This is a genomic window from Pseudomonas sp. KB_12 (assembly GCF_052114545.1).
Lineage (GTDB): Bacteria > Pseudomonadota > Gammaproteobacteria > Pseudomonadales > Pseudomonadaceae > Aquipseudomonas > Aquipseudomonas brassicacearum.
On the sequence record NZ_JBFREY010000032.1, the window covers coordinates 1 to 57,462 of the forward strand.

General features: G+C 62.3%; 48 protein-coding genes (1 of these 48 only partly in view). 21 read left to right on the forward strand and 27 right to left on the reverse strand.

Going from position 1 to position 57,462, the window contains the following annotated elements; all coding sequences use genetic code 11:
• Positions 1 to 396: 396 nt before the first annotated feature.
• The 4 genes from AB4Z20_RS22235 to AB4Z20_RS22250 form a co-directional block, all read right to left on the reverse strand.
• Positions 397 to 585, reverse strand: coding sequence for a nucleoid-structuring protein H-NS (locus AB4Z20_RS22235; protein WP_258691306.1), 189 nt, complete (start codon positions 583 to 585; stop codon positions 397 to 399).
• 194 nt (positions 586 to 779) lie between these two features.
• Entirely contained in the window at positions 780 to 2,087 is a 1,308-nt protein-coding gene (locus tag AB4Z20_RS22240; protein WP_258691111.1) for a CitMHS family transporter, read from the reverse strand.
• A 51-nt stretch (positions 2,088 to 2,138) separates the two neighbouring features.
• Positions 2,139 to 2,462, reverse strand: coding sequence for an AtuA-related protein (locus AB4Z20_RS22245; RefSeq protein ID WP_253474449.1), 324 nt, complete (start codon positions 2,460 to 2,462; stop codon positions 2,139 to 2,141).
• Positions 2,462 to 3,811: an acyclic terpene utilization AtuA family protein gene (locus AB4Z20_RS22250; protein WP_442090605.1), complete on the reverse strand. Its 1,350-nt coding sequence runs from the start codon at positions 3,809 to 3,811 to the stop codon at positions 2,462 to 2,464. Before AB4Z20_RS22250 ends, AB4Z20_RS22245 begins: the two co-directional genes overlap by 1 nt.
• Before the next feature lie 113 nt (positions 3,812 to 3,924).
• Between AB4Z20_RS22250 and AB4Z20_RS22255 the strand changes: the two genes are divergently transcribed.
• A complete protein-coding gene (locus tag AB4Z20_RS22255; protein WP_253474455.1) occupies positions 3,925 to 4,809 on the forward strand; it encodes a LysR family transcriptional regulator in 885 nt (294 codons plus the stop codon).
• 119 nt (positions 4,810 to 4,928) lie between these two features.
• Here AB4Z20_RS22255 and AB4Z20_RS22260 read toward each other — a convergent pair whose 3' ends face one another.
• The 3 genes from AB4Z20_RS22260 to AB4Z20_RS22270 form a co-directional block, all read right to left on the reverse strand.
• Positions 4,929 to 5,780 (reverse strand): CAP domain-containing protein, encoded by an 852-nt coding sequence (locus tag AB4Z20_RS22260; protein ID WP_253474458.1) that lies wholly within the window; start codon positions 5,778 to 5,780, stop codon positions 4,929 to 4,931.
• A 194-nt stretch (positions 5,781 to 5,974) separates the two neighbouring features.
• Complete coding sequence (locus AB4Z20_RS22265; protein ID WP_253474461.1) at positions 5,975 to 6,748, reverse strand: L-iditol 2-dehydrogenase; 774 nt, start codon at positions 6,746 to 6,748, stop codon at positions 5,975 to 5,977.
• Between the two features lie 159 nt (positions 6,749 to 6,907).
• Entirely contained in the window at positions 6,908 to 8,221 is a 1,314-nt protein-coding gene (locus tag AB4Z20_RS22270; RefSeq protein ID WP_442090606.1) for an ABC transporter substrate-binding protein, read from the reverse strand.
• Between the two features lie 273 nt (positions 8,222 to 8,494).
• On the opposite strand from AB4Z20_RS22270, the gene AB4Z20_RS22275 reads away from it, so the two are divergent.
• Both AB4Z20_RS22275 and AB4Z20_RS22280 read left to right on the forward strand, forming a co-directional pair.
• Positions 8,495 to 9,397 (forward strand): helix-turn-helix domain-containing protein, encoded by a 903-nt coding sequence (locus AB4Z20_RS22275; protein ID WP_442090607.1) that lies wholly within the window; start codon positions 8,495 to 8,497, stop codon positions 9,395 to 9,397.
• Between the two features lie 11 nt (positions 9,398 to 9,408).
• Positions 9,409 to 9,786 carry a hypothetical protein gene (locus tag AB4Z20_RS22280; protein WP_442090608.1) on the forward strand — a complete coding sequence of 126 codons (378 nt, stop codon included), beginning with the start codon at positions 9,409 to 9,411 and terminating at the stop codon, positions 9,784 to 9,786.
• 132 nt (positions 9,787 to 9,918) lie between these two features.
• Here the strand turns inward: AB4Z20_RS22280 and AB4Z20_RS22285 are convergent, their stop codons facing one another.
• The gene (locus AB4Z20_RS22285; RefSeq protein WP_442090609.1) at positions 9,919 to 11,694 is read right to left on the reverse strand and encodes a sigma 54-interacting transcriptional regulator; all 1,776 of its coding nucleotides are present in this window, start codon (positions 11,692 to 11,694) and stop codon (positions 9,919 to 9,921) included.
• A gap of 284 nt (positions 11,695 to 11,978) precedes the next feature.
• On the opposite strand from AB4Z20_RS22285, the gene AB4Z20_RS22290 reads away from it, so the two are divergent.
• The 6 genes from AB4Z20_RS22290 (at position 11,979) to AB4Z20_RS22315 (ending at position 21,050) form a co-directional block, all read left to right on the forward strand.
• Entirely contained in the window at positions 11,979 to 13,451 is a 1,473-nt protein-coding gene (locus tag AB4Z20_RS22290; protein WP_442090610.1) for a benzaldehyde dehydrogenase, read from the forward strand.
• 69 nt (positions 13,452 to 13,520) lie between these two features.
• Complete coding sequence (locus AB4Z20_RS22295; RefSeq protein WP_253474479.1) at positions 13,521 to 14,288, forward strand: coniferyl-alcohol dehydrogenase; 768 nt, start codon at positions 13,521 to 13,523, stop codon at positions 14,286 to 14,288.
• Positions 14,289 to 14,377: 89 nt separating this feature from the next.
• Positions 14,378 to 16,027, forward strand: coding sequence for a DUF1302 domain-containing protein (locus AB4Z20_RS22300; RefSeq protein ID WP_253474482.1), 1,650 nt, complete (start codon positions 14,378 to 14,380; stop codon positions 16,025 to 16,027).
• A 15-nt stretch (positions 16,028 to 16,042) separates the two neighbouring features.
• Entirely contained in the window at positions 16,043 to 17,404 is a 1,362-nt protein-coding gene (locus AB4Z20_RS22305; protein ID WP_214512292.1) for a DUF1329 domain-containing protein, read from the forward strand.
• Between the two features lie 69 nt (positions 17,405 to 17,473).
• A complete protein-coding gene (locus AB4Z20_RS22310; RefSeq protein WP_442090611.1) occupies positions 17,474 to 18,577 on the forward strand; it encodes a WD40/YVTN/BNR-like repeat-containing protein in 1,104 nt (367 codons plus the stop codon).
• Between the two features lie 52 nt (positions 18,578 to 18,629).
• A complete protein-coding gene (locus tag AB4Z20_RS22315; RefSeq protein WP_253474488.1) occupies positions 18,630 to 21,050 on the forward strand; it encodes an efflux RND transporter permease subunit in 2,421 nt (806 codons plus the stop codon).
• A gap of 450 nt (positions 21,051 to 21,500) precedes the next feature.
• Here AB4Z20_RS22315 and AB4Z20_RS22320 read toward each other — a convergent pair whose 3' ends face one another.
• From AB4Z20_RS22320 to AB4Z20_RS22335, 4 genes are read right to left on the reverse strand one after another with little or no spacing between them, the layout of a single operon-like run.
• The gene (locus AB4Z20_RS22320) at positions 21,501 to 22,868 is read right to left on the reverse strand and encodes a 4Fe-4S binding protein (RefSeq protein ID WP_320390451.1); all 1,368 of its coding nucleotides are present in this window, start codon (positions 22,866 to 22,868) and stop codon (positions 21,501 to 21,503) included.
• On the reverse strand, positions 22,856 to 23,710 hold the full coding sequence (locus AB4Z20_RS22325) for an FTR1 family iron permease (RefSeq protein WP_442090612.1): 855 nt from the start codon (positions 23,708 to 23,710) through the stop codon (positions 22,856 to 22,858). The genes AB4Z20_RS22320 and AB4Z20_RS22325 overlap by 13 nt, the downstream gene beginning before the upstream one ends.
• 22 nt (positions 23,711 to 23,732) lie before the next feature.
• The gene (locus AB4Z20_RS22330) at positions 23,733 to 24,095 is read right to left on the reverse strand and encodes a cupredoxin domain-containing protein (protein ID WP_253474496.1); all 363 of its coding nucleotides are present in this window, start codon (positions 24,093 to 24,095) and stop codon (positions 23,733 to 23,735) included.
• Positions 24,096 to 24,097: 2 nt separating this feature from the next.
• Entirely contained in the window at positions 24,098 to 24,628 is a 531-nt protein-coding gene (locus AB4Z20_RS22335) for an iron transporter (protein WP_442090613.1), read from the reverse strand.
• Positions 24,629 to 24,832: 204 nt separating this feature from the next.
• Between AB4Z20_RS22335 and AB4Z20_RS22340 the strand changes: the two genes are divergently transcribed.
• Complete coding sequence (locus AB4Z20_RS22340) at positions 24,833 to 25,060, forward strand: DUF3079 domain-containing protein (protein WP_214512298.1); 228 nt, start codon at positions 24,833 to 24,835, stop codon at positions 25,058 to 25,060.
• Between the two features lie 140 nt (positions 25,061 to 25,200).
• Here AB4Z20_RS22340 and AB4Z20_RS22345 read toward each other — a convergent pair whose 3' ends face one another.
• From AB4Z20_RS22345 to AB4Z20_RS22355, 3 genes are all read right to left on the reverse strand, one after another.
• Entirely contained in the window at positions 25,201 to 26,940 is a 1,740-nt protein-coding gene (locus tag AB4Z20_RS22345; protein ID WP_442090614.1) for a dipeptidase, read from the reverse strand.
• A gap of 376 nt (positions 26,941 to 27,316) precedes the next feature.
• Entirely contained in the window at positions 27,317 to 29,317 is a 2,001-nt protein-coding gene (locus AB4Z20_RS22350) for a peptidase U32 family protein (RefSeq protein ID WP_442090615.1), read from the reverse strand.
• 118 nt (positions 29,318 to 29,435) lie between these two features.
• Positions 29,436 to 31,004: a sensor domain-containing diguanylate cyclase gene (locus AB4Z20_RS22355; RefSeq protein WP_320390453.1), complete on the reverse strand. Its 1,569-nt coding sequence runs from the start codon at positions 31,002 to 31,004 to the stop codon at positions 29,436 to 29,438.
• Positions 31,005 to 31,131: 127 nt separating this feature from the next.
• Between AB4Z20_RS22355 and AB4Z20_RS22360 the strand changes: the two genes are divergently transcribed.
• Complete coding sequence (locus AB4Z20_RS22360) at positions 31,132 to 31,590, forward strand: metallophosphoesterase family protein (protein ID WP_442090616.1); 459 nt, start codon at positions 31,132 to 31,134, stop codon at positions 31,588 to 31,590.
• A gap of 9 nt (positions 31,591 to 31,599) precedes the next feature.
• Here AB4Z20_RS22360 and AB4Z20_RS22365 read toward each other — a convergent pair whose 3' ends face one another.
• The 3 genes from AB4Z20_RS22365 to AB4Z20_RS22375 all read right to left on the reverse strand — a co-directional run bounded on the left by AB4Z20_RS22365 (position 31,600) and on the right by AB4Z20_RS22375 (position 34,827).
• Positions 31,600 to 32,502, reverse strand: coding sequence for a sugar phosphate isomerase/epimerase family protein (locus tag AB4Z20_RS22365; RefSeq protein ID WP_253474509.1), 903 nt, complete (start codon positions 32,500 to 32,502; stop codon positions 31,600 to 31,602).
• Between the two features lie 216 nt (positions 32,503 to 32,718).
• Positions 32,719 to 33,888, reverse strand: a complete 1,170-nt coding sequence (locus AB4Z20_RS22370; protein ID WP_442090617.1) for a Gfo/Idh/MocA family protein — start codon at positions 33,886 to 33,888, stop codon at positions 32,719 to 32,721.
• A gap of 18 nt (positions 33,889 to 33,906) precedes the next feature.
• Complete coding sequence (locus AB4Z20_RS22375) at positions 33,907 to 34,827, reverse strand: TIM barrel protein (RefSeq protein WP_442090618.1); 921 nt, start codon at positions 34,825 to 34,827, stop codon at positions 33,907 to 33,909.
• A 127-nt stretch (positions 34,828 to 34,954) separates the two neighbouring features.
• Between AB4Z20_RS22375 and AB4Z20_RS22380 the strand changes: the two genes are divergently transcribed.
• Positions 34,955 to 36,016, forward strand: a complete 1,062-nt coding sequence (locus AB4Z20_RS22380) for a LacI family DNA-binding transcriptional regulator (protein WP_442090619.1) — start codon at positions 34,955 to 34,957, stop codon at positions 36,014 to 36,016.
• A gap of 197 nt (positions 36,017 to 36,213) precedes the next feature.
• Here the strand turns inward: AB4Z20_RS22380 and AB4Z20_RS22385 are convergent, their stop codons facing one another.
• Both AB4Z20_RS22385 and AB4Z20_RS22390 read right to left on the reverse strand, forming a co-directional pair.
• Entirely contained in the window at positions 36,214 to 37,308 is a 1,095-nt protein-coding gene (locus AB4Z20_RS22385; RefSeq protein ID WP_442090620.1) for an alkene reductase, read from the reverse strand.
• Positions 37,309 to 37,359: 51 nt separating this feature from the next.
• Positions 37,360 to 38,199 (reverse strand): pirin family protein, encoded by an 840-nt coding sequence (locus tag AB4Z20_RS22390; RefSeq protein ID WP_442090621.1) that lies wholly within the window; start codon positions 38,197 to 38,199, stop codon positions 37,360 to 37,362.
• A gap of 121 nt (positions 38,200 to 38,320) precedes the next feature.
• Between AB4Z20_RS22390 and AB4Z20_RS22395 the strand changes: the two genes are divergently transcribed.
• Positions 38,321 to 39,235: a LysR family transcriptional regulator gene (locus AB4Z20_RS22395; protein WP_442090622.1), complete on the forward strand. Its 915-nt coding sequence runs from the start codon at positions 38,321 to 38,323 to the stop codon at positions 39,233 to 39,235.
• Positions 39,236 to 39,369: 134 nt separating this feature from the next.
• Positions 39,370 to 39,987 (forward strand): hypothetical protein, encoded by a 618-nt coding sequence (locus AB4Z20_RS22400; protein WP_018613374.1) that lies wholly within the window; start codon positions 39,370 to 39,372, stop codon positions 39,985 to 39,987.
• Between the two features lie 223 nt (positions 39,988 to 40,210).
• On the opposite strand, the gene AB4Z20_RS22405 is transcribed toward AB4Z20_RS22400, so the two are convergent.
• Both AB4Z20_RS22405 and AB4Z20_RS22410 read right to left on the reverse strand, forming a co-directional pair.
• Positions 40,211 to 41,413 carry an NAD(P)/FAD-dependent oxidoreductase gene (locus tag AB4Z20_RS22405; RefSeq protein ID WP_258691128.1) on the reverse strand — a complete coding sequence of 401 codons (1,203 nt, stop codon included), beginning with the start codon at positions 41,411 to 41,413 and terminating at the stop codon, positions 40,211 to 40,213.
• A 246-nt stretch (positions 41,414 to 41,659) separates the two neighbouring features.
• Entirely contained in the window at positions 41,660 to 42,034 is a 375-nt protein-coding gene (locus AB4Z20_RS22410; protein WP_253474531.1) for a response regulator transcription factor, read from the reverse strand.
• A 351-nt stretch (positions 42,035 to 42,385) separates the two neighbouring features.
• On the opposite strand from AB4Z20_RS22410, the gene AB4Z20_RS22415 reads away from it, so the two are divergent.
• The 7 genes from AB4Z20_RS22415 to hpaR all read left to right on the forward strand — a co-directional run bounded on the left by AB4Z20_RS22415 (position 42,386) and on the right by hpaR (position 50,147).
• A complete protein-coding gene (locus tag AB4Z20_RS22415) occupies positions 42,386 to 43,408 on the forward strand; it encodes a LysR family transcriptional regulator (RefSeq protein WP_301300420.1) in 1,023 nt (340 codons plus the stop codon).
• A gap of 192 nt (positions 43,409 to 43,600) precedes the next feature.
• On the forward strand, positions 43,601 to 44,617 hold the full coding sequence (locus AB4Z20_RS22420) for an ABC transporter substrate-binding protein (protein ID WP_442090623.1): 1,017 nt from the start codon (positions 43,601 to 43,603) through the stop codon (positions 44,615 to 44,617).
• Between the two features lie 111 nt (positions 44,618 to 44,728).
• Positions 44,729 to 45,721, forward strand: coding sequence for a helix-turn-helix domain-containing protein (locus AB4Z20_RS22425; protein ID WP_442090624.1), 993 nt, complete (start codon positions 44,729 to 44,731; stop codon positions 45,719 to 45,721).
• Between the two features lie 70 nt (positions 45,722 to 45,791).
• Complete coding sequence (locus AB4Z20_RS22430) at positions 45,792 to 46,724, forward strand: SphA family protein (RefSeq protein ID WP_442090625.1); 933 nt, start codon at positions 45,792 to 45,794, stop codon at positions 46,722 to 46,724.
• A gap of 12 nt (positions 46,725 to 46,736) precedes the next feature.
• Positions 46,737 to 47,993: an MFS transporter gene (locus AB4Z20_RS22435; RefSeq protein WP_442090626.1), complete on the forward strand. Its 1,257-nt coding sequence runs from the start codon at positions 46,737 to 46,739 to the stop codon at positions 47,991 to 47,993.
• Positions 47,994 to 48,010: 17 nt separating this feature from the next.
• Positions 48,011 to 49,468, forward strand: a complete 1,458-nt coding sequence (locus tag AB4Z20_RS22440; protein WP_442090627.1) for an amidase — start codon at positions 48,011 to 48,013, stop codon at positions 49,466 to 49,468.
• Between the two features lie 256 nt (positions 49,469 to 49,724).
• Positions 49,725 to 50,147, forward strand: coding sequence for a homoprotocatechuate degradation operon regulator HpaR (gene hpaR / locus AB4Z20_RS22445; RefSeq protein WP_053179583.1), 423 nt, complete (start codon positions 49,725 to 49,727; stop codon positions 50,145 to 50,147).
• Positions 50,148 to 50,316: 169 nt separating this feature from the next.
• Here hpaR and AB4Z20_RS22450 read toward each other — a convergent pair whose 3' ends face one another.
• The 5 genes from AB4Z20_RS22450 to AB4Z20_RS22470 all read right to left on the reverse strand — a co-directional run.
• The gene (locus tag AB4Z20_RS22450) at positions 50,317 to 50,613 is read right to left on the reverse strand and encodes a phage infection protein (protein WP_253474548.1); all 297 of its coding nucleotides are present in this window, start codon (positions 50,611 to 50,613) and stop codon (positions 50,317 to 50,319) included.
• 200 nt (positions 50,614 to 50,813) lie between these two features.
• The gene (locus tag AB4Z20_RS22455) at positions 50,814 to 51,593 is read right to left on the reverse strand and encodes a hypothetical protein (RefSeq protein ID WP_253478533.1); all 780 of its coding nucleotides are present in this window, start codon (positions 51,591 to 51,593) and stop codon (positions 50,814 to 50,816) included.
• Positions 51,594 to 51,773: 180 nt separating this feature from the next.
• The gene (locus tag AB4Z20_RS22460; RefSeq protein WP_442090628.1) at positions 51,774 to 54,320 is read right to left on the reverse strand and encodes an NfrA family protein; all 2,547 of its coding nucleotides are present in this window, start codon (positions 54,318 to 54,320) and stop codon (positions 51,774 to 51,776) included.
• Complete coding sequence (locus AB4Z20_RS22465) at positions 54,317 to 56,431, reverse strand: glycosyl transferase family protein (protein WP_253474552.1); 2,115 nt, start codon at positions 56,429 to 56,431, stop codon at positions 54,317 to 54,319. The genes AB4Z20_RS22460 and AB4Z20_RS22465 overlap by 4 nt, the downstream gene beginning before the upstream one ends.
• A 12-nt stretch (positions 56,432 to 56,443) precedes the next feature.
• A protein-coding gene (locus tag AB4Z20_RS22470) for a hypothetical protein (protein WP_442090629.1) crosses the window boundary here: on the reverse strand, positions 56,444 to 57,462 show its 3' end. Its footprint extends 1,195 nt past the window's final position; 1,019 of the gene's 2,214 nt are visible here — the last part of the coding sequence; its start codon lies beyond the right edge, outside the window; the stop codon is at positions 56,444 to 56,446.

Sequence of the window (57,462 nt, forward strand, 5' to 3'; positions counted from 1 at the left end):
GGCAGCCGGCCTGGTTCTCCCGGTCGTACACCCGTCAGCTCTGTGGGAGCAAAGCTTGCTCGCGAGGCGGCCTGGCAGCCGGCCTGGTTCTCCCGGTCGTACACCCATCAGATCTATGGGAGCAAAGCTTGCTCGCGAGGCGGCCTAACGGCCGGCCTGGTTCTCCCGGTCGTACACCCGTCTGATCTGTGGGAGTAAAGCTTGCTCGCGAGGCGGCCTAACAGCTGGCCTATCTCTTCGGCCGTACCCGATCTTATTGTGGGAGCGAGCTTGCTCGCGATAGCGGTGTGTCAGTCAATATTTGGATTGAATGATGAATTGCAATCGCGAGCAAGCTCGCTCCCACAGGAGAAGTTCCCACAGGAGAAACGCGATCACCCAGAACCAGGTCGGCTACTAGGCCGCCTCGCGGTGGAGGTTGATCTCGGGCGCCCCGTTAACCACGATGGCCGAACGCAGGCATTGCGCAGTGGGCATCCCGGCATGGATGCCGGGATAGCCGCGCTGGGCCATGGATGGCCCTTCGCGGCGGGCCCACGGAGCAATGCCGGAGTGAGGGCACACCGAGCCTAGGCGAGGTGCCAAGTGGTGGGGCAAAAGCGTTTTGGTTACTTTTGACTGGGCCGGCTTCCGGGCTTCTCAAAAGTGACCCGCCGTCAGGGCGGAACCATTAGTCGCCGTTACCGCACCAACGGATATACACACCGCCCCCAAACGCTTGACGCACCAGTGCCTGGACCTCATCAACCGCATCCATCAGCACCGCATTCACCGCTTATTCACACCTGTACCGCTCCAGTCGCCACGGCAAAGGCGAGCATCACCAGGCTGACGCCCCAGGCCCAGAAGAACGTATAGGCGATGTGCTTGCGCAGCTCTACACCAGACAACGCCAGCGCCAGGTACACGCTGGGCACCACCGGGCTGATGGAGAATCCGGTGTTCTCACCGATCAGCATGGCCCGGGCCACGGCCTCGAGGGGGACACCCGCGGCGGCGGCCACATCCCTGATCACCGGTAGCAAGGCGAAATAGTAGGCGTCCGGTGAGAAGATCATCCCCAGCGGAACGCCGAAGAAACCGACGATCACATGCAGATATTGGGCAGAACCGGCTGGCATGATATCGATCAGTGCCAATGCCATGCCGTCGGACATCTTTGCGCCAGAGAGCACGCCCAGCAGAACGGCGGCGGCCATCATCACCAGGACCATTTGCAGCGCATCGGCCGCATGGGCCTTGAGGCGTTCGGCCTGGGCGTCCAGGGACGGGAAGTTCAAGGGCAGGGCGATGCCTAGTCCCACCATGAAACAGGCATACAAGGGAAAAATGCCGGTGAACAGGCACGCCAGGATCCCACCGGTCAGCGCCACGTTCAGCCAGTAACGCAGTTCTCGTGGGGAGAGGGCGAATTCACGGTCTTGGGGTTGCAGGCTGTCCATGTCACAGGTTGCAGCCGCGCCCAGCGACATCGGTTGGCGACGCTGGGCGCGCAAGCCCAACACGGTCGCGATAACGAGCATGCACGTCAGGCCCACCATCTGCACCGGCAGCAAGCCTAGCCACAGTTGGGTGGCATCCAGCCCCGACACAGCGGCGGCGCGGGCAGTCGTGCCACCCCAAGGGACCATATTGATCACGCCAGCCGTGGTGCCGACCAGGCACAACAGCATCGCCGGGCTCATGTTCAGGCGTTTATACAAGGGCAGCAGGGCCGGGATGGTCAGCAAGAACGTGGCGGCGCCGACGCCGTCGAGATGGACCACTGACGTCACCAAAACCGTCACCAGTGCCACGGCCAGGGGCTTGCCGCCCGTGCTGCGGATCAGCAGATTGACCAAGGGATCGAACAATCCCCGGTCACGCATGATGCCGAAGAACAGGATGGCAAACAGAAACAGTGCTGCGGTCGGGGCCACCGTGATCAGGCCGGCCTTGATGAATTCGCCGATCTGCCCGAGATTGAAACCGGCCAGCAGGCAAACGATCACGGGAAGGGTGGTGAACGCCACCACCGGGCTGATCCTGCGTAGCAATATCAATCCGATAATGGCGAGCATCATCAGGAAACCCAGGGTTGTAATCATGTTGCAGCCTCTCTTTTTATTGTTGTCGAAGGTTCGTGGGCGGTGAGTCGATCAGCCATGCGGTCCGGGCAGGCGCAAGGCCAGAAGCAGGTAACTCAGGCTCTTGCCGTGACGATCAAGACCGCAACTGCGGTTCACACCGCCCTCCAGGGCGTCCTCGAGCACGAAATTCAGCGCATTCAGGTTCGGCAGTTCATAGCGATGCACCTTGGAAGGCTGTCGCGTCGCGAATTGCTCGGCCACTCGGGCGCAGGTCAACTCCCGTAGCAGCCATGGATAGTGGGACGGATCGTGGGGGAACAGGGCGATGCTGAGAATGTTGCCCTTGTCGCCAGCACGGGCATGGGCATAGTCGGCGAGGGTGACCAGGTTCATCAGTACCACTCCAGGGTTGTATGGATTTCATCTCGCGGCAGCAGGAAGCTGCGGGTGGTAACGGTCTCGGCGAGGTGTCGCCGGACGCCACCGCCGCCCGCCGGCCCGTTGGTGTAGAGCGACTCGACCTCTGCCAGCAGGGCCTCCACCAGCTGTCGGTCGGTGTGAGTCAGGCCGATCCGCACGCGCACATCCTCCAGGGCGGGCGCCTGGGCCAGTTGCTGTTGCAGATATCGACCGGCCTGGTCGTTGAAGAGGCTGGCGACCCCGGACAGGTCGATCCAGGGCTGGACCCCGGGTGCCAACAGGTCGAAGCGCTGCAGCAGGATTTCCCGCGCCAGCGCGGCACGCGCCACGGCGCCGGGGCCTGCGTAGGATATTTCCGCCTCGCCGAACCAGAGGCCGCGCACACCCGCCAGGCCCTTGAGCGTGTCGGGACGCGGATGACCCAGCAGGCCGCTGATTTCAACACGGTCATCGCCCAAGTCCTGTACACGGGCCTGGCCCAGGTCCAGGACCACGTCCGGCGTCAGGTAGCGTCGAGGGTCGTGCACTTCGTAAAGGAGCTGCTCCTTGACGGTCTGTTCGCTGACCCGTCCGCCGCAGTGGCGGGTCTTGCCGATGATCAGGCGGCCATCCTGATGGATTTGCGCAATGGGGCAGCCGAGATTGGCCGGGTCCGGAATGTCTTTCATTCCAGGATGGGCAAAATAGCCCCCCGTGACCTGGGTGCAGCACTCCAGCAGATGGCCGGCCGTGGTGGCGATGGCCATTTTCTGCCAATCGTCGGCCGACCAACCCAACCCATGGCGGATCGCCCCCACGGCCAGCGACGGATCCGCGACCCGGCCACACAGCACGATGCCAGCGCCCTCGGCCAACGCCTGGGCGATTCCGTCGGCCCCGGTGTAGACGTTCACCGACACGGGGTGCTCCAAGGGCTCCGAGGACAGCCATTGTTCGTAACGGGGCGGTGATTCTTCCAACAGATCATCACCCAGCACGCAGGCGATTTTCAGTGCAGGGAAGCGGCCGGCCAGCGTCTGGCGCAGCCGTTGCGCGGCCGCCCTCGGATTGGCGGCGCCGCCGTTGGTGATAATCGGGATGCCAGCCTCGATGCACAGGTCCAGCATGGGCTCGAGAAAATCGAACAGGCGCGCGGAGTATCCCGCTTGTGCATCCAGGCGCTTGCGTAGTTGCGCCTCGGCCAGGGTCCGTTCAGCCAGCAGTTCCAGCATGATGTAGCGCTGGCCGCCGCGTTGTGCCAGGTCCTGGGCCAGGCGCAGGGCGGCGTCGGGTCGATCATTGGCGAAACCGGCGCCGCAGCCGACGAGAATTGTTTTTGTCATGTCGCTTTCCACTGAGGGGTGGCACTGAAGAGTGGCCCCATAGTGGAGAGGCTGGATTATTCTGTGAATTTTAAAGATAGAATCAATTGATTCATTAATTTTATGAGTGGGTCATGAACGTTTCTTTTCGTCAGCTTCGTGCCTTCATCCTTATTGCCGAGACTTCGAGCTTTACCCGCACGGCCGAACAGTTGCACCTGTCCCAGCCAGCGCTGAGCTATAGCGTCCGCAAACTGGAAGAGAGCATGGGGTTGCAGTTGCTCGCACGTAACACCCGCAGCGTCGAGCTGACGCCCGCCGGTGAGCACTTCTTGCCCCAGGCCCGGCGCATGCTCCGGGACATGAACGACGCCGTGCGCGATGCTCGCGACACCCTGAGCCTGAGCCGTGGCACGCTCCGACTGGCAGCCTTGCCGACCGCTGCGGCGTCATTCCTGCCGACCGCCATTGCTGCTTTCCAGCATGAAAACCCTGGCGTGACGGTGAGCTTGCTGGACGGCCGCGCCGGGGAAATCATGGGCTGGGTGCAGCGAGGAGAGGTGGACGCCGGCATCAGCTCGTTGCCTGACGATCTGTCCGGACTGAGCTTTGTGCGCCTGTTGGATGACAATCTGGTGTTGCTGAGCCACAAAGACCCGCAGCGTGACGGCCAGGACGACTGGAAGCGGCAACCCTATATTGCCCTCACGCCTGACACCAGCATCCGGCCCCTGGCTGACGCTGCGTTGCGCTATTTGAACATCGACCCTGTGCCGGCCTGGGAAGTGGCGCACATGAGCACGGCCACGGCCCTGGTGCGCGAAGGCTTGGGATTTTCTCTGTTGCCGGCCAGCTGCACGGCGGTGTTCAACATCGGTGAGCAGTGTGCTGTCACCACCATCGACCAGCCGGCGAAGCGCTCGATCGGCCTGTTGCAACGCAAGCCGGTGGCCCAATCACCTTCGTTGAGTCAGTTCATGCAGCATTTGCGGCAGGTGCTGCTCAGCCACGGCCACTGAGGTTGATGGAGCAATGGCTATCGCGAGCAAGCTCGCTCCCACAAGGTGGCGCGTCATGAACATCACTCGCCCCCTGTGGGAGCGAGCCTGCTCGCGAAAGCGATGGCCCGGCCACCGCGCTATTGAGTGCCAAACATCGCCGTCCAATAGATCCCGGCATCGCTTTTCGGATCGCTCGCGTATCCGGCGCCCAATTCGCGGAACTTCGGGTTCATCAGGTTGGCGCAGTGCCCCGGGCTGGCCAGCCAGCCGTCCACCACCTTGAGCGCGGTGTCCTGTCCGGCGGCGATGTTCTCGCCGATCAACTGGCCCAGATAGCCGGCCAGTTCGGCGCGGTCGCCCGGCATGCGGTTGTCGCGGTCCTTGTGGTCGAAGAAATTGTTGTTGGCCATGGCCCGGGTGTGGGTCACAGCGGCCAGGGCCAAGGTGGCGTTCCAGGCCAGCGGCGTGGTGGCGGCGAAGGTTTCGGTGCCACAGCGACGCGGCTGGGTGCGGGCACTGTTGATCAGTTTCAGCAGCTTCTGGCCCTCGGCTTGCCAATCACCCAGGCGCGCCGACAGCAGTGGGCGCGCCAGCACGATGCGCCATTCGCGGTCCAGGCGGCTGACGCCGATGTCGACGAACTGCGGGTCGAGTACTACCTGGCAGAAGCTTTCCTGGACAGCTTTCATGGCCGATTGCGCGTCGCGCGGCCCGGACAGGCTGATGGCCTGCACATTGACCATTGGGTAGGCCGCCCGCGCCAGCGCCTGCTGCAGGTCGCCGATGCCATTGGCCGACAGGATCAGCCGGGAATCCATCGCCAGCGGTGGCAACTCCAGCGAGGCCTGGCCGGCACAGCTCTGGGACTGGCTGCGGTAAAGGTTGATGGACTCGACCAGTTGTGTCTCTTCGGTGGCCGTGGCACTGGTGGCGAATACCAGGCCCAGCGACAGCACGACAAGACCCACGACGGATGAAATGGCACGCATGTAAATCTCCCTTGAGCGGACGGCGCCTATGATGCGCAATTTTTGCCCCGCTGGGGCAACGGTATTCACGCTCTTTTGAAATCCCTTTGAACGGCACCGTTGGGTAGCGTTCGGGATGATCCTCAAATAGTGGGATCAACTTTCAGGCGAATAAGTCCATTTCCGTCGTTTCAAGGCCATAAAAACCCAGATTATCAGCTCATCCAGTTCCCGCCATCGACGTTATAGGTCTGCGCCACCACGTATTCGCTCTCCGCCGAGGCGAGGAAAATCGCCATGCCGGTGAGGTCCTCCGCAGTCCCCATCCGGCCATAGGGCACCTGTTGCCCCACCTGGCGCTTCTTTTCCCCCAGCGGCAGCTTTTCGTGGCGGGCGAACAGCGCGTCCACACCGTCCCAATGCTCGCCATCCACCACGCCGGGGGCGATGGCGTTGACGTTGATCCGATGCTTGATCAGATCCAGCCCGGCGGACTGGGTGAGGCTGATCACCGCTGCCTTGGTGGCGCAATAGACACCGACCAGCGCTTCTCCACGGCGACCGGCCTGGCTGGCCATGTTGATGATCCGGCCGCCATGGCCCTGGCGGATCATCTGCCGCGCCGCCGCTTGCAGGGTGAACAGCGTGCCGGCGACGTTGATGGAAAACAGCCGCTCGTAGCTCTGGCGGGTGATTTCCACGATGGGCGCCAGGTCGAACAGCGCGGCGTTGTTGATCAGGATATCCAGCTTGCCCACCCGGGCCACCACGGCCTCGATGGCTTGGTCGATCGAAGCCTGGTCCGTCACGTCCATTTTGACCGCGTAGGCGCTATCGCCCAGTTCGGCGGCGGTGGCCTGGGCCCGCTCCAGGTCGATATCGGCGATCGCCACTGTGGCGCCCTCGTTGATATAGGCTTGGGCGAACGTCCTGCCGATACCACGGGCGGCACCGGTCACCAGGGCACTTTTTCCTTCCAGTCGTTTCATGGGGTTGTCCTTTTCGAAGTACGAAAAAAGTCCTGTGGGAGCAAGGCTTGCCCGCGATGAAGCAAATGCGGTCACTCAGAAATCGATGTGCCTGTATCGCGAGCAAGCTTTGCTCCCACAGAGGGGTAAACCTTCTAGCCGCAGGGCCGGTGCCAATCATTATTGCTTTGGATACCCGGCCCGCTTCATTTCCCGCTCGGTACTCGATTGCGCCGAGGCCAGTGCCTGTTCCACCGTGATCTGTCCGGTGAGGGCGGCCGTAAACAGCTTGCCGACGGCGGTGCCGATGGCCTGGAACTCTGGAATCGTCACGTACTGGATGCCCACATACGGCACCGGTTCGGCGGTGGGATGGGCCGGATCGGCGTTCTGCATCATTTTCAAGGTGATCGGGGCGAACGGTGCGGCGTTCAGGTAGGCGTCGCTGTAGGTGGACATGCGCGTGCCGGGCGGGACATTGCTGATACCGTCCTGCTGGGCGACCAATTGGATGTAGTCCTTGGACGTGGCCCAGGCCACGAACGCCTTGGCGGCGTCCTTGTGCCGGGAGCTGGTGGGAATCGCCAGTGACCAGGCATACAGCCAGGAAGCACCTTTATGGGTTACTTCGATGGGGGCGGCAGCGAAGCCCACACGGTCGGCGACCTTGCTTTGACTGGTGTCGGTGATGAAGGAGCCGGCGACGCTGGCATCGACCCAGATCGCACATTTACCGCTGTTGAACAGCGCCAGGGTTTCGTTGAACCCGTTGCTGGTCAGGCCCGGCGGGCCGTATTTTTTCAGCGTATCGACGTAGAACTGCGCGGCGGCCTTCCATTGCGGGCTGTCGAACTGCGGTTTCCATTGTTCATCGAACCAACGGGCACCGAAGGTGTTGGCCAGGGTGCTGAGCAGCGCCATGTTCTCGCCCCAACCGGCCTTGCCCCGCAGGCACAGGCCGTACTGGCCCTGGTCAGGTTGGTGCAACTTGGCAGCGAATTCACCGAGCTGGCTCCAGGTCGGTTGCTCGGGCATGCTCAGGCCGGCCTGTTTGAACAGGTCCGTGCGGTAATAGGTGACGGTGCTTTCGCCGTAAAAGGGCAGGGCGTAAAGCGTGTCGTTGACCGAAAGGCCTTGGCGAACGGCAGGGAAAATGTCCTCCAGGTCATACTCGGCGGGCAGGTTGGTCATCGGTTCGAGCCAGTGCTTGGCCCCCCAAAGAGGGGTTTCGTAGGTGCCGATGGTCAGCACGTCGAACTGCCCGCCCTGGGTCGCGATGTCGGTGGTCAGGCGCTGGCGCAGGACATTTTCTTCGAGTACCACCCAGTTCAACGTGATGTCCGGGTGCTCGCTCTCGAAGGTGTTCGAGAGTTTCTGCATGCGGATCATGTCGGCGTTGTTCACCGTGGCGATGGTGAGGGTCTCGGCGGCGTGTCCGGCCAGGGCAAAAGACAATCCCGCGAACATGACAAGCGCCTTGGGCACTGTTTTCATGAGCTTCTCCAGAGCTGCGCCTGGGCGCAGAATTATTATTGTTGTGGGGGCCGTGGCGTCGAGCTGGGCGGTTCGTCGCCAATGGCAGGCCGATTACAGCAGCGCCCGTGGAGGCCGACAAACGCAGGGAGGATCGTGCGCTGATACTTTTTTAACGCCCTTGAGTGCGACAGGATCGGGTTAAAAAAGTATCAGTGGCCGGTCAGGCCGAGGCTGGCGAAGCGCTGCGCACTCGGCGTAAGGTGCCCGCTATAACGATAAAAGAGGCGCGACATGCCTGATCACCGAACGCCGCTGTTCGAGCAGCGACCAGCCGAACTGGAAGTCATCCTGCCCGAGGCCGAACACAGTTTTCGCTGGTACGAACATGACTACCCGTACCCGATGGCGCGCTGGAACCATCACCCTGAATTTGAAATCCACCTGATCCGCCAGGGCAGCGGCAAACTGTTGGCGGGCGACTACATCGGTCCGTTTGGCCCTGGCCATGTGGCGATGATTGGCCCGGACTTGCCCCACGACTGGATGGGCGACCTGGCGCCGGGCGAGCACCAGCCCGGGCGTGACGTGGTCTTGCAATTCGACGGTGCAACGCTGATGACCTTGCGCCGAACCCTGCCCGAACTGGGCGATCTGCAGGGCCTGTTCGAACGCGCCCGCCGCGGCCTGGCCTTCGGCGGCAACACCGCGCGGCAGGCCGCGTACCTGCTGGAAGCCATCGGCCCGGCCCAGGGACTGGCGCGGTTGGCGCTGTTCCTGGAACTGCTGCACACCCTCAACCAAGCCCCTGGCGACGAGGTCTTGAGCCTGGCGAGCCCTTGCTACGCGCCAAGCCTCGATGCGCGCAGCTCCGAGCGCATCCATAAAGCCTTCGAATACTTGCAAGCCGAACTCACCGGCGACCTGCGCCTGTCGGTGATCGCCCGCCAATTGGACATGAGCGAGCCGGGCTTCTCGCGGTTCTTCAAGCGCATCACCGGGCACGGCTTCATTGACCTGATGCGCAAGCTGCGGGTCCAGCGTGCCTGTCGCTTGCTGCTGCAGAGCGAAATGCCGGTGACCGATATCTGTTTTGAAGTGGGCTACAACAATTTGTCCAACTTCAACCGGCATTTTCGGATAGAGATGAACCAGACCCCCAGCGAGTACCGGCGGGGCGCTTTTTCCCCTGCTTGATGGAGACGGTCATGTTGCGCATCGTGGAACAGCAAGCCAGTGCATCCCTGCGCCAGCGGATGGAAAAGGCCGGTTGCGCCTTCGATTTCCTGGTGCTTGTGCCCGAGGCGAGTGATGCCGCTACCCGTTTCAGCGACGACACCCCGCAAGCGCTGTTCAGCGAATGGCTCGACCTGCTGGGGCTCGAGGACGGCACTGATGGGGTGGTGTTGAGCTGGGTCGACAATTTCAACCTCAACTGGACGGCCAGCGACGAGTACGATCAGGCACGGGAACCCTGGAGCGATTATTTCGACGATGGCCTGGAGTGGTGGGGCGTCTGGTGCCTGAGCATCTGGAACCCGAAGCGCCGAACGCTTGCCGTACTGGCGGCGAGCACGACGGATTGAGTTGCCGTCAATACGAACCCCTGTGGGAGCGAGCTTGCTCGCGATGGCGTCAGCACAGCCAGCATCAATGTCAGCTGACCCACCGCYATCGCGAGCAAGCTCGCTCCCACAGRGGGATTTGTGATTGACCCGTTAGTCGAGGACACCCCGTTGATGCTTCTTCAACCGATAGGCGAATTGTGCCCGGCTCAGCCCCAATGAGCGGGCGGCCGCTGCCAGGTTGCCGCTGCTCAGTTGCAGGGCTTCGTTGATCAGCCGTGACTCCAGGCCGTCAATGGAGAAGTCCGAGTCCAGTTGGCTGAGGGACTGGAGCAGCGCCGGTTTTTCCGCAGCGTCGTTGGCGGCCTGGCCCATCGGCGAGAGACCGCCGTGCAGGTCCACGGAATACGCGTCCACTGGCAGTTGTTCATTGCGAAACAGGTGGACCAGGTCAATCGCCTGGCCTTCTTCGCTGGCGATCAGGCCGCGCTCGATGAGGTTCTGCAATTCCCGCACGTTGCCCGGAAAGTCATAGCGCAGCAGGACCTTCAACGCGCGCATGGTCAGGCCCATCGGGGTGCGGCCGTATTCCTGGCAAAAGCGCTTGAGGAAGGCATTGATCAGCAGCGGTATGTCATCGCGACGCTCGCGCAAGGGCGGCAGGGCGATGGGGTAGACGTTGAGCCGGTAGAACAGGTCTTCACGGAACGCGCCGTCGGCCACGGCCTTGCGCAGGTCGATGTTGGTGGCCGCCACGACCCGCACATCGACCTTGATGCCGTGGCCACCGCCGACCCGTTCGATTTCCCGTTCCTGCAAGGCGCGCAGCAACTTGCTTTGCCCGGCCAGGCTCAGGCAGGTGATCTCATCCAGGAACAACGTGCCGCCATGGGCTCGCTCGAAACGCCCGGGGCGTGAATGGGTGGCCCCGGTATAGGCCCCGCGTTCGACGCCAAACAGTTCGGCCTCGATCAGGTTGTCGGGGATGGCCGCGCAGTTGAGGGCGATGAACGGACCATCACGTCGGCGACTCAGTTGGTGCAGCTGGCGGGCGAACATCTCCTTGCCGACGCCGGATTCGCCGCTGACCAGCACGGTGGCGGGGGTCAAGGCCACCCGTTGCAGGGCCTGGGTCGCGGCGTTGAAGGCGGCGCTGGCACCAATCAGCGGCTGTTCGCTGTCCGGCAGCGGGGCGGTGCCGGCAACGCTGTCGGACTGGCTGTCGGTGCGCGCGACGACTGCTGGCGGTGAGGCGTTGAGGTAATTGAGGTCCTGCTCGACATCGCCCCATTGCTCGGCGGTCTTGCCGACGACACGGCAGCGTTCATGCCCCATGCCTCGGCATTCCACTTCGCGGAAGATCACCAGTTGCCCGAACAATCCGCTGACGAAACCGATGGCGTAGCCCAGTTCGGTCCAGCACACCGGATCCTGCCCGGTGCCATAGGCGGCGACATGCTCGTCGGCTTCACAGGAGTGGTGCCAGAGAAATTCCCCTTCATAGAACCCGGAGTCGGCATCGAACTTGAAATGCAGCGGCTCGACCTTGGTCATGCCTTCAAGGGTGTGCAGATGCGTGCCGGCGCGGAATACCGCCGCGGCATCGGCGTGGGGCCAGCGTTCGCGAATCAGCCGGGCATCGCGGGCACCGGAGGAATAGCCGGTGCGGGTGAGCATCCCACGGGCCTGTTCAAGCCCCTGGCGTTCGATGATTTCCCGGCGCAACGCACCGAAGGATGAACTGTGCAGCAGCAACATGCGCTGGTCGTTGAGCCAGATACGGCCGTCGTCGGGGGAGAAAAACAGGCACGCGGTGAGTTCTGCCGTCGTGGGCGAACTGCTGTCGGTCAGCTCGTTGCTGTCACCCCGTGGACGGAAGTGCTCGGTGGCGATCCGGTGATCCGGCAATTGGCAGTGGGGATTATTCATTGTTATGCCCCTGATGGCGGGTGATCGAAATGATCATCTGGCGAGATAGTTATTAAGCATAACTTTATCAAATGAACAAGCGGCAGCTGGCCAACGGCCACGTCGGCAGAGGCTGCCTGAGCCTTGTACTCGATGCAGAGTATTGATCCAGAGCCCTGCGCCAGGTTTATCAAGGTCCGCAGGCAAAACCGGCACAGCGCTTGCTCAAGCACTAGCACGGCGTTTGCGTCGATACCTTCCAGGTGCGGCAAACGATGACAACAACAAAGAGCCGGGAGTGTTAAATGTCTGCATCCAAAAGCCACCTGTTGTCCCAGGTGATCGAGTCGGAATGTGTCTTCAACGGTGACTGGGTGCCTGCGTCGGGTCCGCTGCAATCGATCATTGAACCGGCCACCGGTGAGCGGCTGATGCGCTGTGCCACGGCCGACTCCGCCGACATTGCCAAGGCCAGCCGCGACGCAGCCCTGGCGCAGCCGGGGTGGGCGGCGCTGGGCCCGCGGCAGCGCGCGGCGATCTTCCGCAAGGCCGCCGACGTGGCTGAGCAGTCCTTCGAAGAACTGGCGCTGTACGTGGCTCGGGAGACCGGCGCCGCGCTGTTCAAGGGCCAACATGAAGTGCGCGAAGCCATCGTGCTGTTGCATCAGGCCGCCGGCCTGCTGTCCCAGGCCCATGGGGTGGTCCTGCCTAGCGAGGCGGGGCGCCTGTCCTATGCGCGGCGCCAGCCCCATGGTGTGGTCGGCGTGATTTCGCCCTTCAACTTTCCCCTGGTGCTGTCCATGCGCTCCGTTGCGCCAGCCCTGGCGGCGGGCAACGCCGTGGTGCTCAAGCCGGATCCGCAGACCCCGGTGAGCGGTGGTTTCCTCATTGCCCGGTTGTTCGAGGTGGCAGGGCTGCCCAAGGGCTTGTTGCAAGTGTTGCCCGGCGCGGCGGATGCCGGTGAGGCGCTGTGCCGCGACCCTAACGTGCGCATGATCGCCTTTACCGGTTCCACTGGTGCCGGTCGCAAGGTCGCTGAAGTCGCCGGGCGCAACCTGAAGAAGGTCGCGCTGGAGTTGGGTGGCAAGAACCCGCTGATCATTCTTGAAGACGCCGATCTCGACCTCGCCGCCCGCAACGCGGCCTGGGGCGCCTGGCTGCATCAAGGGCAGATCTGCATGGCCACCGGGTTGATCCTCGCCCATGAATCCATCGCTGAAGAACTGACCCGCAAACTGGCGGAAAAAGCCCGGGCCTTGACGGTAGGCAACGCCGCCCAGGGCGAAGCCGCGTTGGGGCCGCTGATCAATCAGCGGCAACTGAAACGGGTGCATGACATCGTCAGTGACTCCGTGCGCGCCGGGGCTAGGCTGGAGGCAGGCGGCGAGCACGATCGACTGTTCTACCAGGCCACCGTGCTCAGCGGCGTGAAACCGGGCATGCGGGCCTTCGACGAGGAGGTCTTCGGGCCCGTGGCAACGGTGGTCAGCTTCGCCACCGATGATGAAGCTGTCGAGTTGGCCAACCGCACCGAGTACGGTTTGGCGGCGGCGATCATTTCGCCGTCGGTGGGCCGGGCCATGGCCATCGGTGAGCGGTTGCAGTGCGGCATGTTGCACATCAATGACCAGACCGTCGCTGATGAGTGCATCAACCCGTTCGGCGGGCGCGGCGCCTCGGGCAATGGCGGCAGCGTCGGCGGCCCGGCGGACTGGGACGAATACACCCAATGGCAGTGGGTGACGGTCAAGGACAAGGCGCCGGTCTATCCTTTCTGACAGGCAGGTTTACAGGGCCTGATGAGCTGAGGGCCCTGCGAGTACACAAAAATAATAAGAGGACTCAACATGAAACTCGACAACAAGATTGTGCTGGTCACCGGTGTCTCGTCAGGCATTGGTGCTGCCACGGCAAGCCTGCTGCGCAGTCATGGCGCCCACGTGATTGGCGTCGACCTCAAGGCGCCGCACATGACCCTGGACGGTTTTGTACAGGGCGATTTGAGTAGCGCCGAAAACATCGAACGGTTGCTGCCGCAGCTACCCGCACGGCTCGACAGCCTGTGCAACATCGCCGGGGTGCCGGGCACCGCAAACCCGCAATTGCTGGCGCGGGTCAACTACCTCGGGTTGCGCCACTTGAGCCGTGCGCTGCTGCCGCGCATCAACGCTGGCGGCAGCATCGTCAATATCGCCTCGATCCTCGGCGCCGAATGGCCGTTGCGCCTGGAACAGCACAAGGCGCTGGCGCGCATCGAAGATTTTACCGCCGCGCAAGCCTGGCTGGCCGACCACCGGGTGCCGGACCAGACCTGCTACCAGTACTTCAAGGAAGCCTTGATCGTCTGGACCTATCTGCAGGCCCAACCCTGGTTTCTTGAGCATTCGGTGCGCATGAACAGTGTTGCGCCAGGCCCGGTGTTCACGCCCATCCTCGACGACTTCGTGAGCATGCTCGGCGAGGCCCGGACCCAGGCCGATGCCCATCGCATGAAACGTCCCGCTTACGCCGATGAGGTGGCGGCGGTGATCGCTTTCCTGTGTGCCGACGAGTCGCGCTGGATCAACGGCGTCAACCTGCCGGTCGATGGTGGATTGGCCTCCACCTACATCTGAATGCGCATCCGTAGAACGCGGTGCAAGCCGCTACCCGAGCGTGTTGGCTGCAAAGCCATGCCAAAAAATAACAATAATGAGAAGCGTCCATGGATAACCTCAAAGATTGCTTTGGTTTCAAGCATTGCGCCCTGTTCCTGGCGTTATGCAGCACCGGTGTGATGGTCGAAAGGGTCCAGGCCATGCAAATGGACCTGGGTGACTCCGACTGGAAACTGCGCTGGGACAACACCATCAAGTACAGCCAGGCCTGGCGCCTGCATGGGCAGGACAGTCGCTTGGTCAACGCGCCAACCGCCAACGGCCTGTACCCCTCGATCCAGAGCCAGGGCGACAAGAATTTCAGCAGTGGCCTGGTCTCCAACCGCCTGGACCTGTTTTCCGAAATGGACCTGAGCCGGCAAAACTATGGGCTGCGCGTGAGCGGCGCAGCCTGGTACGACGATATCTACAACCAGGACACCGACAGCAGCGAGCAACCGCATTTCCTCAGTGAAACCCGCAAGCTCCATGGTCGCGACGCGGAAATTCTCGATGCCTTCGTGTTCTTGCGCGGGGATCTGGGTGAAGACTCCCAGGGCGTGGCGCGCCTGGGCCGACACAGCCTGATCTATGGGGAAAGCCTGTTCTACGGTGGCAACGGCATTGCCAATGCCCAGGGCCCGACCGACGTCGTCAAGTTGCTCAGCGTGCCGGGGACTCAGTTCAAGGAGATCCTGCGCCCGGTCAATCAGATCTCCGGGCAGTTGCAGATCAACCCGCAACTGTCGGTGGGCGCTTACTATCAGTTTGAGTGGGAGCGTTCCAATCTGCCCGGCGCCGGCAGCTACCTGAGCGACGTCGATGCCATCGGCTACGGCAGTGGCCCTCTGCGCGAAGTGTTCGGCAACGACACGGTCAATGGCGGCGATTTGAAACCGCGCAATTCGGGGCAGGGCGGCATGCAGATCCGGTTCAAGCCAACCGGCACCGAGCTGGAGCTGGGTTTCTACGCGGCCCAGTATCACGATAAAGCGCCGATCGGGCTGTACGCGTACCTGGACGGTCCGGCGTCTGCGGCCACTGGCTTGCCGATCCTGGGTTCCTATCGCCAGGTCTACGCCGAAGACATCAAGACTGCCGGCGTCAGCTTCTCCACGGCCTACGGTCCGTTCAACTTTGCCGGTGAAACGTCGGTGCGCTGGAACGCGCCGCTGGTGAGTAATCTGCAAGTAGTGACCCCCGGCATGGTGGCCGATGGTGGCGACAATGAGTTGTTCGCCAGGGGCAAGACCGCCCACGCCAACCTGTCGGCGATCTACCTGTTATCGCCCACCGCGTTCTGGGACGGCGGATCGGCCCTGGCCGAACTGGCCTGGAACCGCACCCTGAGCGTGACCAAGAACGCTGCCGCGCTGGACTCCAACACCACCCGCGATGCCACCGCGCTGCGGGTACTGATCGAGCCGGCGTACTTCCAGATTGTCGACGGAATCGACCTGACCGTGCCGATCGGCATGGGTGTGGTACTCGACGGGCGCTCATCGGCGGTCAACAAATCCGGCTTCGGCAACACCCATTCCGGTGACTGGAGTGTCGGGCTCAAAGCCACCTATCTGCAACGCTGGGATGTCGGCCTCAACTACGTGAACTTCTTCGGCGCACCGAAAGCCGGGCTGCGCGAGGACGGCAATTTCAGTTACGGACAGTCGTTGGCCGACCGCGACTTCGTCTCGCTCTACGTGAAAACCTCATTCTAATAAGGTGGATTCGCCATGCAGAACACAACATTCCTGAACACCTGCGTCCTGACCCTGGCCCTTGCCGGCATGGGATTGGCGCAGGCGGCGGTGTCGCCTGAACAGGCCGCGCGCTTGAAAACCGATCTGACCCCCCTGGGTGGCGAGCGCGCCGGCAATGCCGATGGCAGTATCCCGGCTTGGCAGGGTGGTTATACCCAGGTCACGCCTGGCTACAAACCGGGCGACAAGCGCCCCGATCCATTCGCTGGCGAGAAGCCGCTGTATTCGATCAAAGCCTCGAACATGGAGCAGTACGCCGGCGAATTGGCCGAAGGGACCAAGCTGCTGTTGAAGAAATACCCGGGCTATCGCCTGGACGTGTACCCGACCCATCGCTCGGCCGCCGCTCCGCAATGGGTGTATGACAACACCAGCAAGAACGCCACCCGCGCCGCGCTGGACGTGGACAGCGAGAAGGTCTCCAACGCCTACGGCGGCATTCCGTTCCCGATCCCGGAAAACGGTGCGCAAGTGCTGTGGAATTATCGGTTGTCCTGGCAGGGCGGCGACACCATCAGCGCGCCTTTCGATACCTGGCTGATGACCGCCGGTGGCAAGAAAGTCCAGGCGACCCGGGCCCAGTTCTCCTATCAGTTTCCCTACTACTTCGAAGGCGGCAGCCTGGAAAACTATGCGGGCAAGTACCAGGTGGGCAAGCTGTTGACTGAGTTGCCGTCATCCAAGGCCGGCGAGGGCCTGATGACCCATTGGGACATGGACCCGGCCAATCGGGCGGCCTGGCAGTATCTGGTCGGCCAGCGCCGGGTTCGCCGGGCGCCAAACATTGCCTATGACACGCCGGACTTCGTGACCTCTGGCGTCGGCCTGTTCGACGAAGCATTCATGCTGTTCGGGCCTACCGATCGCTATGACCTCAAGCTGGTGGGCAAGAAAGAGCTGATCGTCGGCTACAACAATAACCGCGCCGCGCTGGCCAAGAGCGACGACCTGGTCAAGGAAAACTTCCTCAATCCTGATCTGGTGCGTTGGGAGAAGCACCGTGTCTGGGTGGTCGAGGCCACGCTCAAATCCGGCAAGCGCCATGTCGTGCCGCGTCGGACCTACTACGTCGACGAAGACTCCTGGCAGATCCTGATGGCCGACGGTTATGACGCCCAGGGCAAACTCGGCCGGCAGATGTATTCACTGACGCTGCTGGCGCCGGATATGCCGGTCCTCACCGCACAGGTCATGTGGGGCAGCTACAACCTCGACACCGGGGCCTACTTCCTCAACGCATCGAGCAATGACCTGGCGGTTCAGTACCAGAAGATCGCGAGACCTTCGGCGTCCTATTTCACGCCGGATGCCATGGCCAACGAAAACATGCGTTGAACCTGTGGCGACCGTGGCGAGGAGGAGGTTCGCCGCGGTCGCTTACGATTTTCCAGGCGGAATAACGATATGAACGTTGAAAAATTTTTTGCGCGCCGCAGTCCGCTATGGGGTGTTTGCGCCTTGGTGGGGAGCCTGTTGGTGAGCGTGCCCTTGGTTGCACAGGCCACGACATTGGCCGTGCTGCAACAGCCGGCATTGCCGACCGCCAAGGCGCAGCGCTCGGTGTTGCTCGGGCTGGCCCGGGCCGGCGAGCGTCTGGTGGCGGTCGGTGAGCGCGGGATCGTGCTGCTCTCCGATGACGCTGGAGTCAATTGGCGCCAGGCCAAGGTGCCGGTCAGCGTCAGCCTGACGGCGGTGCAATTCGTCGATGCCGAGCAGGGCTGGGCGGTCGGTCATCTGGGCGTGGTGCTGCACACCCAGGACGGCGGGGAAACCTGGCAGAAGCAACTCGACGGTCAGCGTGCCATCGCCTCGGCGGTGCAGTTCGCTGAGCGCGATGTCAATCAACCCGACGGTGCCAGCCACTTGGCGCAGGCACGGCGCATGCTCGATGACGGACCGGATAAACCGTTTCTCGACCTGTACTTCAGTGACCGGCTGCACGGCTACGTCGTGGGCGCCTACAACCAGATCTTCCGTACCGACGACGGCGGGCTGAGCTGGCAGCCGTGGATGCGGCATGTGGACAATCCGCAGGGCTTGAATTTGTACGGCATCCGCGCCTTGGGCAACGATCTGTGGCTGGTGGGGGAGCGCGGTTTGCTGTTGCGTTCGACCGACGCCGGGCAGTCATTCCAGGCCTTGAAGTCGCCGTATGAGGGCAGTTTCTTCGGTTTGCTCGGCACCCGCGACGGGGCCTTGGTGGTCTATGGCTTGCGCGGCAACGCCTGGTGGTCCGGGGATCGTGGCAACACTTGGCGACGCCTTGACACCGGTATCGAGTCGACACTGGCGAGCGCCCTCCAACTGCGCGACGGCGGCCTGTTGTTGGCCAGCCAGAGTGGTGAACTTTTATTCAGCCATGACCAGGGGCGAAGCTTTGACAAGCGTCAGAGCCGCAGCGGCGGGACGCTCGCTGCCGTGCAACAGGCGGTCGACGGCAGCCTGACCAGCGTCGGTTTGTCCGGTGTCGCCGCTGACCAGGATCCACGGGCCGCGGGTAAACCTTGAAACTTCACGGTGTAGCGCTATCGGGCCAAGGCTCGTGCAACAGGAGTCAAACTTGAAAGACGACAGAACCCAAACCGTGATCGGCCGCCAGGAAGACTTCGACCGGGCGTCAGGCAACTTTGCTGAGCGGGCGATCTTCAACCATCGACCGCTGGTGATCCTGCTGTGTCTGTTGGTGACGTTGGTGCTCGGTTGGCAAGCCACGCGCATCGGCATCAATGCCAGCTACGAGAAGACCATCCCCACCGGGCATCCCTATGTCGCCAATTTCCTGGAGAATCGCAAGGAACTGAGCGGCCTGGGCAACTCGCTGCGCATCGCCGTGGAGGTCAAGCAGGGGAGTATTTTCACCAAGGACTACCTCGACACCCTGGCCAGGCTCAACGATGAGCTCTATCTGCTGCCGGGCGTCGACCGCCCCTACATGAAATCGTTATGGACCCCGACCACGCGCTGGACCGCCGTGACCGAAGACGGGCTCGACGGCGGCACGGTGATCCCCGACGACTACGATGGCTCGGCCACCAGCCTCGAGCAGGTGCGGACCAACGTGGCCCGCTCCGGGGAAGTCGGGCAATTGGTCGCCGGCAACTTCAAGTCCAGCGTGATCTTCGTGCCGTTGCTGGAAATCAATCCGCAGACGGGCAAGGCGCTGGACTATGGCGAGTTCTCCCGGCAACTGGAGGCGCTGCGAGACAAGTACCAGAGCGATGACCTGCGGATTCATGTCACCGGCTTTACCAAGATCGTCGGCGACCTGATCGAGGGCATGACCCAGGTATTGCTGTTTTTCGTGGTGGCGGTGCTGGTGACTGTATTGGTGCTGTTTGGCTACACCCGTTGCGCGCGAAGCACCTTGGTGGTGGTGATCTGTTCACTGGCGGCGGTGCTTTGGCAACTGGGGCTGCTAGCGCTGCTCGGTTATGAACTGGACCCTTACTCGGCCTTGGTGCCGTTCCTGGTGTTCGCCATTGGCATGAGCCATGGCGCGCAGAAGATGAACGGCATCATGCAGGACATCGGCCGTGGCACCCACCGGGTGGTCGCCGCGCGCTATACCTTCCGCCGCCTGTTCGCCGCCGGTATCACCGCTTTGCTCTGTGATGCGGTGGGCTTCGCGGTGTTGCTGCTGATCAACATTCGGGTGATCCAGGACCTGGCAATCACCGCCAGCCTCGGGGTGGCGGTGCTGATTTTCACCAACCTGATCCTGCTGCCGATCCTGCTCAGCTATATCGGCGTCAGCCCGGCGGCGGCGCAACGCAGCCTGAGTGCGGAAACGACCGAGCAACAGGCGCAGATCAAGCATCCCCTGTGGCGTGTGCTCGATTTGTTCACCCAACGGCGCTGGGCCACGGGCGCCATGTTGACTGGCTTGCTGTTGGCCGCGTTTGGTTTTGCCGTGAGCCTGCACCTGAAAATCGGCGACCTGGACCCTGGCGCTCCAGAGTTGCGTGCCGACTCGCGGTACAACCGCGATGCGTTGTTCATGACCCAGAACTATGCGGCCAGCTCGGATATTTTCGTGGTCATGATCAAGACCCCCGAGGATCAATGCACCCGTTACGCCAGCCTGTCCGCGGTAGACGCGCTGGCCTGGCAACTGGAGCAATTGCCCGGCGTGGAATCGACCACCTCGATGGCCGCGCTGAGCAAGATCGCCACGGCCGGGTATAACGAAGGCAACTTCAAATGGTATGAACTGATCCCCAATGACGGCGCACTGGGTGCCGTGCAAACCCGTGCCCCGCGAGAACTGTTCAATCAGGGCTGCTCGATGCTGTCGCTGTACGTTTACCTGGCCGATCACAAGGCTGACACCTTGAACCGGGTGGTGGAGGCCAGTGAGCAGTTTATTGCCGGGCACCAGATGCCAGAGGTCAAGTTCATGCTCGCGGCCGGCAGTGCGGGGATCGAAGCGGCGACCAATATCGTGGTGAAGAAGTCCATGCGCGAGATGCTGTTCTGGGTCTATGGCGCAGTCAGTCTGCTGTGCCTGGTGACCTTCCGCAGCTGGCGCGCGACCCTGTGCGCGATGCTGCCGCTGATGCTCACCTCGATCCTGTGCGAGGCGCTGATGGTGGGGCTGGGCATGGGGGTGAAAGTCGCGACACTGCCGGTCATCGCACTGGGCGTGGGCATCGGGGTCGATTATGCGCTCTATGTGTTGAGCGTGATCCTGGCGCGAATGCGGGCAGGTGATACCTTGGCCCAGGCGTATTACCAGGCACTTTTGTTCACCGGCAAAGTGGTGTTGTTGACGGGTATGACTTTGGCTGTGGCGGTGTCGACCTGGGCCTTTTCGCCGATCAAGTTTCAGGCTGATATGGGGATTTTGCTGGCCTTCATGTTTTTGGTGAACATGCTGGGGGCCTTGATCTTGCTGCCGGCGTTGGCTTGGTTGCTGTTGCCGCAGAGGGTGTTTTTAAAAAAGCCTGAGTTGAGTCGGCAGGGGCGGTTGGTTCGGGGCTGAGGGCTTTTGGGGTGAATATCCGTTATTTAGGTAACGGCTACTTATGGTTCCGCTCTTACAGCGGGTCACTTTTGGAAAAGCGCCAAAAGTAACCAAAAGCGCTTTGCCCCACCACTCGGTGCCTCGCCTAGGCTCGGCATGCCTGAACGAAGGCATTGCTCCGTGGGCCGCCGCGAAGGGCCATCCATGGCCCAGCGCGGCTAACCCTGCATCCATGCCGGGTTGCCCACTGCGCAATACCTTCGTTCAGCCAGCGTGGTTAACGGGGCGTCCCAGATCAAGATCAAGATCAAGATCAAGATCAAGATCAAGATCAAAAGCGAGGCGGTCTGGCGGGTTTCTCCTGTGGGAGCGAGCTTGCTCGCGATGGCGGTGTGTCAGTTTTTGGTGATGTTGAATGTGCCGGCCTCATCGCGAGCAAGCTCGCTCCCACAGGGTGTTGTGAACACATCACCATCCCCAGAACTGCAGCCACCAGCCATAACCCACCAGGCTACTGGCCAAGACCAGGCATGCCATGGCTGGCAATCGTTGGGTCGATGGAGCCTGCGTCTGCTGCAGGCGTTTGTAGCCCAGCCATAAACTCCAGGCTATCGCCGCTATCAGCAATACGGCCCGAGCCGGTTGTACCCATTCCAGCAGCAGTCCTTCATAGCGCAGCAGTTTGACCGTGGTGGCCGACAAGCCGAGGAACAACCCTGCACCGCCAAGGGGTGTCAGGGTGATGGCTAAGGGCGGATATTGTGTGCTGTCACCCGAGAGGCGTGCCGCCAGGCGCATCAGCAGCATCAGCGAAGTGCCTATCACCAGTGCACTCATGGCCAGGTACGCGACGATGCAAAAACCATCGAGCCAACTGAAACTGTCATTGAGTTGCGGATAGTGCGTCAACAGCCACCAGGGCGCGTTGTCCTGGAGTGCCCAGAGCCAATCATGACTGACCAGCCATTGGGCCAGGCTTTGCTTGAGGTCGATGAACCAGGGGCTGACAGTCCACTGGAAGGCGCCCATGGCCAGGCCGATGACACCGAACAACAGCAAGCGAACATCCCAGGGCGAGAGGGTGTCAGCCGTCGAGTGCAGGATTTCCTCGCTGCTGGAGCGGGCAATCAGCCGTACCGCATCGCGCTGGCCGCTGCAGCGACCACAGGCGTGGCAATCGGCGGCGCCACGCATGCGGCGGATGTCCAGCAAGGGCGCGCAGTTGGGAGGAGGGCGACGCGGTGCCGGGTTTTCCAGCCAGCGTTGTTCGTTCACCTGAAAGTGCACAGGCGCCAAGCGAGCAAGCAGCGAGAAGACGCCACTGACTGGGCACAGGTAACGGCACCACACCCGCTTGCCCCGGGCGAACAACAGGCCGACGATCACCGCGGCGACGGTCGAGCCGCCCAGGATCAGCAACGCCGCCTGGGCGTAGTCGTAGACGCTGATCAGTTGACCGTAGAGGGTGGTCAGGCAGAACGCCAAGGTCGGCCAGCCAGCCCAGCGCAATCCGCGCGGCACCCCGAAGCCTTTGCCGTACTGGCTGGCCCATTCGCTCAAGGCGCCTTCCGGGCACAGCACGCCACACCAGAGTCGCCCGAACAACACGATCGACAGCAACACGAACGGCCACCACAGGCCCCAGAACAGAAACTGCGCCAGCAGCGTGAGATTATCGAACAGGCGTGCCTGGGCGCTGGGCAATGGCAGCAGGGCCGGCACCACCAGCAGCACCGCGTAGAACAGCACCACCGCCCATTGCACGGCACGAATGGTTGCACCGTGGCGCCGCATGCCGTCGCCCAGGCGTTGGAGCCAGGGGTTCAGGTCGGGCATGGCAGGTTTTCCGTCTTGCGCGGCCGCAGCCAGCCCGCGACGACGGCCCAATAGCCCAGCCACACCAGCAGCGTCATCGCACTCGGGCTGGCCCGATAGCCGGTGAAGTCCGCCAGGAACCCGCCCAAACCATGGCCGTCGTCGAGTATTGGGCTGCTGTCCCACAGCGCGTCGCCAATGCCGCGATACACCGCCTCGGGCCAATCCATCGCGAGCATTTGGCCGCCGACCCGCTCGACGCCGCTGACCAGCAACGCTGCCCCCAACAGCAGCAGGATCGCTTCGCTGATGGCAAAGAAACGCGGCCATGAGATGAACCGGCGACTGCTGTGCAGCAAGGAGACGGTCAGCAGCGACAGCACCAGCCCGGCCAGCGCGCCCACAGCGAACAAGCCCAGTTGCGGCCCTTGCAGACGCGCACCGGCACCATACAGGAACACCACGGTTTCACTGCCTTCGCGGCTGACCGCCAGCAGCGCCAGCACCAACAGCCCCAGGCCGCCCTGGCGGCTCAGGCGCTGGTCGGCGTGGCGTGTCAGGTCATGTTTGAGCGTCCTCGCGTTTCGATGCATCCAGCCGACCATCTGCACGATCAGCAGGCTGGCGACCAGCGCCAGCGACGCCTGGAACCATTCATTGGCCGTCCCGCTCATGGCCTCGCCGGCCAGCAGGATCAGGCCGGCCAGCACGCCCGAAAGCAGCAGGCCCAGCGCCGCGCCGGTCCATACATAGCGCAGCAGTTGGCTGGCCTGTTGTTGCCGGCTGACCCAGGCCTGGAGAATCCCGATCACCAACAACGCCTCGACGCTTTCGCGCCAGACAATAAACATCGATTGAGTCATGCAAACGCCTCCTGCTGACCGATTACTGGGCGAGAATCCCGCCCTCGGGCAGTTGCGGATTGAATTCGTCGAAAAACGGATAGCGCCCGGGGCGCAACGGGTGGATGACCACGAAGGTCGTGACGCCGGGCGAGAGCACTTTCTCGACGCGCAAAGGCGTGCTTTCGAACTCCGCCGGGCCCTGGCCGATGTTTTTCAGCACGATCTTGAACCGTTGCCCGGCCGGCACTTCCAGTTGCGAGGGCGTGAAATGCCCGTCGCGTATGCTCAGTTCGTAAGTCGGCAATTCGGCTTGGGCGATCGAGGGCAGCAGCAAACCGGCCAGCGTCAACCAGGCCAGGTGTCGATGAGGCGCGACGTGCCGTGGGCAGGATGAGCGGCGCATGCTCAGTACCCGCCTTTTTTACCGATCCCGGCGTAGACGAATTCGTAATGCAGTTCGCAGCGTTCGAACCATGGCGCCACGCCGGTTTCCTTGTCGGTATGACGGCCGAGCAAGCCATGGCCGCCAGGCGGCAGGAGGGTGAACGTCAGTTGATATTTGCCAGGGCCGAGCAGCTTGACGTTGTCGCCATAGTGCGGCCCGTCGTTGGCGACCATGGCGTGGAAGTCACCCTTGAGCTCGGTGTCGTTGCCTTGTTTCTTCAGTTGGAACGACACATTGAGGTAGGGCACGAAACTGCCTTCCTGGAAGCCCTGCTTATTGTCCGCCGTGGCGCGGATATCGGCTTCCAGATGCACGTCGGAATCGGCCGTGGCTCGCATCATCCCGGCCGGGGCCATTTCAATCGGCTGCAAATACACCGCACCGACCTCCAGTCCTGGGCACAGTTGCGGTTCGCCGATGGGGTATTCCTTGGCCTGGGCCAGCGGTGCGAGAAACAGCAGGGCCAGAGGCAGAGTTGCAAGTGTGCGCATGATGACTTCCTGGTTGGCTAAATAATGGCGCCGAGTCTAGGAAGCTTTGCTGCGAATAGTAATGATTCTTGTCAATTTTTAGCGCGAATTTTCCCACAACGAATGCCGACTCGTTCCTGCACGGTTGTTCTTGATCGGGATCAAGGGGCACGGCGCCCCGACGCGGTAGGGTGCGGGTACACCCATCAGTTATACGGGGTCGTCATGGCAAAGCCCTTTCCCATCAGTCCCAAACATCCCGAGCGTATTTGCTGGGGGTGTGATCGTTACTGTCCGACCAGTGCGCTGGCCTGCGGCAACGGTGCCGATCGAACGATGCACCCGGCCGAGATGATCGGAGAGGATTGGTACCTGCACGGGGATTGGGGGTTGGAGCTGGTCGATATTACCGCCAAGGTCATCGATCCAAGCGCCACTCACTTGAAGGTGTAGGAGCTGTCGAGTGCAACGAGGCTGCGATCTTCCCAAAGACACTTGAATCTCAAGCGAAAGATCAAAAGATCGCAGGCTTCGCCAGCTCCTACAGAACCGAGCGGGAGCAAGCTCCCTCGCCACAATGGATCACACGCGCCTTAGAGCTTCGGCAACTGCCCGATCCGCCCCATCATCTCGGTCACGATCTGCAAGTCCAACAGGAACTGCTCGACCGTCTTGAACTCGTTGTCATTGTGACCGGTGTACTTGACGTCGGGCATGGCCAGGCCGAACTGCACGCCATTGGGCAAGTCATGAACCGACGTGGCGCCGGCAGAGGTGCCGTACTTGTGTTCCATGCCCAGGTTTTCACTTGCCACGGCCAACAGTGCCTTGACCCATTCGCCCTCAGGGTTGCGGTACATCGGCTCGTCAATGGAATAGTCGAAGGCCACCGCAACGTGGGACTTCTTGCTCCAGGCGGCCAGTTTGTCGGCGATTTCAGTCTTGAGGGCTTCTGTGCTCTTGCCCACTGGCACCCGCAGGTTGACCGCCAACTTGAAGGTTTTCTCATCCATGCCGACGTAGGTCAGGGACGCGGTCAGCGGGCCCATGAAAGCATCGGAAAAACCAATTCCCAGTTTGCTGCCCAGATAGTCCAGGCCCCAGTTGTCGGCGGCATAGCGGGCGGCGTCGGTGATGTGGTTGCGTTTGAGCGCGACCTTGCCGTCCAGGCTGTTGATGAAGTCCAGCATCCTTGCCACCGGGTTGACGCCTGACTCGGGTTCGGAGGAGTGGGCGGACACGCCAGTGAAGGTCAGTTGGACGTCCTTGCCGACGACCTGGCTGGCCACCTCGAAGTTACCGCCATTGCGCTTGGCATAGTCGTTGCCGGCCTTGAGCAGGCTGGCGGCCAGTTCGGCGGGCTTGTCGCTGGCGAAGGTGGCAACGGACGTCGACGGAATCTGATTGGTCGCCAGGCCGCCCGTCAGCGCGGTCATTTCTGCCCCCTTGCCCTGTGCAGCGCGCCGGGCGAAGTTCGCCATGACGGTGCCATAGCCTTTCTCGGCAATCACTACGGGGTAGCCGCCATCCAGCGCCAGGTTGTAGTTGGGCGTCGGGTTGCGTTCGAAATAATAGGGGATGGCGTCGCCAGTGGTTTCCTCGGTGGTGTCGACCAGCAGCTTGAAGTTGCGCGCCAGCGGCAGTTTCTCTTCCTTGATGATTTTCATGGCATAGAGCGCGACCACGATGCCGTTCTTGTCGTCCTCGGTACCGCGGCCATACATGCGGTCGCCCACCAGGGTGACCTTGAACGGGTCGAGGCGGGTGCCATCTTTCAACACCCAGTTTTCCGGCGTTACCGGCACCACGTCGGCATGGGCGTGAATGCCGACGACTTCGTCGCCGCTGCCTTCGAGGGAAATCTCGTAGACGCGGTTGTCGACATTGCGGAAGTTGAGGTTGAACGCCTCGGCCAGGCTTTTGATCTTGTCGGCTATCTTGAGGAATTCCGGGTTCTCGTGCTGGGCGACGCCGTCCTTGCGAAAAGTCGGGATGGCGACCAGTTCCTTCAGCGTCTGGGTGGCCGCCTGGCCGTATTTCACTCGGGCATAGAGGCCCAGCAGGCGATGGATTTCATTCTGCTGTTCAGCTGAAAGGGTTTTGTTGCCTTGGAACGCGCTGATGGCCGGGCCGAGGTTGGCGGTTTTGCCCAGGTCGCTCTTGGCCACGTCGGCCAGGAACTGCCTGAAATCGGTGACTGAGGTGTTGGAGAAGGTTTTGACGATGGCTGCGCCCTGTTGGGCGGTGATGTTGGCGAATGCTGGTGTGGTGATCGAAGCGAGGCTGGACAACAGCAGGGTGGTCACGGCCAGGTGTTTGAGCGAGAAGTCCATTGCTGGGCATTCCTTTGCAGGCGGTAGGAGGGAAGTGTCTGATTTGATGACACAAACGCTTGCAACCTAACACCGCGAGGAAGTGGTGGGGGAGTCCTGTAGGAAAATCTGTCGCACAGCGAAGCAAAAACGGCGCAGAAATGAAAAATGGCGCAGGGCCATCAACCACCTGATATTCAACATCAATGCAAGCAGGCCCACCGCTATCGCGAGCAAGCTCGCTCCCTCAGGGGATCAGTGGCGGGCCCAAGTGCCGTGAACACCCGCAACCCACTGTGGGAGCGAGCTTGCTCGCGAAGGCGGCGATACATTCAACATCAATGCAGGCAGGCCTACCGCTATCGCGAGCAAGCTCGCTCCCTCAGGTGCGCATTGCTCAATGCGGCGCGCGGGGGATCGTCTTGAGCAGGTCTTCAGGGCTGATGTGGCCGACCACGGGCTGCGCTGTGCTGCCGGGCAACGGCAGGTCCAGGATGTGCCCCTTGATCTTGCCGATCACATGCATTTCGCAGGGTTTGCAGTCGAACTTCAGCGTCAGCACTTCATCACCGTGGATCAGCTGCATCGGTGCCACCTTGGTGCGCACGCCGGTGACGCCCTTGGCCTGCTTGGGGCAGAGGTTGAACGAGAAGCGCAGGCAGTGCTTGGTGATCATCACCGGCACTTCACCCGTTTCCTCGTGGGCCTCGAACGCCGCGTCGATCAGCTTGACGCCGTGACGATGATAGAAGTCCCGGGCCTTCTGGTTGTAGACGTTGGCCAGGAACGACAGGTGCGATTCCGGGTACACCGGCGGCGGGTTGGTCTCGGCCTTGCGGCCACCGCGTGGGTGGGCTTCGATGCGGGCGGCGGTCAGGGCCTCGATGGCTTCGCGGCGCAAGGCCTTGAGCTGCGAGTTGGGGATGAAGAACGCCTGGGGCGCATCCAGCTCGATCGCGGTGGCGTGGTATTCGGTGGTGCCCAGTTGGCCGAGCAGGTCGTGCAACTGCTCCAGGGCCTGTTCCGGCTTGTTGGCCACGCCGAACGGCCCATCCAGGGCGACGCTGGCGCTGATGCCTTCCTCGCTGGTGGCGGTCAGTTCCAGGCGCGCTTCACGCAGGCGTGCAACCCAGGCCAGGCCGACGCGGCGTTCGGAGGAGGTCTTGAGCAACGCTTGCTGCCAGTTGTGGTCCAGGTTGCGGCTCAACGGGTGGTTGGGGCGCAACTGGTACATGCCGGCCGGCATTTCGTTGGGTTCGACACGGTAGCGATAACGCTTCTGGCCGTCCTCTTCGAACTCACCCTTGGGCTCGGCGATGTTGGCGCGGAAACCGACGACTTCGCGCTTGACCAGCACATTGAGGCCGTCGCCGTTGGACAGCGGATCGAAGGTCACCACTTGCAGGTCGCGCTTGCCGACTTTTTCCACCACGCCCACCGGCACGCCGGTAAAGGTCGGCGAATCGAAGGCGCCAATGTCGATCTTGCGGTCGCTGACGAAATAGTCGGTGCTGCCACGGTGGAAGGTCTTGTCCGGGTCGGGGACGAAGAAGTGTGCGGTGCGGCCGCTGGACGCGCGGGCCAGGTCCGGGCGGTCTTCGAGGACATCGTCCAGGCGCTGGCGGTAATAGGCGGTGATGTTCTTCACATAACCCATGTCCTTGTAGCGGCCTTCGATCTTGAATGAACGCACGCCGGCTTCGACCAGGGCGCGGATGTTGGCGCTCTGGTTGTTGTCTTTCATCGACAGCAGGTGTTTTTCGTAGGCAACCACCCGGCCCTGGTCGTCCTTGAGGGTGTAGGGCAGGCGACAGGCCTGGGAACAGTCGCCACGGTTGGCGCTGCGGCCATTCTGGGCGTGGGAGATGTTGCACTGGCCGGAAAACGCCACGCACAGCGCGCCGTGGATGAAGAATTCGATGGCCGCGTCGGTCTCATCGGCGATGGCGCGGATTTCCTGCAGGTTCAGCTCACGGGCCAAGACCAGTTGCGAGAAACCGGCCTGGTCGAGGAACTTTGCTCGGGCCAGGGTACGGATGTCGGTCTGGGTGCTGGCGTGCAGCTCGATGGGTGGAATATCCAGCTCCATCACCCCCAGGTCCTGGACGATCAGCGCATCGACGCCGGCATCGTACAACTGGTGGATCAGTTGGCGGGCTGGCTCCAGCTCGTTGTCGTGCAGGATGGTGTTGATGGTCGTGAACACGCGCGCGTGGTAGCGATGGGCGAACTCCACCAGCCGGGCAATATCACCCACTTCGTTGCAGGCGTTGTGACGCGCGCCGAAACTCGGGCCACCGATGTACACGGCGTCGGCGCCATGCAGGATGGCCTCGCGGGCGATGGTTACGTCGCGGGCGGGGCTGAGCAATTCCAGATGATGTTTGGGCAAGGACATTTGTTTTTAGTCAGGCTGGTCACGGTCGAAGCGAGCATTGTAGCCGCCAGGCGCCTTGCAGGCACCTGTGGACTTGGGTTTGCCCGACCTTGACCGATGCGCGGCGGTCCCACGGGGTTCACCCAGGTGTCGAGTCGGCGCTGCACCAACGGTTGCGCCCGGTGTTCTTGGCCAGGTACAAGAAGGCATCGGCGGCCCTGATCAGCATGGCCGGGGCTATGTCCTCTCCGCTCGGCTGGCAGGTGGTGACACCTGCGCTGATGGTCACGATGCCCAAGGGATGGTCGCCATGTTCAATGTTCAAGGCCCTGACGGCTTCGAGGATTTGCTGCGTGACCTTGGCGGCACCAGCGCTGTCGGTGTTGGGCAGCAACACGGTGAACTCTTCACCGCCATACCGGACCGCCAGGTCACCAGGCCGCTTGATCGTTTGCCCAATGGTACCGGCAATCGTGCGCAGGCAATCGTCCCCGGCAGCATGGCCGTATCTGTCGTTGAAGCGCTTGAAGTAATCGACATCGAGCATGATCAACGCCAGGGAAGAACCCTGGCGCTTGGCCAGGCGTATCTCGTCGGCCAGGGCGATGTCCAGCCGCCTGCGGTTGCCCAGCCCGGTCAGGCTGTCGGTCAGCGCCATGTCGCGCATGGCCTGGTGCGCAGTGCGAATCTGTTTCTCCATGGTCATCCGGTAGCGCAACTGGCTCAGCACGATGAGCCCGAAGCCTACGAGGATCACGATCAGGAAAATCAGCACGAAGCTGGTCTTGAACAGGTCGCGGCGCCAGGGGGCGATGATGGACTCGCGCGACAACCCGGCTTCCACCACCAATGGATAGGTGGTCAAGGCCCGATAGCCATACAGGCGCTCGGTATCGTCGACCACGGCCCTGGCTTCCGCGATGCCCTCGTTCGACGTGGGCAGGTAGTTCTTGAAGATCACGCTGTTGATCAGGCTCTTGCCGATCACAGATTCGACGAAGGGGCGCCGTACCAGAATGGTCCCGCTGCGTGTGGCCAGGACCAGCGCCCCCTTGTCGTCGATCTTGAAGTCGCCGTAGTAGTCGACGAAATAGCTGACCTTGACCGTTCCGAGCAACACACCGGCGAACGAGCCGTCGGGATTGTTCAAGCGACGGGACACCGGAATGATCAGGTCGTTGGTGGACCGGCTCTTGATCACTTCGCCGATGCGCACGCCCCGGTCCTCGTGGGTACGGTGATATTGGAAGTAGTCGCGGTCGGCGTTGTTCGCCGTTTCCGGGATGACTTCCTTGTCCGTCACCAGCCATTGGCCGTCCGGGCCATAGATAAACAACCCGTGCAGTTGCGGCATGATGGCGGCCTGTTGCACCAATAGCCTATGGATGCGCGCAACGTCCATGTTCTGCAGGCCATCGCCCTCCACCCGTTCACTGAGGGCGGCGGTGACCACATCCACTTGTCGGATGGTATCTTCGGCGTGCTGGGCCGTCGCCCGTGCCAGGTTCGTCACCGAATCCTGGGCGGACGAAAAGGCCGCGCGATAATCCCGCCAGGTGCGCCAGCCTTCGACGGCCAGAAACGCGATGATGACCGCCACCATGAAACTCACGGTCAGGCGCAATGCCGCTCCAGCCCGTGCGCTCTGGGGAGAGAAGTGCTCATCAGTGTTTTCGATCTTTGGCTCTGGCCGTTTGCGTCCGAGCATCAATATTTCCTTTTACGACGGGTCTGCGCATTATTGATGCGCAGCCTATCTTATTCGATTTCAGCACGTTAGCTCGCTACGACGAGGCAGGTACAGCCGGCGACACACGATTGGGGAGAAAGATTTCATGAAAGTTGGCGTCATTTCCGACACCCACGGTCTGCTCCGCCCGCAAGCGCTGACAGCATTGCAAGGGTGTGAGCGGATCATCCATGCCGGTGACATCGGCAGCCCCGGGATTCTGGATCAATTGGCGTCGATTGCGCCATTGTACGTGGTGCGCGGCAATAACGACCTGGGGGCCGATTGGGCTGGGCCGCTCGCTGACCGCCTGCAATTCGACCTGTGTGGATGGCAGGTCTTGCTGGTTCATGACATCGCCGATGTACAGGACTCGCTCGACCCGGGCGTGAAGTGGGTGATCAGCGGCCATTCCCACAAGCCGGGCATCGAATGGCGTGGCGACCGGCTGTACCTGAACCCTGGCAGCGCCGGCCGGCGGCGGTTCACGCTGCCGGTGACGCTGGCGTTGGTCGAGGTGAGTGCTGGCGCGATCGAGCCGCTGCTGGTCCGGTTGCTGGAGTGATGGAGACGCTTACTTGAAGTATTTGTCGACGTAGGACTGGATTTCCTTGCGCATGAAGCGCCCGGATTCATCCGCCCGTTCTTCCCAGCCGAACACGCAGGCGGTGACGATGCCGTCGAAGCCGGTCTTGGCCAGTTCACTGAAGAACAGGTCCCAGTCGATCTCGCCCTGGTGCATGTCCATGTGCTGGTGGACGGTGACCTTGGCGCCGGGCGGGTTGACGATGTAGCGCAGGCCGGACGAGGCCTTGTGGTTGTAGGTGTCGGCGATGTGGACATGGGCGATCATCGACCCGGCCTCGGCGATCATGGCTTTCATGTCATCGCCGAAATAGAAGGTGTGCGGCGTGCAATAGAGGAACTTGACGTTGTCCGAGCCGAGGGTCTTGAGCATGTCGAGGGCCGGATTCAGGGTTTCGCACCAGTCTTCGGGGTGAGGTTCGACGTTCAGCGTGACCCCCTCGCTTTCCAGGATCGGCACCAGTTCCTCCATTGAACGCCACCAGGCCGCTTCGCTCGACTCATGGCTGTGCACGCCCCCGCAGCAGCTGACTTTATGCCCGCGATCAGGCGACGGCCCACGGCCAAACTCCGAGTTCATCGTCGTGCAACCCATTTCCACGGCGATCTGGATGGCCTCCTTCCAGTAGTTCACCGCTGCCCGGCGTTCGTCTTCGTGGGGGCTGGCCCAGCGATACATCGGCAGTAGCGAGGCCAGTTGCAGATCGTGGTCGCACAGGGCTTTCTTGAACTCGGCGATGCGTTCCTTGTGGGCGCGAGGGCGGACCCACCAGGGCAGGAAATCTTCCCGTGGCGACAGTTCGAGGTATTCGAAACCGAGCTCGGCGGTCTTGCGGCACAGGTCCGGCAGGCTCAGGTGGCGATGCATGTAGGGGTCGAGGGCGATTTTCATTGTTGTTCTCCGTTAAGCAACGCTTATTACCGTGGCCAGAGATTGCTCCCGCTGGACTGCGTGTAGGAGCTGTCGAGTGAAACGAGGCTGCGATCCTTCCCCAGACACTTGAGTCTCAAGCGAAAGATCAAAAGATCGCAGGCTTCGCCAGCTCCTACAGGTCCAGCGGGAGCAAGCTCCCTCGCCACAGGGTTATTTTGACTGACTGGCGTCGGGTCAATAGGCGACCCAACTTGAATCCTGGTTGGCTGATTCCACACAGCGTTCGACCCAGCGCACGCCTTCCACGCCGGCGTCGATGTCGGGGTAGCGCAGGGCGGCCAGCGCCTCGCTGTCGCCACGGTTCGCCGCATCCATGGCCTGGGCGAAGCGGCGATAGAGATTGGACCAGGCTTCGAACAGCCCTTCGGGATGGCCGCCACCGATGCGGTCGTCCTCCAGCGCGTCGGCGTGCAGGTAGCCCATGCCGCGTTCCAGGGTCTGCGCCGGCTGGCCCTGGATCTCGAAGCTCAGCTGGTTGGGCCGCTCGTCCCACCATTCAAGGCTGGCCCGGGAGCCGATCACGCGGATTTTCTGCCCGTGCATGGAACCGGCATTCACAGCGCTGGACCAGACCATGCCCATGGCGCCGCCTTCGTATTCCATCAAGGTGTAGGCGTTGTCTTCCAGCGGGGCGCGGCTGGCGACGAAGCTCTGTCGGCTGCACATCAAGCGTTTGATCTGGAGATCGGGCAGCATCACCTTGGACAAATACAACGGGTGCGTGCCGACATCCCCCAGCACGTAGCTGGGCCCGGCCTGGCGCGGATCGACGCGCCATTGCGTTGCCTGGTTCCGGGCCTCCACCGGCGCACTGTGAAAACCATGGGCAAACTGCATGTGCACCATGCGGATCTCGCCCAATTCCTGCGCCGCGATCATCGCCCGGGCCTGTTCGATCAACTGGTGCCCGGCGTAGCCGTAGGTCAAGCCAACGATGCGCCCCTTGGCGTGCGCCAGGCTGCGCAGGGCCTCGGCCTGTTCGAGGGTAAAGCACAGCGGCTTTTCGCAGACCACATGCAGCCCGGCTTCCAGGGCGGCCCGGGTGATGGCGTAGTGGGTGCCGTTGGGCGTGGCGATCGACACCGCTTCAATCCCGTCGGGACGTTGTGCTTCCAGCTCGAACAGGCTGAGGTAGTCCGAATAGCAGCGCTGGGGCTCGATACCCAGTTGCTCACCAAAGGCTTGGCCGCGTGCAGGGTCGATATCCAGCGCCGCGGCGACCAACTCGAAATTCCGGTCGCGCAGGGCGGCCGAGCGGTGGATGTAGCCGATCTGGCTGTGCTCGCCGCCACCGACCATGGCCCAACGGATGGGCCGCGTGATTGTTTTGCTGCCGTTGATCATGACGTTGTCCTTGTGTGATCAGAAACCGCTGCGGGCCAGGTAGGTGCGGCTGGCGGCCACGTCGTCGAGGCTACTCCCGGCGTTGCGCGGGTCACGCTCCTGTTCGACGGTGATGCAGCCCACATAACCCAGTTCATGCACCAGGCTGTGCAGCGCCGGGTAATCGATGACGCCGCGCCCGATGGGGCACATCACGCCCCGGGCGCAGGCGGCGAAGAAGCGAATGTGTTCGTTCAGCACCTGGTCGAACACCACCGGGTCGATGTCCTTGAAGTGCAGGTAGTCCAGGCGATGGGCGTAGGTGCGCAGCGACGCGACCGGGTCCATGCCCGCGTAATAGAGATGCCCGGTGTCCAGGCACAGCCCGGCGACTTCATCGGGAATGTCGTCCACCAGGCGCGCCAACTCGTCGGCGAACTCGATGTAGCCACCGGCGTGGGGATGGATGACGGCGCGGATGCCGTATTGATGCCAGGCGATGTCGGCGATGGCGCGGATGTGCGCCATCATTGTGTTCCAGCGTGCATCGTCCAGGCGCGGGGCGCGGTCCGAGTGACCGGCTGCGTAGTCGCGCGCCTCGTGGCCCCAGTCGATGATCACCAGATAAGGCCCGGCATGGCGCTGGCCGGATTGCTGCGCCATGGGCGGCAGTTGTTTGAGCAGGGCGCAGATGTCGTGAGTCTGGCGCAGCAATTCAGGCAGGTTGGCGGTGTTGACCAAGTCGTCGAAAATCGTCCCGGCGACGATCTGGAGATCGTGTTCAGACAAGGCCTGAACAAGGGTTCCGTCCAGCGGCAGGTAACCATAAGGCCCCAGCTCGATGCCGCGATAGCCAGCCTTGGCCGCTTCGCCAAGCACCCGGCGCCACGGTGGCAGGAACGGGTTCTTGACGTCGTCGACGCCCCAACAGCAGGGCGCTGTGCAGATGTGGATCGCCATGAGGTACTCCGGCTGTGTTTATTGTTATGGGCTGGGCCTGATGCTATTGCGTCGCCGGGGAGGGGGCCATGGGGCAATGGCTTAATCTGTCAAAACCCCTCATCATGGTCGGAAGAGGTGTCAAGACATGTCAGAAAAACCACGGCGAATGCTTCGCCCCACCATGGCCGATGTCGCCCGGGAAGCCGGGGTCAGCTTGTCTACCGTCGACCGGGTGTTGAACCTGCGCGCCGACGTGCGCGCCGACACCGCCCAACGCATTGCCGCGGCGGCCGCGCGGTTGGGGTTCCATGCCAAGGGCGTTATCGAACAGCGGGTGCTCAACGACCGCCCGACCTTGCGGCTTGGCTTCCTGTTGCAGAAAAGCGGCGTGCCTTTTTACCAAGGGCTTGCCCACGCGTTGTCGAACGCTGCCGCGACCTGCACGCGAGCACGGATTCGCGTGGTCATTGGCTACTTGGACGACCTCGATCCGGTCATCGTGGCGCAACGCATCCTGGCCCTGCGCGATCAAGTGGACGGGCTGGGCGTGGTGGCGGTGGATCATCCCCGGGTCCGGGAGGCGGTTGCGCAATTGCGCGAGACAGGAGTTTCGGTGGTAGCGCTGCTGTCGGAGCTGTCCAGCGCCAGCGCCAGCGGCACGGGGTATGTCGGGTTGGACAATCGACTCACGGGCCGCACGGCAGGCTGGTTCATCAGTCGTCTGGCGAGTCGCCCCGGGGCGGCGGCCGTCATGCTCAGCAGCCAGCGTTTCCAGTGCCAGGAATTGTGTGAACTGAGCTTTCGCAGTTATCTGGCCGAGCACTCCAGCGAATGGGAGCTGCTCGCGTCGCGCCTGACGCTGGAGGACGATGAGTTCGCGTATGGCAACACGCTGGACTTGCTCATCGCAGAGCCTGACCTGGTGGGGCTTTATGTGGCCGGTGGTGGCATCGCCGGCGTATTGCGGGCCTTGCGCAGCCTCCAGGAACAGCGGATTCGCTTGCCGGTGGTGGTGTGCCACGACCTGACGCCGTTGACACGCGAGGCGTTGAAGACGGGCCTGGTCCAGGCGGTGCTGTCGCATCCTGTCGCGGCGTTGGCTGGGCAGGCCGTCGATACGTTGGTCGAAGCCGCGACAGCCACGCCACCAGGCCTGGCACCGAGGCGGGTGGTGCCGCTTCAGATCGATGTGCCGGAAAGCACCTGACTGTTTGATTGCAGTCTGAGCCATCGCTATCGCGAGCAAGCTCGCTCCCACAAGGGGCTTGCGCCAACTGGAAGATCCGGGAGGACCAGAATCAAATGTGGGAGCGAGCCTGCTCGCGATGGCGCCGGGTCAGTCGGTATGGCCGGTGACTGATACACCGCTATCGCGAGCAGGCTCGCTCCCACAGGTCTTGAACATTAAGCTTCTTGGCCTGCTTGAGCGCCGGCCAAGGTCGGATAGTCCGTATAACCACGCTCGTCACCCTGGTAGAACGTCGATGCATCAGGGGTGTTCAGCGCCTGGCCTTGTTTGAAACGCTCCACCAAATCCGGGTTTGCCAAAAACGGCGTGCCGAATGCCACCAGGTCAGTTTCTCCACGGCTGATGGCAGTGGCGGCCCGTTCGGCGCTGTAGCCGCCATTGGCAATGTACGTTCCGCCGAAGCGACGCTTGAGTTCCAGGAAGTCGAACGGGCCTTCGCCCAATTCCACGATGTGCAGGTAAGCCAGGCCATAGCGGCTGAGCATCCTGGCCGTGTAGTCGAATGTTGCTTGCGGGTTGCTGTCGCTCATCGAGAAGTAGCTGAAGATCGGCGACAGGCGAACGCCGACACGGCTGGCGCCGAAGACTTCGATCACCGACTCGACCACTTCCTTGAGCAAACGTGCACGGTTCTCGATCGAGCCGCCGTAGGCATCGGTCCGTTGGTTGGTGCCGTCACGCAGGAACTGGTCGATCAAGTAGCCGTTGGCGCCATGAATCTCCACACCGTCAAAGCCGGCCAGCTTCGCGTTGGTCGCGGCCTGGCGGAAGTCGGCGACCACGCCGGGGATTTCATCGAGCTCCAGGGCCCGTGGCAGTTCATAGGGCTTGAGGCCTTCAGGGGTGTAGATCTCGCCATCGGCCTTGATTGCCGAGGGGGCTACGGGTTGGGCGCCGTTGACCTGCACCAACGGATGGGAAAGACGGCCTACATGCCAGAGCTGCAAGAAGATCTGCCCGCCCTCGGCGTGGACCGCGTCGGTCACCTGTCTCCAGCCGGTGATCTGCTCAGGGGTAAAGATCCCTGGCGTTCTCAGGTAGCCCTTGCCCTGGGCCGACACCTGGGAGCCTTCGCTGATGATCAGGCCGGCGCTGGCCCGTTGGCTGTAGTACTCGGCCATCAGGGGCGTCGCTGCATCGCCAGCGCCCGCGCGGCTACGGGTCATCGGTGCCATGATCATGCGGTTTTTCAGGGACAGCTTGCCGACTTGAGTGCGGGACAACAGAAGATCGAGACCGATGTCAGTCATGATTCACCTCTAAGGGATCGGGTATGAATTAGGGATTGAGTCGAGGGGCGGTCAGGCCAACCGACCCTCTTGTTGCAAAAGGGCGCCGATGCGCTGGATTTCTTTCTCGCCTTTTTCCAGGGCGGCCTCGCTGGTGTGCACCGAGTAGTAGCCCATCACCAGGTCATGGGGATGCTTGACCGCCGAACCGAGCACGAAGGAGGTCGCGCCCCGGGCAACGATGTCGATGGCCTCGCCGGACGCTTCGAATACCACCATCTCTGCGGCATTGACGTGGCCGCCGGCATCCAGGCCGCCGCTGTTGACCGCCAGCCAGGCGACGGTGTGCCCGGCCGGCGGCGTGTAGCGCCAGTGCTCGTTGTCCTGCAACTGCACGGCGAGGTAGTTCATGCCTGCTGGCGCCGCAACATTGCTGCGGGCTGCGCCGTATTGGCCGAGCAACACCAGCGCCGGACCTTCACGGGGGATCTCGGAGGGGGCCAGGTAGACGCTGCGGGCCGGGGCATTTTCTTCTGCCGCCGGCAGTGCAACCCAGAGCTGGAAGCCTTGGATCGGCGAACCCGCAACCGGTCGGGCGGTGTGCCATACGCCGTTACCGGCTTGCATCCACTCCATGCCGCCGCTGGGCAGCGTGCCTGACTGCCCCGTGGTGTCTTCGTAGATCACCTGGCCTTCGATCATGTAGGTCAGCGTGGCGATCCCGGAATGAGGGTGCATGCCGAAGCCTCTTTGCATGGCATCGGCGTTGAAGGCGAAGTGATCGAGAAACACGAATGGCTTGCAGAGCTGGCCCAGGTCACCGGGACTCATGAGCCGGGTGATCGGCCCATGGCTGCTGCCGGAGGTGCGGTGGACGATGGCGCGGGGCGGTGCTGCGACGATGCTGTTCATGGGGTGCCTCCAAGTCTTGGGCGCTGGGCCTCGATGCGAGAAGGATAAGTGCCTGCCAATAGATTGATTAGTCGATACAATCGGATTGAACTCATCCACAAAACGAAGGAATGTGCGCGCCATGCTCGATCTCAACGATGTTGCGCTGTTCGTCCAGGTGGTCCGCAGCGGCAGCTTCGCCGAAGCCGCCAGGCGCTTGGGCATGCCTTCCAACACCGTCAGCCGACGGGTCCAGCAGTTGGAGGCGCAGCTTGAATCGCGACTTCTGCAGCGCTCGACCCGCAAACTCACGCTGACCCATGCGGGCCAGGGGTTTTATGACCGCTGCGTGGATGCGGTGGACGGCCTGATGGATGCCGGACAGGAACTGATGATGGGCAGCGAGGAGCCCAGCGGCCTGGTGCGCATCGCGGCGATGGCGGACTTTTTCGATTTCTTCCCGATGGAGTGGGTGGCCGACTTTTTAGCCGCGCATCCGCGAGTGCAGCTTGATTTCGTGCTCAGCGATGCCCGGGTCGATCTGATTGCCGACCGCATTGACGTGGCCTTTCGCGGCGGTCCCTTGCAGGACTCGGGGTATGTCGGTCGCCAACTGCTCAAGAACGACGGTGACGGCATGGTTGCCAGCCCCGCGTACATTGCCGCGCGCGGCGCACCGCTTTCGTTGCAGGACCTGGTTCACCACGACGGCGTGAGTTTCGCTCATCCCGGCGGCATGACCCATTGGCGATTCGTTGGCCCGGACGGCATCGAGGAACAGGTGCAGATCGCCAGCCGATTCCACGCCAACACCGCCCAGGCACTGCGCAGGGCGACCGTCGCCGGCCTGGGCATCGCCGTGTTGCCGGGGGCGCTGAGCAGCCTCGACCTGGAAGCCGGAAGGCTGGTGCGGGTGCTTCCGCAATACCAGCGCATCGGCTTCGGCCTGAATGTGCTCTATCCGAGCCGGCGGCAGTTGCCGCTGGCGGTTTCGGCATTCATCGGGTTGGTGATGGAGAAGCTTGAGCTCAAGGCGTTTCCGGCGCGGATGATGTAGACAAGCCTGGGTGCTCCATTTTGCATTTTTCATCCCCGCGGCTAGTCTCACCTGCGTGTTCTGAGGCGCCCTTGAAACTCTGGACGAGTTCAGCTGTGGCCCCATGTCAACCCGATCAAGACAGGGATAATCTTATGCCGGTTGTTTTGCATCAGTTCACCGTGGCCATGGGCGGCGTCATGAACCCAGGTTATCTCGAAGCGTTGGAACTCGCCCGGCAATGCGCGACGCATGCCCATACCCAGGCCCTGCCGGGAGCTGGCATTGCCCACGGCTCCTGTTGGGCCGCATTGGCAACGGTGTCCAATCCGGGCGCAGGTTTTCCCTTGGGGAATGCGGTCGCGGGCGGGGCGGCCCTGCCTTATGGCGTGGTATTTGGAAATTCACGCTTTTCAATCGTTGGCGCCTTCGCTGTTGTGCCCGGCGCGCCTGCGGTCGGGTTTTCCGGTCATGCGGAGCGTAACGCCTTGGTGGTGGCGGGCGGCAATGGCTTGGTGCCCTATGGCCTTGTCGCGCCAAATGCCGGGGATTGGGTGATGTATGTTCAACTGCATCCCTGCCAATACTGCTTGCCATGGCTGCAAGGCGCCGGAGGCGGCGGACTGCTCAATCCTTTTGCGGGGCTGATCGCCGGGGCCCAGAACCTTCATGTCTGGTATCGGTGGGCACACAACCCGGTCGGGTGCGCAGCCAAGGACACTTGGAACGGCCTGCCCCTGGCGACCAAGCTCGCGCAGATCAATACCTGGTGAACAGACGCAGCGATTAGAGAAACAGGTGGGAGTGAGCCTGCTCGCGATGACGGCGGATCAACCAACATCAATGTTGATTGACACACAGCTATCACCAGTAGCCTCGCTCCCATCGGTTTGGTGCTGGTTTTTCATCAAAAAAACGCCCGCCGAAGAATCATTGGCAGGCGTCTGGGAAAGACCGGCGCAGAAAGGAGAGACTGGCCGGGTTAGGCAGTAAGGGTCAGGCCACCGGAATCAACGGGTCAGCCGCCGCCAGGGCCGCGGTGCGGTCAGCAGCGGGCGGGTAGATCCACACGCTGTTGATCTGGGTCTTGAGATCCTTGGCTTCCTGCCCGACCAGCTTGAGTTGGCGATCCCAACCTTCGGTATACACCGCACCCCAGGCGCCCAGGTCCAGGCAGGTCACGTACTTGGGTTGGCTGTAGGGCATCGGCGCCACACCCAGCAGGTCGGCCGCGACGTTGTTGCCGGCGTAGCGACCCAGGGATATGGCGTGCTGGCAAGACATCGCCGCGTAATTGCCCAGTGTGTCGGTGGCGGCATAGGCCACGTCACCGGTGGCGAATATGTCGTTTTGCCCCAACACTTTCAGATGGCCGTCGACGTGCAGGCGACCCTGCTGATCGCGGGTGCCTGGCACTTGCTGGGTCAGTGGGTGGGCACGGAAACCCACGGTCCAGATCACGGTATTGGACTCGATACGCTGGCCGTTCGACAGGGTGACACCGCCGGCATCCACCGAATCGACTGAAGCATTGAGGATCCACTCGATGCCCAGGTGATCGGACGCTTCGATCACGGAGGGGCGAATGCCGTCGCCCAACGATGCGCCGATCTGCGGCGCGCGATCCACCACGATGACCCGGATGTTCGCGTCCTCACCCAGGGCTGCCCGCAGGCGAGTTGGCATTTCGGTGGCGGTTTCGATGCCGGTGAAGCCGCCGCCGGCCACCACCACGGTGTTGCGGGCAGGGCTGTCCGGCAGGTTCTTGAGGGACTTGATGTGGGCTTCGAGGCGCGTTGCCTGTTCGATTTCATCGACGTCGAAGGCATGTTCGAGCATGCCTTTGAGATCGGGGCGAAACAGTTTGCTGCCTGCCGCCAGTACCAATCGGTCGTAACCCAGGCTGCCCTGGGTGCCGAACACGTCCACGTAGCCGACCTGTTTACCCTCGACGTCGATACTGCTCGCCGAGCCCTGTACGAACTTCACGCCCACTGCATCGAACAGTCCGTCCAGCGGAGCCAGCATGGTGTGGACGTCCGGCTCATAGAAACGAGGCCGGATGCGCAATTCCGCCTGGGGCGCCAGGACAGTAATCTGCACGTCATTTCGATCATGCTGGTCCAGCAGGCGGGCCGCGCTCAATGCGCTCCATACTCCGCCGAAGCCAGCACCAATAACCAGAATTTGCTGTTTCATGATTTGCTCCCGAAGACTAAATCGATACGTTGAATGAATTGAACTGTTCAGCGTGACCGTGGCGCGAAGTACCCAAAAGTGTCTGGCTCAATGATTGAGCATCAAGCACCTTCAACTTTGGTTCGCTGTAGAAGATCGTATGCGCCGGCGCAACATCCGACACTTCTACGTAAGGTCAGTGGTGATATGTCTGGGTATGACGGATCTATACGAAGGTATTAAGGCCAGGTGATCGGCATTGCGGCATCACGTCGGACGATTGAGGACTGATTCGAGACAAGCGATCAGTTCTGCACAGTTGAACGGCTTTGGAAAAAACGCCACTGGCTCCACCGCGTACGCCCTTGTTCTTGGCGGCGCGCTGGGGTGGCCGGTGATAAAAATGGCTGGGATATGAATGCCCCGGGCAGACAGTTCATCGTACATCTGGAGGCCGGTCATTCCCGGCATCTGGATATCCGATATCAGGCAGGCTGTGTTTTCAAATCCGGGTGAAGCCAGAAAGTCGATGGCACTGGCATAAGTTTTAACGCGATGGCCGTGGGAGCGTAACAAACCATCCAATGCAACTCGAACCGATTCATCATCATCAATAATTGAAATAATCGCAGTGTGGGACATTTCGATACCTGGTGGTGATAGCAGGTTGCCGTACAGGCGCCGCTATTACTGCAAGATACGCTGTCCAATAACTCCGCCAAGTATACCTGGGTATGAATTTTTACTGATGACGGCGAACTCCCTGAACCCGCTGGTAGTTCAGGCCGCACACGATTGTGCAGGATCGTCCTGCATACCGAAGTATCAGTGAACCTGCCTAAGGCATGAGTTGGGTGTCCCTACGTACGACAGACATCGGCCTGTCACGGGAATAGCCTTTCAACCATCCCATCGCTGCTGCGCCTTGACGAGGGCTCAAGCGATGATCCTGTCCTCTCCTGATTCAATGGCCTGGCGCCTGGGACGGCTATCATGATGAACAGAAATGACCTGCGTCGTGCTGACATCAATCTGCTGGTTGTCTTCGAAACCATGATGCACGAGCGAAATGTCACTCGCGTGAGCGAAAAGCTTTTTCTCGGTCAGCCAACGATCAGCAGTGCCCTGGCGCGCTTGCGGTTGATGTTCGATGACCCGTTGTTTATTCGTGCAGGCCGGTTGATGGAGCCGACGTCCCGGGCACAGGAGATCTTTTCCAATCTCTCTCCGGCGCTGGACGGCATCGCCGCGGCCTTGAGTCGTTGTCAGGCGTTCGACCCGGGCACCAGCGAGGCGACCTTTCATATCGGGCTCTGCGACGACGTCGAATACGCGTTGTTGCCCGATCTGTTGCGGCGCCTGCGAGTCGAGGCACCGGGCACGACCTTGGTGGTGCGTCGGGTCGATCAATGGCAGATGTCCCAGTTGCTGGCCTGCGGGGATATTTCACTGGGGATCAGCCACACCTTGGAGCTGCCGGCCAATGCCCGACGCAAGGCCCTGCGTTCGATTCGACCGATGTTGTTGCGGGCCGATGCGCAGCCTGGCGAACTGACCTTGGACGAATTCTGCCGCCGACCCCATGCGGTGGTCTCATCCATGGGCAATGTCATTGATGACTCGGACCGCGCCTTATGCCTGATGAACCGGCAACGCCGGGTGGTGCTGACGGTGCCTCAGTTCAGCGCCTTGCCTGTGTTGCTGGCCCGGAGCGACATGATCGCCATCGTGCCGGATTACGTGGCGCGGGCGATGGCGGTGGGGACAGGTTTGCGGGCCGAGCCGGCGCCGATATGCTTGCCCGAGCACGAGCTGTCCATGGTCTGGCGCGGCGCCTCGCACAATGACCCGGGGGAACGCTGGTTGCGCGACCGTTGCAGCACGTTCGTCGCCGAGCATGCCGACTCGCAGATAGAGCCCAGGAAGGCTCCGCTGCACACCGATGCGGTGCGCCAGGCCTTGACGGCGGCCACACGCAGCCAGTCCAACAGATCGACACCATCGATCAGCGCCTGACGGATGTTCGGCGCGCCGCGCACGATCAGCGTGTGCGGTTAGGGAGCCGATTAGCGATTCGGTACTTGTCGGAGGCGTTGGAGTGCACTGAATATTTAAGTGCTATTGATATTCCATACCAGTATTTAAATTAATTTTTTTATAGCTTTAAAGTCAGCCCCCTCGGTTTCTTTCATTTCCTGTGAGGTTTCCATGGCTATGGCTTTCAAGCGTTCTGCACTCACGGTGTGGTTCGTCTCCCTGGCGGCAGCGGCATTGCTCGGTCCCACGGCCCAGGCAGAGGGCAAGATCAGCATCGCCCAGCAATTCGGTATCGGCTACCTGATCCTCGACGTGGTGCGTGACCAGCAGTTGATCGAGAAACACGGCAAGGCCCAGGGCCTCGATATCAAGGTGGACTGGAACAGCATTTCCGGCGCAACGGCGATGAACGAAGCCTTGCTGACCGGTGCCCTGGATGTGGTCTCGGCCGGCGTTCCGCCGATGCTGACGATCTGGGATCGGACCCGCGGCAAGCAGAACGTCAAGGCCATCGCCTCGCTGGGGTCGATGCCCAACTATCTGTTGACCAATAACCCGAACGTGAAGAGCCTCAAGGACTTCACCGACAAGGACCGGATCGCTGTCCCGGCGGCGGGCGTCGGGTTCCAGTCACGCACGCTGCAGATCGAAACCGCCAAGGTGTTCGGGAACGAGCACTTCAAGAAGTTCGATGATATCTCGGTCAGCCTCCCGCACCCTGATGCGACTGCGGCGCTGATCGCCGGTCAGTCGGAAATCAATTCGCACTTCTCCAGCCCACCGTTCCAGTACCAGGCACTGCAAAGCCCCAACGTACACAAGGTGCTCAGCTCCTATGATGTGCTGGGCGGGCCGGCGACGTTCAACGTGCTCTACACCACGGAAAAATTCCACGACGAAAATCCCAAGACCTACAAGGCGTTCTACGACGCCCTGATGGAGGCGCAAGGCATCATCAAGGCCGACAAGCCGGCCGCTGCCCAGACCTACATCCGCGTAGAACAGTCCAAGTTGCCGCTGGCGCTGGTGGAAAAAATCGTCACTGACTCCGAAATCGACTTCACCGTCGTCCCGCAACGCACCTACATCTATGCCAAGAAACTGCACGAACTGGGCGTGCTGAAAAACCAGGCCGACAGCTGGAAGGACTATTTCTTTGAAGAGGCCCATGCCGACGCCGGCAGTTGAGTCCTGAGCGATTATCCGTTTTCGGCACAATTGCCCGACCGGCCCACGGGGCGGAATGGAACTTGCCTGAGCTTTGACCCGTATGCCCTGGAATCATCAAAGGTCGGGTCAATGAACAACTCCAACATAGCGCAGCCAGCGATCTCGTCGGACCTGTTGCCGACGCTGCCGATCAATCGGTTCCGTACCGCGGACATCGACGAGCACGCCCGCAACATGGGCGGCTGGCAGGTTTGCTATGACCAGTTGACCCCCGGGCGTTTCGAAGGCGAGTTGGTCGAGTTCCGCTCGGACTGGATGCAACTGGTGCGCGACCGCTCTAATCAGGCACTGACCAAGCAAGGCATGGCCTGGGAGGGTGCCATCACCTTCAGCGTGCCACTGAGTGCCGATGGGCCGGTCTTTTGCTCGGGGCACCCGATTATCGAGCCCAGCCTGTTGGTCGCCCGTGGCCAGAACCTGCCCGAACTGCGCACACCCCAGCATCTCGACCTGCTCAGTGTCGCCATCGACGAACAGGCGTTGGAGCATGTGCTGGAACGACAGGGCAGTCGCTTTCGAATTACCGATCTTCCCAAGTGTTACCGTCTCGGCAACTCGACGCTGCCCGCCGAGCTGGCGGCGTTGTTCGATGAGCTTGAAGGTGGCGAGCAGGGGCGTGACTCGTTACTGGGTTACGAGTCGATCCGCCGTGGCCTGCGTGACACGGTGATGCTGCACATACTGGAACTGGTGGCACCGGATGAGGCGCCGCCGCTCAACCCCACGGCGCGCAAGCGCATGGTCGACCGCGCCCGGAAATATGCCTTGACCCATGTCGATGAGCCGCTGTCGATCCTCGACCTGTGCAACCACATCGGTGCCAGCCGGCGAAAACTGCAGTATTGCTTCCAGGAGACGCTGGGCATCAACCCCGTGGCCTATTTGCGGGCGTTGCGCCTCAATGCCGTGCGTCGTGAACTGCGCAGCGGCGGCCATGCCCAGGGTGTACAGGAGGTGGCAGCACGCTGGGGCTTCTGGCATTTGAGCCGGTTTTCCAGCGACTATCGAGTGCTGTTCGGCGAGACACCTTCACAAACCCTGCGTCGCACGCATCTGTGCTGAAAACGGATAACGGCTGACTGGCCGGCTCCCTAGGATGACCCCTACACCACATGGTCGGGAGGGGCATTCGATGAATCAGAAGAATAAAACCAACGTCTTGCGCTGTACTGGGCTAACCCTGGGATTGATCGCTGTCTGTGGCGCTGCCCAGGGCACCGAAAACGGCGCGCCGACCACGGCGGTCGGGGTCTACGATTTCGGCGCGGGCATGATGCCGCCGGCCACGCCCTTTGGCACCGTCGGCCTGCGCACCGCCTTCTATTCGGCCAACGTGCAGAAAGATCGTCACGGCAAGTCCGTGGACAACAATTTCTCCCTGGATGTCTTGTCCATCGGCGTCGCCTACATGCGCATGACCGATTACACCGTGCTGGGCGCCAAGTACGGTTTCGGCGCCGTCGTGCCGTTCTTCCAGATGGACGCTTCGCTACAAGTGCAGACGCCTGTCGGTCCGTTGGACCTTGCGGCCGATCCGTTTCGCATGGCCGATATGCAGGTGCTGCCGGTGATCTTGCAATGGACCCTGTCGCCGAATTTGTTCGTCAACGCGCAGTTCCAGATCCAGGCCCCCACAGGCGATTACGACAAGGATCGCTTGATCTCGCCGGGTCTCAACCACTGGACCTTCTCGCCGATCCTTAACGCCACCTACATCTCCGACAGCGGCTTCGAGGTGTCTTCCAGTTTCGAAGCCGACATCAACACCCGCAACCACGCCACCGACTACAAGAATGGCGTCGAGTACCGCCACGAATTCGCCGTGGGTCAACACGTTGGCCCGTGGACCGTGGGTGTGGGCGGCTATTACTACCGGCAATTCACCGATGACGATGCGCCGGGCCTGGAAGCGGGCAATCGCGCCCGGGTGTTGGCGGTCGGGCCGGCAGTGAGCTACTTCAAGCCCGGCATCCCCCCGGTGTGGCTGCATGTCTACAAGGAGCTCGATGCGCGAAACCGCGCCGAGGGCTACACCGCGGCGCTGCGTATTTCTCAAAGTTTCTAAAAGGGGCTCGCCATGAACCAATCACGTTCCGTTTCAACCGCGGCCACCCCGTCCCGCCAGGCCAGTTGGCGTGAAGGGCTGGTGCTGATGCTGGGCAGCAGCCTGACGATCATGGGGGCGGTGATGGTCACGCCCATCCTGCCCAGGTTGGGCGCCGAATTCGGCCCCCTGGAGCCGCGCGCCGATCTGCTGGTGCCGTTGGCGATTACCGGCCCGGCTTTGGCGATTGCCGTGTGCGCACCGTTGGCTGGCTGGTTGGCCGACCGGGTTGGGCGCAAGGCCTTGCTGGTGATTGCCACGGTGCTCTACGCCTTGCTCGGCGCGTTGCCGGCGCTTCTCGATAGCCTGCCTTCGATTGTCGGTGCGCGGCTGTTGTTCGGTTGTACGGAGGCGGCGGTGATGACCTGCTGCGCAACCTTGATCGCGGACTATTGGCAGGGCGAGGAGCGGTTGCGCTACGTCAATCGGCAGGTGGTGACCATTGGCCTGGTGGGGGCGCTGTTTTTCGTGGTGGGCGGGGTGCTCGGCGAGCACTCGTGGCGCACGCCGTTCCTCCTGTATTTGCTGCCATTGCTGCTGGTGCCGGCCATGATGAAAGTGCTCTGGGAGCCGCCAGTGGCGAAGCTGCAGAGGGTCGAGCAGAGCATCGATGCACCGGGTCCGGCCAAGGTCGCCGTGCTGCAACTGATGGTTGGCTACCTGATGATCCTGGGCGGCATGGTCCTGACGTTCGTCATGCCGATCCAGGCGCCGATGCTGTTGGTCAGCCTGGGGATCACCTCCAGCACGATGATCGGCCTGGCCGCGGGGTTGAGCCTGTTGGCGACCCTGGGCGGTTCGCTGATGTGGCCGTTGCTGCGCCGCCGCTTCGGCATCGCTGGTTGCAACGCACTGTTGCTAGGCCTGATGGGCCTGGGGCTGTGGCTGCTGATGCGCGGGCAAAGCTACAACGAAGTGCTCGTGGCGGTATTCATCCAGGGCCTGGGGGCCGGCCTGCTGGTACCCAACGTGATGGCGCCAGTGATGAATGCGCTGACCGCCAGCACCCGGGGCCGAGGCTTGGGCGGGTTTACCTCGTGCCTGTACATCGGTCAGTTCGTCAGTCCGCTGGTGGTGGCCTCGGTGGTTGTCTTCGCCGGCGACCTGCGTCACGCCATCCAGTGGCTGTCCCTGGCCAGTCTTGCCTTGGCGCTGCTCTGGGTCGTGGCCGGCCTGCGAGCACGGGGCCAGGGGCAGGCGAGCACTCTCGGATCACATCAATCGTCATGACATAAGGAACCTGAGACATGGGTATGCAAGACATCCACCACTTGATGGACATTGAAGATGCCACGGCGCTGGCCGAGTGGGTCAGGCGTGGCGAGGTTCAGCCCGGCGAACTGCTGGAGACGGCCATCGAACGCCTGGAGCGGGTCGAGCCGCAGCTCAATGCGGTGGCCGAGCGCTTGTACGATTCGGCCCGGGAGGCGGCGCGCAAGCCTCAGGCTGGACAAGGCCTGCTGGCCGGTGTGCCGACCTTGATCAAAGACCTGTTTTCACCGGTCAACGACGCGGCGATGACGAACGGTTCGCGCGCACTGGGCGACTGTCGTGCGGATTTTGATTCGGAAGTCGTCGCGCGGTTGCGGCGTGCCGGATGCCAACTGATGGGCACCAGTACTTCTCCTGAGTTCGGCACCTCGTACTCCACTGAGTCCGTGCGCTTCGGCGCCACCCGCAACCCTTGGAACACCGATCATAGCGCCGGTGGCTCCAGTGGTGGCGCGGCGGCACTGGTGGCGGCCCGCGTGGTGCCGTTTGCCCATGGCAACGACGGTGGCGGTTCATTGCGCGTGCCGGCCTCTTGCTGTGGCGTGTTCGGGTTCAAGCCCAGCCGTGGCCTGATGCCGTCGGGGCCGATAATGGGCGAGGGCTGGGCCGGGATGGGCACGCCTCATGCGATCACCTTGTCGGTGCGTGACAGTGCAGCTCTGCTGGATGCCACCGCTGGGATGGACCTGGGCGCGCCGTACGCCGCGCCGATCCAAGCGTTGCCGTATGTGATGGCGGTGCAGGTTGATCCCAAGCCGCTGCGCATTGCCCTGGTCGAGCAACTCGAGCCCTGGCCTACGTCACCCCAGAGCCTTCAGGCGGTGGGCGAGGCCGCGCGGTTGTGCGAGTCCTTGGGGCACCGTGTCGAACCGGTGAGCCTGCCGGTGGGGTTGCTGGAGTTTCTCGACCACGTGTTCAGCATTATTGGTGCAAGCACCCGTCGCTATGTCGACCTGCTGGGCCAGATGCGTGGGTTCGCCGTGCAGGCGGAAGAACTGGAGGTGCGGACCCGGATCATCCTGCGGGACAAGGGCAACGTCAGCGGCGCCCAATATGTCGCGGCGGTGGAATGGATTCATGCGCTGGGCCGGCAGTTGGCAGTGTTCATGCAGGATTACGACGTGATCCTGACCCCGGTCCTGACCCGTGAACCGGTGCCGATTGGCGAACTGGATCTGCAGGATGTGTGCATGAGCCTGGATCAACTGCTTGAGCGCTACCACAGCTATTCGCCGTTCACCGCGCTGTTCAACGCCAGCGGTCAGCCGGCGATGTCAGTGCCGTTGTCCTGGAGCGCCAATGGCCTGCCAATGGGGGCGCACTTCGCCGGTCGCTTTGGCGAGGAAAGCACCTTGCTGGCCCTGGCCGCCCAACTGGAACGCGCCCAACCCTGGCGCGGCCGAGTCCCACCGGTCAACGCCTGCCGGCGTTAAAACTGTGGGAGCGGGATTGCTCGCGAAGGCGGCGTCAGATTCTGCATCATGGCTGGCTGATAGTCTGCTATCGCGAGCAAGGTGGGTGGCCACTGGGTGGTTGTGAACACGTGGCAATCGGGGTTGCGCTGAATGGTGGGGAGAGGGATTTCTGTGGGAGCAAAGCCCTTCCACAGTGACATAGCGCGGCCATGCTTCTTGCAGCAGCCTGGCTGCCCAACTAAGCTTCCGACTCGCCCATCCACACAGTTCGAACATGGCCAACCCCAGACCCTCATTGACCCTGACGCTGTTGCAAGCCCGCGAAGCGGCGATGGCTTTTTTTCGACCGGCGCTGAACCAACATGACCTCACGGAACAGCAATGGAGGGTGATCCGCATCCTGCATCAGCAAGGGGAGCTGGAAAGCCATCAGCTCGCCCACCAGGCGTGCATCCTCAAGCCGAGCATGACCGGTGTGCTCAGTCGCCTGGAGCGTGACGGCCTGGTGCGGCGGCAGAAGTCCAGCCAGGATCAGCGACGGGTCTTTGTCGGGCTGACCGAGCGCGGCCAGCAGTGCTTCGTGTCCATGAGCGAGGGCATGGAAAGCAACTATCAACGGATCGAAGAGCAGTTTGGCGAGGAAAAGATGCAGCAGCTGCTCGCGTTGCTCAATGAGCTGAAGAACATCAAGCCCTGAGCCGACCTGTCAGGCAATCACAGCGAGGACGCGCTGTAGGAGCTGACGAGCGAAGCGAGGCTGCGATCTTTCCACTGCTCATCGAGTCGAAAGCTCAAGATCAAAAGATCGCAGGCTTCGCCAGCTCCTACAGAGCCCAGCGGGAGCAATCTCTGGCCACAAAAACACTTCACACCGCGCTGTGCTCACGCAACTCCTGCAACCGATCAGCCCCACCTTCAGCCACGCGATTCTCGAGCAACCGATCAGAACCGCCTTCAGCCACGCGATTCTCGAGCAAACGATCGGAACCGCCTTCGGCCACACGATTTTCCAGCAAGCGATCAGACCCGCCTTCAGCCAGCTGTTGCGCCTGGTCGTGAGTCGATGCACTGGCGGCGGTGGCCGAGGCGACATTGGCCAGGCCGACACCGCCAACCAATGTCAGGGCGATAGCCAGGGACGATACTTTCGAGAAATTGAACATGGTGATTTTCCTTGCGCTTGATTGAGTGGGTCCGTGGCAGCGAATGTGTTGCTGTCCGGTGATCACAGTTAAACGCGCGGATGTATCGACGATGTGTGCCAGGAGAGGGTGAGATCCATTGTTTCGTATCGGTCCGCATCTCAGATACAGACCGATACAAACTCAGCAAGCGAGGGCAAGCGAATGGCTTTAAGCCCTGATCAAGGCAGGGCCAGGGCTTGTTTCAACTGATCCACCAAGGTTGGCGTCATGTAGTGCGGCCCGTCGAACAGGTAGAGCGGATAGCCTGCATAGGCCGCCAGTTGTGGCTTGAGCTCCTCGACCGTGGCGGAGCGGAAGCCACCGCCGTATTTGGGGCGAAAGGCTTCGACGATGATCCGCACGCGATTCTGGCCAAGCCGATCACGCAGGGCGTCGGCGTAGTTGCGGGCAACCGGGGCGGTGCGGGCATAGACGCCAACGCCGTCCTGGAAGAACACGCCGATGTCGTTCGGCAACCATTGCTTGAGCCAGTCTGCGGTAGCGGCGGGGCCGATGTTGGCGCCGTCATAGACGCTGATCCACAGTGGGCGTGGGAGCTTGGCCAGCAAGGCCGGCAGCTCTGTGGCGCCCGACCAGCTGGGGTCGACCTCAGCCGGAAAGTACCAACCGGTGACATGCAATGGCGTCGGCAACCCGGCAATGCGCTCCGACAGCGTCGCCAGTTGCTTGATGTTTTCTCGTGAGCGGTTCTCGCTGAAATAGCCGGCCAGCCCGAGGATGACATCCTGGGCCCACGGCGTCTTGGCGATGCGCGCCCAGTCGGGCAGAACCGGTACGCTGGGCAGGCCGGTGCCGGGCACGAAGGCCTGGTCGTCCACCACCGTCCATTGCACGAGCAGCTCGTGCACCCCCAGTTTTTCCCAATTGCCGCTGATGCCGACGGTCTGGTTGTCCGGCTGCCAGGCGATGCCGACGATGTTCGGTGTCGTGGTGGTCATTATGTAGTACGTCCCTGTACCTGCGCTGAGGAGTGCGGCCACAAACAGCGCCGCGATGGTCTTGCGATTGATGAACTTTGCGAAGCTATTCAAACAAGTCCCTTCTGGATGCAGTGTAGTCGCGGTTCGGCAAAGCGAGCCGCTTTTCGTACGGACGAACCGAATATCCCACCAACGTCCTCAGTAGGAGTAGGTCAGGCGCGCGAACACGCCTTTGGCCCGATCCTCGCCAAACACCCTGGCCCGGTATTGCAGGGACAGGTCCACATAGGAGCGTGGCGCGTTGTAGACGTCTTCCCGGAACCAGTAACGTACGTTGTTTCCTATCCCGATTCCCCCGGCGTCGCCGGAAGAAAAGCCGCCGCCGGCTTCGCTCTTCATCTTGGAATCGTAGTCGATCGCTGCGACAACATGGGGGAAGGTCACCCAGCGCGAGCCGGTTCCACCGATGGCATAGCTGCGGCCCACTTGCCATTCGCTGTTGAAGTAGTCTCGCGAGTCGTTGATGTAGTGGCCGACCTCGGCGTACAGCTGCGAAGTCCACCAGCTCGGCACATCGACCCGCAGATCGGTGCCGATGCTCGAACCGTAGCCCAGTCGCACCAGCCAGTCGCCGTCGACATTGGAAGAACCCAGCGGGAAGGTCCGTTCAAGGGCGGCCATGATGTTGACCGAACTGAAGGGCTTGACCCGCACGCCGAGGGCGCCTTGCAAGGCATCCGCGCCCGTGTCCGAATCGCTGTTCTTGCTCCATAGGGTGTCGGTGATGCGTCCGTAGAGTTCGACAAAGCGGCCATTGCGATAGCCCAGCGGACGCCACGACAGTTCGGTGCTGTTTTGCAGCAGGTCATTGCTTTCGCTGCCGCTGCTGCTGGTGCCCGGGGCGGCGCTCAGGCCACTGGAACTGTTGCCGCGATAGCTGGTGGTGCTGGTCAGGCCGATAGTGCGCGAAACATCGCCCACGGTGCGACGGGTATCGAACAGCTGTTGTGCAGACAGCGGAGTCTCCGCGGTTTTTTGCCCATCGATGACACGCTTGAAGTACCCCACGGCTTCGTCGTCTTCATGCAGGCGCATGGCGTTGTAGGCGGCGTCCTGGGCCGCCGTCGTGGTCAGTGGCGTGCTGGCGTCGGCCTTGCGGAACGCCGCGTGGGCCGCCTCGTCGTCGCCGGCCTGCATCGAGAGGTAGGCGACCTGCAGGTCACTCACCGATGCCAGTTCGCCGCTGGCCCCGGCTTCTTGCAGGCGTTCGCGGGCGGTGCGGCGCTGGCCGATGGCGGCATACAGCCCGGCTTCTTCGTAGGCCGGCAGGCTGCCTAGCGCCAGGGCGCGGGTAAAGTCATCCCGGGCACCGGCATCGTCCCCGGACTGCTGGCGCAGGCGTCCACGCATGACCAATAGCCGCGCGTCGTCGCCATGGGTTTGCAGGCCTTCGCTGGCGGCGCTGATGGCTTCGGGCAGATGTTTTTGCTCCGTCAGGGCGCTGACCAGCAGGTGCCGATAAGCCGGGTTCTGCGGCGCGCGCGCCACGGCCTGGTTCGCCAGGGCGACTGCGGTCGCCGGGTCTTTGCGGGCGAGGGCGGCATAGGCCTGGGACGCCAGCGCAGTACCGGCATCATGGGAGCTGCCCGGCCAGATCGCACAGGTCAGGCCGAAGGTGCTTTCCTGGCACTCCAGGGGCGGTGGTGGAAATTGGGCCAGGCTGTTCGGGCCTTTGTTTTTCTGGCGCAGCGCTGCACGGGCTGCACCGCTGCGACGGGTCACCTCATCGCTGTCGTCGTTGCCCAGCGTCTGTAACTGCTCCAACGCGTGCTGAGGCTCACCGCGTGCCAGGGCGGCGTCGACGGCAAAGAGACGGATGTCCCGGCGCTCGCTTGGCGACAAGCCGGGCAGGGACAGGGCTCGGTTCAGATCGGCCTGGGCTGGCTGTAACTTGCCCTGGCGATCCCGGGCATAGCTGCGCAGGATCCATGGCGCGGCTTGGCGATCGTCCAGCGCCAGCGAGCCCGCGGCAGCCTGTTCGGCAGCGGGGTAATCCTTCGCCGTGAGCAGGGCACTGATGAGCAGTTGCTGGTTGGCGGCGATCTCTGGCGCCCAGGCCACGGCTTTGCGCGCCTGGTCCACGGCGAGGGCGGCGTTGCCTTGCTCCAGGGCGCGATAGCCCTGGATCGCCAGTGGCACGGCCAGTTGACGGCGAATGGCTTTGCGGCGCATCAACAACGTGTTGTCGTTGGCAAAGACACCAAGGGCATCGGTGGTGGCCCGGTCGGCTTCTTCCAGGCGTTGCTGGCGCTGCAAGGAGTCGATCAGCAACAGGCGATATTCACGGCGACGGGGTGCTTGAGTGATTGCCTTGCGGGCCGATTGCGCGGCCAGGCCGAACTGTTCGCGGTCATAGGCCTTGAACCCCCGGGACGCGGCGACAAAACCCGGTGCCGCGCTGGCGGGGCGAGACGCTGCCAGGGGCTGGGGTTGGTCGCGCAGTTTCTTGTCCCGCTCGGCCAACTCAATCAGGGTGTTCAGGCGTGTTACGTCGGCACGTTGGCGCAGGGCTTCGCGTGCCTTGGCGATGGCCAGGTCGTAGTCCTTGCGTTCGTAGGCGCTGTAGGCTTCGTTGGCGGCGGTATAGGCCGGACCGGACAGTGGCAGCGGCAACGTTTCGGCAAGTGCAAACGCTGGTATCAGGCTCAGCCCCGTGGCCAAAAGGGTCAGGAAGGGGCGGTTCATGCCGGGAGCTCCGTTGGGTAGAGGTCGTGCTGACGGGCCACGGCCTGTTCGATCGTCGAACGTGGCAGCACACCGCTGTCGACCAGGTAATCGCCGATGCGGCCGTGGTGTTGCGGCCGGTACTGGAGCATGACGCGACTGAATTCGTCGCGATCGAGCAGACCCATTTCGATCAACAGGTCGCCCAGCAGCGGCGCCCGAGCATTTGGCACAGTGTGGCCGTTGCGTACAGGCAGCTTGCGCAACAGCGCGAGAATTTCGCTTTCCCGGGCGATCAGTTGCACCGGCTCGCTGCCCAGCTCGGCGCTGACCTGTTGCAGGCCTTCATCGGGCAAGGGGTTGGCGACGGCGATCTGTTCGCAGCCTTCGCTATTGCGTCCCAGGGGCACGACCCGCCAGCGCAAGGCAAATTCGGGGCTCAACGAGGACGTCGAGGCAGCGGCTTTCTCGGCGACATCAAAGACCCGGGGCAGGTCATTCTGGAACGCGATGGCTTCGGCCAGGGTTTCATCGTCCAGCCAGCCGTTATTGAGCAGAATTCGCCCTAAAGGCACGTTGCGCGACTTTTGTTCGTCGAGCGCGCTTTGCAGGGCCGTGTCGCTGATGGCCTGCCAGGACAGCAACACGCTGCCCAGGCGGCGTGGCGCGATGGCGACCAGGTCGGTGGAAGGAAAGTCGTGCATGGTCTTGTCCCAGACCAGCTTGCGATTCATCACCTTGCCCACCAGGAACATGCGCCAGGCCCGGGAGGCGGCCATGAAGTTGACGAAGTTGCCCACCAGCATGCGGGGCATGGACAGCAAGCCATGCTGCCAACCGTACAGCACGGTGGTGAAGTAATAGCGGTGCAGGATGCGCCAGGCCAAGGCGACGCCGTTGGCCAACAGCAGGTATTTGACCAGACCATTGGTTTCAAACGGGGTGGGGAAGGTGACATCCCACAAGCCGCTGTTGCGCAAAATGATCAAGCCCAGCAGTTGCACCAGAATGATGTAGGCGATGATGCTGACAAACGCCGTCACCACCCCCTTGCGATCACGAAACAGCAGGTATCGGTTGGCCAGCGAGCCGTGCCAGCCCATCTGCTCCCAGCCTTGCAAGCCGATGCCCAGGGTCCAGCGGGCTTTCTGCCGGAAGGCGGTGCGGAACGTGTCCGGGAAAAACTCGCGCACGCACAGTGGCATCGTCAGGGTCGATTCGTAAGGTTTGCGGAACCAGGATTTGCGCAGCACCCGGAACTGCACCGGGAAACGTACGAAAATCGCATTCATGCCGACCTTGGCCAGGCGCGCGCCAACGTCGTAGTCCTCGGTGAGGCTGTCGGTGTTGAACGGCTGGTTTTCGGTTTCACCGGCCAGCACCCGCAGGGCGCGATGGGAAAAGCAAGTGCCAACGCCGGCCGAGGGCACGGTGTCGGTCATGCTTTCACGCACCACCAGGTCCTTGCCGTGCCATTCGGCGAACTCGTCCATGTAGACGCCCGCCACCCATTCGTACCAGTTGCGCTCCAGCGACACCACAGGCAACTGGATCATGTCCTTGCGTGGCAACAGATAGTTGAACAGACGCAGTTCCAGCGGATGCAGCACGTCCTCGCTGTCGTGCAGGACGACGCCAGCGAAGGTCATGCCATGGGTTTTCTCATGCAGGAAAATCGCCTGGATCACCCAGTTCAGGCAGTCGGCCTTGCAGGTCGGCCCGGCATGGGGCACTTCCACGCGATGCAGTTGCTTGTAACGCCTGCGCATCCGTTCGACTTCGTCGATGGTGCGCTGGTCGTTGATGTACGTACCGACGAAGACCACGTAGTTCTGGTAGTCGAGTGTCGACACCATGTTCTCGATCATCGGCGCGATGACGTCGTATTCCAGCCAGGCCGGCACCATGATCGCCAGGGGCTGTTCGTCCCGGGCCAACAATTGCTCGACGGTCAGCGGCCGGTAGCGGCGGTCCACGGTGAACTTGCGGTACAGGCGACGAGACCAGTACCACACGTCAACGATCAGATCGTCCAGGCTGGAGATCAGGATCAGCACCGCGACCACGATGGTCGCGATCTCCAGGTAGTTGTAGTAATGGGCCAGCCAATAGGGCCAATAAAGCGACGTCATCGAAAGGTACCGTTACTGGCGATTGCGACGGGCACTACGGCCTGCCAGCAACAAGAGGAGGAACAGGATAAAGGCGCCTGGAATCAGCCAGAGCAGCGAAGGTTTACGCCAGGCGTCCAGGCCCTTGGGTTCTTCGCGGCCGATCAGCAGGCTACCGCTTGGGTCTTGGGTATCGAAGATCGCCACGGCCCCGTTGTTGCCCAGGATCGCCACGTCGCCACGGGTCAGCACAATCGGCTTGGCCAGGCTTGGCGGCTGGTTGCCCAGGGCCCGGTAGACCAGGCCATGCTGGCCTGCGGTCTGCACCACTTGCAGCGAGGCCAATTGGTTGAGGGGTTGTACGTCCAGCAACACCTGGTCCTTGTGGTTGATGCGCAGGCGACCTTGCTCGTCGACCTGGACCGATTCCTTGCTGTCCTTGAGCGGCAACTCGAAGGCCAGGAAGGCTTTGTCCGGGCTGACGACGGCTTTCGGATCAGCGCTGACCTTGAGCTGCGCGCGCAGCGGCGATACACCGCTGGTATCGGCCACCGAAATGACCCGCGCCAGGCTGCTGGCCGGTTGGTCGAGGTAGGCCTGGGGAACCAGTATCTGGGTGTCCACCGCGAAGCGTGCGGCCATGCCGGAGAAGTCGTCGTCCAGCGAGGTTTTTTCCAGGACGATGTGGCTGGTCGGCAGGACCGATACCGGGAAGGCTTGCGGCGTTTCCAGGCAGCGGTCGCTGACCGGCTGGCGCTGGAACGATACGCGCAAGGTGTTCTTCGAGCCCAAGGCGTAGCGTGGGATGTGGGCCTGGATGCGCTGTGACTCACCATCGGTGGTCAGTTGTTGCGCGCCGATCAGGAAATCATTGAAAAACAGTGAGGCCACCGGTGCTGTAGCGGAAGCCCCCGGTGCTGCGGAGACGTCCACCACGGCCGTGACCGGCAGGCGACCGTCGTAGGCCACGCTGCCCAGAGGGAACGAGGTGCTCCAGTCGAATCGCGAGGCTACGTCGAAGTTGCCAGGGGCGCCGCCCAGCCGCGCCAGGG

Coding starts and splice junctions, on each gene's coding strand:
- AB4Z20_RS22240 (WP_258691111.1), bottom strand. CDS start 2,087: ATGATTACAACCCTGGGTTTCCTGATGATGCTCGCCATTATCGGATTG.
- AB4Z20_RS22245 (WP_253474449.1), bottom strand. CDS start 2,462: ATGAACCTGGTCACCCTCGCCGACTATGCCCATGCCCGTGCTGGCGAC.
- AB4Z20_RS22250 (WP_442090605.1), bottom strand. CDS start 3,811: ATGACAAAAACAATTCTCGTCGGCTGCGGCGCCGGTTTCGCCAATGAT.
- AB4Z20_RS22255 (WP_253474455.1), top strand. CDS start 3,925: ATGAACGTTTCTTTTCGTCAGCTTCGTGCCTTCATCCTTATTGCCGAG.
- AB4Z20_RS22260 (WP_253474458.1), bottom strand. CDS start 5,780: ATGCGTGCCATTTCATCCGTCGTGGGTCTTGTCGTGCTGTCGCTGGGC.
- AB4Z20_RS22265 (WP_253474461.1), bottom strand. CDS start 6,748: ATGAAACGACTGGAAGGAAAAAGTGCCCTGGTGACCGGTGCCGCCCGT.
- AB4Z20_RS22270 (WP_442090606.1), bottom strand. CDS start 8,221: ATGAAAACAGTGCCCAAGGCGCTTGTCATGTTCGCGGGATTGTCTTTT.
- AB4Z20_RS22275 (WP_442090607.1), top strand. CDS start 8,495: ATGCCTGATCACCGAACGCCGCTGTTCGAGCAGCGACCAGCCGAACTG.
- AB4Z20_RS22280 (WP_442090608.1), top strand. CDS start 9,409: ATGTTGCGCATCGTGGAACAGCAAGCCAGTGCATCCCTGCGCCAGCGG.
- AB4Z20_RS22285 (WP_442090609.1), bottom strand. CDS start 11,694: ATGAATAATCCCCACTGCCAATTGCCGGATCACCGGATCGCCACCGAG.
- AB4Z20_RS22290 (WP_442090610.1), top strand. CDS start 11,979: ATGTCTGCATCCAAAAGCCACCTGTTGTCCCAGGTGATCGAGTCGGAA.
- AB4Z20_RS22295 (WP_253474479.1), top strand. CDS start 13,521: ATGAAACTCGACAACAAGATTGTGCTGGTCACCGGTGTCTCGTCAGGC.
- AB4Z20_RS22300 (WP_253474482.1), top strand. CDS start 14,378: ATGGATAACCTCAAAGATTGCTTTGGTTTCAAGCATTGCGCCCTGTTC.
- AB4Z20_RS22305 (WP_214512292.1), top strand. CDS start 16,043: ATGCAGAACACAACATTCCTGAACACCTGCGTCCTGACCCTGGCCCTT.
- AB4Z20_RS22310 (WP_442090611.1), top strand. CDS start 17,474: ATGAACGTTGAAAAATTTTTTGCGCGCCGCAGTCCGCTATGGGGTGTT.
- AB4Z20_RS22320 (WP_320390451.1), bottom strand. CDS start 22,868: ATGCCCGACCTGAACCCCTGGCTCCAACGCCTGGGCGACGGCATGCGG.
- AB4Z20_RS22325 (WP_442090612.1), bottom strand. CDS start 23,710: ATGACTCAATCGATGTTTATTGTCTGGCGCGAAAGCGTCGAGGCGTTG.
- AB4Z20_RS22330 (WP_253474496.1), bottom strand. CDS start 24,095: ATGCGCCGCTCATCCTGCCCACGGCACGTCGCGCCTCATCGACACCTG.
- AB4Z20_RS22335 (WP_442090613.1), bottom strand. CDS start 24,628: ATGCGCACACTTGCAACTCTGCCTCTGGCCCTGCTGTTTCTCGCACCG.
- AB4Z20_RS22340 (WP_214512298.1), top strand. CDS start 24,833: ATGGCAAAGCCCTTTCCCATCAGTCCCAAACATCCCGAGCGTATTTGC.
- AB4Z20_RS22345 (WP_442090614.1), bottom strand. CDS start 26,940: ATGGACTTCTCGCTCAAACACCTGGCCGTGACCACCCTGCTGTTGTCC.
- AB4Z20_RS22350 (WP_442090615.1), bottom strand. CDS start 29,317: ATGTCCTTGCCCAAACATCATCTGGAATTGCTCAGCCCCGCCCGCGAC.
- AB4Z20_RS22355 (WP_320390453.1), bottom strand. CDS start 31,004: ATGCTCGGACGCAAACGGCCAGAGCCAAAGATCGAAAACACTGATGAG.
- AB4Z20_RS22360 (WP_442090616.1), top strand. CDS start 31,132: ATGAAAGTTGGCGTCATTTCCGACACCCACGGTCTGCTCCGCCCGCAA.
- AB4Z20_RS22365 (WP_253474509.1), bottom strand. CDS start 32,502: ATGAAAATCGCCCTCGACCCCTACATGCATCGCCACCTGAGCCTGCCG.
- AB4Z20_RS22370 (WP_442090617.1), bottom strand. CDS start 33,888: ATGATCAACGGCAGCAAAACAATCACGCGGCCCATCCGTTGGGCCATG.
- AB4Z20_RS22375 (WP_442090618.1), bottom strand. CDS start 34,827: ATGGCGATCCACATCTGCACAGCGCCCTGCTGTTGGGGCGTCGACGAC.
- AB4Z20_RS22380 (WP_442090619.1), top strand. CDS start 34,955: ATGTCAGAAAAACCACGGCGAATGCTTCGCCCCACCATGGCCGATGTC.
- AB4Z20_RS22385 (WP_442090620.1), bottom strand. CDS start 37,308: ATGACTGACATCGGTCTCGATCTTCTGTTGTCCCGCACTCAAGTCGGC.
- AB4Z20_RS22390 (WP_442090621.1), bottom strand. CDS start 38,199: ATGAACAGCATCGTCGCAGCACCGCCCCGCGCCATCGTCCACCGCACC.
- AB4Z20_RS22395 (WP_442090622.1), top strand. CDS start 38,321: ATGCTCGATCTCAACGATGTTGCGCTGTTCGTCCAGGTGGTCCGCAGC.
- AB4Z20_RS22400 (WP_018613374.1), top strand. CDS start 39,370: ATGCCGGTTGTTTTGCATCAGTTCACCGTGGCCATGGGCGGCGTCATG.
- AB4Z20_RS22405 (WP_258691128.1), bottom strand. CDS start 41,413: ATGAAACAGCAAATTCTGGTTATTGGTGCTGGCTTCGGCGGAGTATGG.
- AB4Z20_RS22410 (WP_253474531.1), bottom strand. CDS start 42,034: ATGTCCCACACTGCGATTATTTCAATTATTGATGATGATGAATCGGTT.
- AB4Z20_RS22415 (WP_301300420.1), top strand. CDS start 42,386: ATGATGAACAGAAATGACCTGCGTCGTGCTGACATCAATCTGCTGGTT.
- AB4Z20_RS22420 (WP_442090623.1), top strand. CDS start 43,601: ATGGCTATGGCTTTCAAGCGTTCTGCACTCACGGTGTGGTTCGTCTCC.
- AB4Z20_RS22425 (WP_442090624.1), top strand. CDS start 44,729: ATGAACAACTCCAACATAGCGCAGCCAGCGATCTCGTCGGACCTGTTG.
- AB4Z20_RS22430 (WP_442090625.1), top strand. CDS start 45,792: ATGAATCAGAAGAATAAAACCAACGTCTTGCGCTGTACTGGGCTAACC.
- AB4Z20_RS22435 (WP_442090626.1), top strand. CDS start 46,737: ATGAACCAATCACGTTCCGTTTCAACCGCGGCCACCCCGTCCCGCCAG.
- AB4Z20_RS22440 (WP_442090627.1), top strand. CDS start 48,011: ATGGGTATGCAAGACATCCACCACTTGATGGACATTGAAGATGCCACG.
- hpaR (WP_053179583.1), top strand. CDS start 49,725: ATGGCCAACCCCAGACCCTCATTGACCCTGACGCTGTTGCAAGCCCGC.
- AB4Z20_RS22450 (WP_253474548.1), bottom strand. CDS start 50,613: ATGTTCAATTTCTCGAAAGTATCGTCCCTGGCTATCGCCCTGACATTG.
- AB4Z20_RS22455 (WP_253478533.1), bottom strand. CDS start 51,593: ATGACCACCACGACACCGAACATCGTCGGCATCGCCTGGCAGCCGGAC.
- AB4Z20_RS22460 (WP_442090628.1), bottom strand. CDS start 54,320: ATGAACCGCCCCTTCCTGACCCTTTTGGCCACGGGGCTGAGCCTGATA.
- AB4Z20_RS22465 (WP_253474552.1), bottom strand. CDS start 56,431: ATGACGTCGCTTTATTGGCCCTATTGGCTGGCCCATTACTACAACTAC.